Genomic DNA, 57185 nt, shown 5'->3' with positions numbered 1-57185 from the left:
TCGAGAAACGGCGACAACAGGTAGCCGATCTCCATCGCCGCGCCATTGTGCCCACGCAGCAACCGTCCATTGACGATGGCCGCCGCCGCCAACCCGGTGCCCAGGTTCAGGTAGATGGCGTTGTCGATGCCCTGCAACGCCCCCCAACGGGCTTCCGCCAGGGCGCCGGCCTTGACGTCATTGTCCAGCAACACCGAGGGGCATCCGAGCCCTCGAACGATCAGCCCGTGCAGGTCCAGCCCATCCAGCCCGGGCGTGTTCGGAGCCATGAGCAAAGTGTGACCCCGGATGACCCCGGGGAACACCGCGGCGACGCTCAGCAGCGGAGCGTCTTGGAAAGCCTCAGCGCAGGCCCGCGCCGTATCGAGGATACGCTCCAGCGCAGCGACGCCATGGAGGCCGTCGGCATGGGTCGCGACGATGTCACTGCGCAACTGCCCACTGGCGATGTCATAACAGGCGACGTGGGTCTTGGTGCCCCCCACGTCGATAGCCAGCAGCAACCCCTGCCGGGGTACGTCGCGGCTGGATGATTCAAACGGCTGGTACATGGACAAGTCTCACTTCTCGAACGGCCAGAGCTTTTGCATCCGCGCCCACAACAGGAACACCACGGCCCCCACGACCACCCACACCAACGACCATTGGATCGGGTAGGCACCGGGGGCGTTGTGATTGGAGGCGAAGTAGATATAGACCCAGCCCAGCAAAGCGATCACCGCAGGCACCGGGTACAGCCACATTTTGTAAGGCCGGGCCAGGTGCGGCTTGGTCTTGCGCAGCACGAACAAGGCTACGATCTGCGACAGCGACTGCACCAGGATCATCACGGTGGTGAGCAACTGGATCAACGTGGTGAGGTCGGTCAAACGGCCGATCATGAAGCCCGCGGAGGTCAGCACACCCATGCTCAGGATGCCGTAGGTGGGAAACTGGTGCTTGGGGTGAGTCTTGCTGAATACGCCGAAGAACACCTTGTCGTTCGCCGCCTCGAACGGCACTCGGGAACCGCCCAGCAAACCGGCGAACACCGACGCCACCGCGGTGATCAGGATCAGCACGGTGACGACTGCGGCAGTCGTTTCGCCCCAGGTCTCACTGAGTACCACCGAGGCCACCGACTTGTACGCCGCCGAGTCCGGATCGAGCATGCGGTGCCAATCCACGACCCCCAGTACGCCCACTTGCATCAACAGGTAGATGCACAGAATGCCCAGGATCGACAGAACGATGGATTTCGGGATCACGCGGCCGGGCTGCTCGACTTCCCCAGCCAGGTACGCCGAGGTGTTGTAGCCCAAGTAGTCATAAATGCCGATGGTCAGGCCGCCGGCCATGCCGAACCAGAAGCCGCTGTCGACCAGGTTGAACGCGCCTTCGGGAAAGCTGAACGCCAGGTCGGCATGAAAGTGCGAGAGCGAGGCCACGATCAAGGCGCCGATGCTGACCAGCATGATGCCCCACAGGACGATACTGAGCCGGGCAATCGACTCGATCTTGCGCCACAACAACAGGACGATGGCCCAGATCAGCACCAGGCCGATGACGTTGCCCGCCGTCTGGCTCATCTGCGGCCAGAACCAGCTCAGGTACTGGACGAAACCGATGATGCCGGTGGACATGATCAGCGGAATGAACAGCATCGCCGTCCATACGAATAGAAACGGAAACAGCTTGCCGGTGCGCTTGCCAAAGGCTTCTCGCAGATACACATAGGTACCGCCCGCCCCCGGCAACGACGCACCGAGTTCGGCCCATACCAGACCATCGCAGAGCGCCAGCAGCGCACCGAAAATCCAGCCGAGATAGGCCTGGGGCCCGCCCATGGCGACGATCATCGCCGGAATCGTGATGAACGGACCCACGCCGCACATCTGGCTCATGTTGAGCGTAACAGCGGGAAACAAACCTATTTTGCGACGGATAGCCGACGTACTTTGCCCGGCGGGAATTGGCGCATTCATCGATGACGACCTCGTGTGGATGGACAGTGCGGTTGGGGCAGGTTTTGAAGTCATACATGCCAGCAACTGGCGTCTGTCGCATGGACCTTATTGTTATTGGGCATCGCCCCGGCCATGAGCCGGGGCAGCACTAGAAAATCACAGCGGAGATATTAATTCAACTTGATTTAATTAATACCCAGCCGCGATGATTCCCCAATGAAAACCACCAGCAGCCCCATGACCACCACCGGCACCAACGCCGAACACTCTCGCCAGCACAACCGTCGAGTGATCCTCGAAGCGGTTCGCCTGGCCGGACGCCTGACCCGTGCCGACCTGACACGCCTGACCTCGCTGACGGCACAGACGGTGTCCAACATCGTCAGCGAGCTGCAAAGCGAAGGCATGCTGCTCGCCCATACCCCGGAAAAAGGCGCGCGGGGCCAGCCGGCGGTGCCGCTCTCGATCAACCCCGAAGGCGGCTTTTCCATCGGTTTTCATGTCGAGCAACACTGCATCATTGGCGTGCTGCTCAACCTGCTGGGCGAGACCCTTGCCCAAGTGACCCTGCCGGTCCGTTACCCGACCTACGACGAAGCCCTTCCGCTGATCCTGCAGGTCATCGAAGACTTCCGCCGGCAGCGTCCCAGCGGTCGGTTCATCGGCACCGGTATCGCCCTGCCCGGCCCATTCAACGTCGAAGGCATTTCCTCGGTGGGCCCGACAGCGCTGTCGGGTTGGGATGGGCCGGACATCGCCCAGCGTTTGCAGCCACTGGCCGGCATGCCGGTATTGATCGAGAACGATGCGACCTGCGCCGCCATGGGTGAACGCCTGCACGGCCTGGCCAGCGAAGTGCAGAACTTCGTCCACCTGTTCATCGGCAGCGGCCTGGGTGCCGGCATGTACCTGGGAAATCGCCTGTATGCCGGCCATTGGCACAACGCCGGCGAAATCGGCCACATGACCGTGATTGCCAATGGCAAGGCCTGCTCCTGCGGCAACCAGGGCTGCCTGGAACGCTACATCTCCATCGCGGCGTTGATGGAACACCTGGGCCGCGACACCGATCAGAACCTGTCGGCAGAGGACATGGACGATCCCCATGTCAGCGCCGCCATCGACGCCTGGCTTGACGAAGCGGCCCCCGCCTTGCGCCAGGCCATCAACATTCTGGAGTCCTTGCTTGACCCGCAGACCATCCTGATCAGCGGTTTCCTGCCCGAAGCGCTGCTGAAGGAACTGATCCGCAGGCTCGAACCCCTCAGTCGCTCCATCAGCAGCCGCGCGGACCGCCAGTATCCACGCGTGCAACTGGGCTCCGCCGGTCCCGACGCGGTTGCGGTCGGGGCCGCGGCCCTGATGATCCTGGCGGAAATCAGCCCCGATTATGAGGCGCTGTTGAAGATGCCCCTGTAATCCCGGGCAAAGAGCGGGCAGGAATTCATCGCGAAGGAGCTGGGAGCTGACACAATGCCCCACGTCTTCCTGCCCTATCGAGACTGCGCACTTGGATACTTCCGTCAAGAACCGTCGCAACGAGCTGTCGCTGGATAGCCTCAACTTCTTCCTCGCCGACGTGCGTGACGGCCTGGGTCCCTATCTGGCGATCTACCTGCTGGCGGTGCACAAGTGGGACCCGGCCAGTATCGGCCTGGTGATGACCCTGGCCGGTGTTGCTGCGCTGCTGGCCCAGGCCCCGGCGGGCGCGCTGATCGACCGCACACACGCGAAACGGACAGTGGTCATTGTCGCCGCACTGCTAGTGACCGGCAGCTGCCTGCTGCTGCCATGGATGAGTGCCTTCACACTGGTCGCCCTGACCCAGACCGTCAGCGCCATCGCCGGCTCTGTATTCGCCCCGGCCATCGCCGCCATTTCCCTGGGCATCACCGGTCCACAGGCCTTCACCCGCCGCACCGGGCGCAACGAAACCTTCAATCACGCCGGCAATGCTTGCTCGGCATTGCTGGCCGGCGGTTTCGCTTATCTGTTCGGGCCGGTGGCGGTGTTCTATCTGATGGCGGTCATGACGGTGGGCAGCATCATTGCCGCCAGCCTGGTCTCGGCCAACGCCATCGATCATGACGTGGCCCGCGGCTTTAACCCGGCATCGACCGGCGGCCATGGGCATCCATCCGGGCTAAGCGTGTTGTTGAGCAACCGGCCCCTGTGCTTGTTCGCGGTGTGCTGCGCACTGTTTCACCTGGCGAATGCCGCCATGCTGCCGCTGGTCAGCCAGAAGCTGGCGCTGGTCAACCTGCAGATGGCCACGCCATTGACCTCTGCCTGTATCGTCGCCGCACAGCTGGTGATGGTACCGATGGCGATCCTGGTCGGCGCCAAGGCCGACCGATGGGGTCGCAAGCCGCTGCTGCTGGTCGGCTTCCTGATCCTGCCCCTGCGCGGGCTCCTGTACGTGGTCTCCAACGACCCCTACTGGCTGGTGGCGGTGCAGTTACTCGACGGCGTCGGCGCCGGTATCTTCGGCGCGCTGTTTCCCGTGGTGGTCAAGGACCTGACCCAAGGCACCGGGCGTTTCAATGTCAGCCTGGGGGCGTTGTCCGCCGTGTTCGGCCTGGGTGCGGCACTCAGCCCTGGCCTGGCGGGATGGGTGGTGCACAGTGCCGGCTACGATGCGGCTTTTGTAACCCTGGCGGCGGTCGCCGGGGTCGCATTCTTGCTGCTGTTGCTGGCGATGCCGGAAACCCGGCATCACTCGACCGGTGCGAAAGAGCTTGCGCCGGCAGGAACCGCCCCGAGGGCCGCCACCTGATCCCCCGATCACTGCCCGCCCCTGGGTTACCAGACTGCGATGTGCGAATCCGCCCGGGGCTCGGTCCCGCCGCACAGCACACCACTGACCGGATCGCGAAGGATGATCTGTCCGCGACCGTAGTCGGTCAGGTCGCTGCTGACCTGCACCTCATGGCCGCGGCGCGCCAGGGAGTTGACCAGGTCCGGTGACGCGCCGTGCTCGATGCCGACCTTCATCCCGCCCAGCCACTGCCAGCGCGGCGCGTCCAGGGCCGCCTGGGGATTCAGGCCGAAGTCCACCAGATTCATGACCATCTGCACATGCCCTTGGGGCTGCATGTAGCCGCCCATGACGCCGAAAGGACCAAGGGCCTGACCGTTCTGGGTGAGGAAGCCGGGGATGATGGTGTGGAAGGTCTTCTTGCCCGGCGCAAGGCAGTTGGCGTGCGTCGGGTCGAGGCTGAATTCCTGCCCGCGGTTCTGCAGGGCGATACCGCTGTGGGGTAACACCACCCCGGAGCCGAAGCCGTGGTAGTTGCTCTGGATGAACGAAACCATGTTGCCTTCTTCGTCGGCGGTCGCCAGATACACGGTGCCGCTGGCGTGGGGATCGCCGGGCGCGGGCGGCTGGGCCTGTTCGCCGATCTGTTCACGGCGCCGGGCGCTGTATGTCTCACTCAGCAGATCGGCCACCGCCACGCGCATGTGCCGCGGGTCGGTGATGTAGTGCAGGCCATCGCTGTAGGCCAGCTTCATCGCTTCCAGTTGGCGATGCCAGGTCTGCTGGCTGTCGCGGTGATCGAAACTGAAGCCTTCGAGGATGTTCAGCGCCATCAAGGCCACCAGGCCCTGCCCGCTCGGCGGGATTTCCCAGACATCGATGCCTCGGTAGTTGACGTGGATCGGCTCCACCCACTGAGCGCGATAGTCCTTGAGGTCGGTGCTGCGCAGATAGCCACCGGTGGCGCGGGAATGGGCATCCAGGCGCTCGGCCAGGGCACCGCGATAAAGACTTTCGCAACGAGTGGCGGCGAGTTCTTCGAGGGTACGGGCCTGGGCGGGGTTACAGAAGATCTCTCCTGCCCGCGGCGCGCGCCCTTCGACCAGGAAGGTATCGAACCACGCGTCCAGCACCGGATCGCGATGGGGCGTGAACTCCTTCACGGCGATCTGCCATTGATGGGCGACCACCGGCGACACCGCAAAGCCACCCCGCGCCAGGCTGATCGCCGGTTGCAACAGATCGGCAAAGGGCAACTTGCCGAAGCGTTGTGACAACTCGGCCCAGGCCGACGGACAACCGGGCACCGTCACCGGCGTCCAGCCGTAGAGCGGCATGCGTTCATGGCCGGCCGCCTGCACTGCTTCGACGTTCAGGGATGCCGGTGCATGCCCGTTGCCATTGAGACCATGCAGCTGGCCCTTGCACCAGACCAAGGCAAAGGCGTCACCGCCAATACCACAGCCGGTGGGCTCCACCACGGTCAGCGCCGCCGCCGTGGCGATGGCAGCATCGATGGCGTTGCCGCCCTTTTGCATGATTTCGATACCCGCCTGCGCGGCCAGTGGCTGAGAAGCGGCGACCATGCCACGACGGGCAAAGACGCTCTGGCGTTGCGACGGATACGGGTACTCGTGAGCAGAAAATTTCAACATGACAAACTCTCTTCACAGACAAAACGAGTCAAAGCACGCGACTGAGAAAGGCCCGGGTACGCGGGTGGCTGGGGTGACTGAAAATCTGCTCCGGCGGCCCTTGCTCGATCAGTTCGCCCTGGTCCAGGACCACCACACGGTCGGCCACCTCCCGGGCAAAACCCATTTCGTGGGTCACCACCACCATGGTCATGCCCTCTTCCGCCAGCTCCTTCATTACTTGCAGCACCTCGCCCACGGTTTCCGGATCGAGGGCGCTGGTGGGCTCGTCGAACAGCATCGCCTGGGGTTTCATCGCCAACGCCCGGGCTATCGCCACGCGCTGCTGCTGCCCGCCGGAGAGCATGGAGGGGTAATGGCTGGCCTTGTCCGCCAGGCCGACCCGTGCAAGCAAGCTACGGGCTTGTTCCAACGCAGCGGCGCGCGGCATCCCGAGGACCTGGATCGGCGCCTCGATGATGTTCTCCAGGGCGGTCATATGTGGGAACAGGTTGAAGCGTTGAAATACCATGCCGATGTCCCGGCGCTGACGGGCGATGTTGCGCTCCGAATCGCGCACCAGGCTGCCGTCGGCCCGTTCCCGATATCCCATGGCCTGGCCGTTGACGCGGATGCGCCCGCCCTGGATGTCCTCCAGCAGATTGATGCAGCGGATGAAGGTGGTCTTGCCGGAACCAGAGGCCCCGATCAGCACCACCACCTCACCGCGGCGTACCTGCAGGGAAATGCCCTTGAGGATCTGCAGGTCGCCGAAGGACTTGTGGACATCCAGCGCCTCGATGATCAGCTCTTCACTTTTGTGCGCCATGGTCAACGTTCCCTCAGCAATTTCAGAGTGCTGCGGCCGAACATCCGCGTGGCCGCGGGCGGTGGCGAAGACGGACGGTCCGATTGGCCGAAGCGGGCTTCCAGCCAGCGCTGGAAGAAGCCCCAGAGGGTCGTCAGCAGCAGGAAGTAGATCGCCACCACCAGGTACAGCTCGAATACCCGGAACGTCGCCGACGTCACCATCTGGGTGCTGAGCAGCAGTTCCTGAACGCCGATCACGCTGACCAGGGTGGTGTTCTTGAGCATCACGTTGAACTCGTTGCCCAGCGGCGGCACGATGACCCGGAACGCCTGGGGCAGAATGATGCGGCGCATCAACCTGGCGAAGGTCATGCCCAGGGAGCGCCCGGCCTCATACTGTCCCTTGTCGACCGCACCGATGCCGGCGCGGATGATCTCCGCCATGTAGGCGCCTTCGTTCAGGCCCAGGGCGATGATCGCCGCTTGGATATTGCCGGGGATCACCAGGCCGAACAGGTCGATGTCCTCGAAGCGGAAGATCCCGCCGGCGGCCAGCGCGGTGTAGAGAAAGACAATCTGCACCAGCAATGGCGTGCCGCGCATCAGCCACACGTAAAAGCGCACCGGCAGGTGCAGCAGCGGGTTCTTCGACAGCCGCAAGAGCGCCGCCGCCAGGCCCAGGGCGCAGCCCAGCAACATTGCCAGCACGCTGATCAGGCAAGTCAGCCAGAGCCCGGTGAGGTAGACCCCACTGGGCTGCAGCAGGTACTGCCAGAACACATCCCAATTGAAATTCATCGACGCTTACCTCAATCGAGAGTGTCGCCGGCGACATGCCATTTGTTGAGCAACTGGCTGTAGCTGCCGTCGCCGCGCATGTCGCTGATCACCTGCTGCACTGCCGCGCTCAATTGCGGATCGTCCTTGCGGATGCCGATGCCGGTGAGAATTCGACTGAAGGCCGGCACCCCTTCCTCGAACAGGTCGGGGGCCATGGCGGCGTAATAACCGGCAGTTTCCACGGTGGTGCCATAGGCATCGACCTGACTGATGCGCAGCGCCTGGAACGCATCGGTATCGGTGTTGTAGACCACCAGCTTCATCGCCGGTTTGCCGGCCTTGGTCAGCTTTTCATTCTCGGCGTCGAGCAGGGTCTTGATGGTGGAGCCGTTGAGCACCGCCACCTTGCGCGCGGAAAGATCCGGGAGCGTCTTGATGGCCTTTGGATTGCCCTTGGGCACCACCACCGCCTGGCTGGAGTACATGTAGTTGACGATGTCGATCACTTCGCGGCGTTCGGGCTTGTCGAACAGCTGGTCGACGATCATGTCGCACTGTTTGGCCAGCAACGCGGGGAGCAACCCGGAAAACGGCACGACTCGCCATTCCACTTTCTTGTCGTCCAGGCGTTTGGCGATTTCCAGGCCCAGGTCGACGGTCAATCCTTTGGGTTTCTGTGCCTCATCGAAGGACACCAGCGGCGGCGAGTCCATGCCCGAGCAATAGACCAGTTTGTCGGCCTTGATCAAGCGCTCCGGCACCACGGGGGCGGCGAACGCCCACTGTGCACAGAATCCCAAGGATATTGCGGCTATCAACACGCGAGGCTTATGCATGACCAGACACTCCAGTTCAGTGGGTAACGGGCAGTACTCGAAGTCAGAACACGGGCAGGCTCAGGCCTGCTCTGCTTATTTTTTCGCTTGCAGGAACTCGATCAATTCAGGGATGGTGCCTTCGATGTGCGCGCGTACCACCGCCTCGGCCTTGTCGGCGTCACCGGCGCGGATCGCTTCGAGGATCACCACGTGCTCCTGGCGCGCACTCATGGGTTTCTCCACGTGCTGCAACCACAGGCGCATGGGCGCCTCCACCAGGGAATAAAGGGCGCTGATCTGCTTCAGCAGCCTGGGGCGACCGCTGAGGCTGCACAGGTATTCGTGAAAAGCCCGATGACGGCTGACCCACTCGGCGCTTTCGTCGCGGTAGTCGTCCATCTCGTCCAGCAAACGCTCCAGGGCAGCCAACTGGCGGTCGCCAATGCGCCCTACCGCGACCCGGATCGCCAGGCCTTCGAGGGCGCTGCGCATCTCGAACACTTCTTGCAGTTCGTCGATGTCCAGGCCGCTGACGACGGCTCCGCGATTGGGTCGCAGCGTGACCAGGCCCTGAGCATCCAGGCGCCGGAACGCCTCGCGCACCGGCATGCGACTCATGCCTATCTCACTGGCGATGTCCTCGGCGATCAGCCGATCCCCCTTATGGAACCGGCCACCGCAGATGGCCTCCAGCAAAAAGTTGTAAGCCTCTTCCTCGGCGGTCACCGGGGGACGTTCAGTGTAAGACGGAGCAAATTGCATGGCCGCACCCCTTGTATTTTGTATCCAATTATCCATGGATTCAAAAAAAGCAGGATGCGTGCCAAAACCAATGGCGAACGCGCAAGGGGTTGATTTCAAGGCGAAGAGGAATAGCCAGGCAGGCCGGTAGGTACACCGGCATCACGGCTAAGCCGTGGGGATGTGCTACTTATTGGCCCAGGGGGCGCCCATTAATGTGCAAAGCAGTAGCCCGGTAACATTGCCAGGCTATCAACCTGTGGCTCCTGTAATGCTGTTCACTTAAGACTTGCCCGGTTCATTGTGGCGAGGGGATTTATCCCCTCGCCACAGGTTCATCGCTTTTCTTAAGTGAACAGCATTATCTGGCCCTGGGGGTTTCCGAAGGGGATTCACCGAACAGTTCCCGGTAATGCGTCGCGAAGTGGCTCAAGTGAAAAAAGCCCATGGCCACGGCGATCTCGCCGACGTTCTGCGCGGTCGCCTGGGTCGTGATCAAGCGCCGCCGTACGGCATTGAGCCTCAGGTTGCGCAGGTATTCGACCGGACGCATCCCGGTCACAGCCTGGAAGCTGTTCTGCAGGGTCCTGCGACTGACCCGCAGTTGCTCGCACAGATCGAGGATGCTCAGCGATGTATCGCCGCTGTCTCCTACCAACTCCTGGCAACGCTTGACCAGATAAGCACTGACGGCAACGTTGCCACGGCGACTGCGCACTTCGTCCGAGGCATGGCTGAACAGATCGAGGAAGGCGTTGAGCAGCACGTCCTCCAACATTTTTTCCGAGGCCGGGGTGATCGCGTCCGGCTGCTCCAGGAGGCGGCGAAACAACGGATGGATCCTCTGCTGTACGCGCAGCAGGACCGTTTCATCCACGCTGACTTGGGACACGCTTTTCAGGCGCTTGAGCTGGTCGTGCGGCAGCTCATAGGCCGCCAGCTTGGCGAAACGCACCATGTCGACGTTGATCGCGAAGAAGCGCGTCCCTTCCGGTGCGTGCAGGACAAAGTCTTCTCCGTCGCGCAACAGTACGACGTTGTGAGCGTCGACCTGATGCCCCTGGACCACCGGTGCGCTGCCCAGCGACATGGCAATGCACAGGCGTCCTTTTGGCGCAGAGCCTCGCTGCACCACACGCTTATCCAGCACTTCCTGGAAGATCTGAAAGCGCTCGGCGCAAATCTGCTGCAGCTCGCTGGACAGGCATCCGCGCCCGAGCTGGTCATAGACCTGCTGCCAGCCCAGGATCGAACCGGCATGCTGTTGAGGATCATTGAAGGTACGGACTTCGGCGAGCATGATCAGTGTTCCTCGAGGGTCGGTCTTTGATTGACCGACCGTGCGTAAGGTGCTCGATCGTCCATGACAGCGGCAGGGTTTACGGAGCGCCAGCGTCCGCCCGGAAAACCAGAGCCAGTTCCGTGCCAAGCATGTGCAGACGATACTCCGCAGGCTGGATGTCCATGGGCGGCAGCAACGCCCCTGACAGCACGACCTGCCCTGCCTCGAGGCGCTGCCCGTCCGCCAGCAATCGCCGGATCAGCCAACAGAGATTGACCTGTGGCGTATCCTCCCGCGCTTGGGTATCACCGTTACCGCAGGCCACCCCATCCCGCTCCAGGCAATAGCTCACATGGGGCAGTTGGCCCGGCTCGAGTTCAACACGCGGGCCCACGCAGTACAGCGCCGCCGCCGCATTGTCGGCCAGGAACGCCCCGACGCCGAAGCTCCAGCCTTGCCATCGACAATCGGCGATCTCGAAGGCCGGCGCGACCGCGGACACGCAGGCCAGAATCGCCTCGTCACTGTGCTCGCCCGGTGCCAGGGTCCGCCCCAGGAAGCATGCCAGTTCAATCTCCAGCTTGGGCTGGATCAGGCTCGCCAGGTCTACCGAACCGCCGGGCTCGACGGCCATGGCGTCGGTCAGCGCACCCAGCACCGGTTCTTCGATACCCATCCGCTTCTGCGCCGCGCCCCCGGCGAAGGCCACCTTCCAGCCGCTCAACTGCTCGCCTCGGGCCTGACGCTGGCGCAACGCCTCGCGCTGCAGGGCGTAGCCGGTCGACAAGTCAAAGGCCTGGGGGGCCAATGGCGGTAGCGCCCGCGCCGTCAACGTTGCCTGGTGGAGCTGGCCCGGCAGTTCATCCCATGGCTTCATGACAGTTGCTCCGCGAGTTTGCGCAGTACGCCTTCCAGCCTCTCGGGCGTGGTAATCGCGGCAACGAAACGGTCTGGCCGCACCACCACGACGCAGTCCCGCACCTTGGCAAACCACTCTCCCAAGCGGTTATCGACGTCTTCGACGCAGATCGCCTGGCTCGCGGACAACGGCTGGTTACGCCCCTTGCCGCTTCGGGAACGGTTGACCTGAATGAAGCGGGTGTTCCAGCGCGCCCAGTAGGCACGGGTCTCTTCGCTGAGCGGCTCGTTCGGATTGACCCGATAACCCAGCACGGCATATGAAGTTCCCAGCACCTCGTCCAAGCGCCGACGCTGGCCTTGCTCATCTTCGACGGTCGGCTGGATGAACAACTGCCCCACCAGGTCATCTTCGTTTAGCTCCGCCCGTTCGTGATGCACCAGGCCTTTGGTAATGGTCGCCTTGGGTTTGAACTTGAACTCCAGCAGGTGCGAACGCAGATTGTCGACGCTGTTGACGGCCTGGAACAGCCAGTCCCGCACACCCGCCATCAGCGGATTGGTCAGCCCCAATACGGCGCCCATGTTGTCGGCCAAGGCGATGAGGTCGGTGGCGTGCCCGCGTCGCTCCTGGTCGTAACTGGCAAGTATCGAGGCCGACGCACGCCCCTGGATGATGGCGGCGATTTTCCAGGCAATATTCACTACGTCCCGCAACCCCGAATTGAGCCCCTGCCCGGCCCACGGCGGGGAAATGTGCGCCGCATCGCCCACCAGGGCCACGCGCCCTTCGACAAACCGCGCCGCGACCCGGGAGTTATGGGTGTAGGCGCGTATGCGGATGATTTCCAATTGATCGGCGGCGTTGCCGATATGCCCCCGGATCAACCCTCGGATGGTCGCCTCCTCGCACATCGTGTTTTCATCTTCGCCCTCCAGCAGCATGAACTCCCAGCGGCGCTGCTGGTACGGCAGGTAGATGCAGACGAAGGGCCGTTGAGGATCGGCGTGCAAGGCCGTATAGGGTGCATCCAGGGTATCGTTGGCCGTGTCGACCACCACCCATTTGCGCGGATGGGTCAGGCCCAGCAGCTCGATGCCGAGCTTCTTGCGCACGCTGGAGCGGCCGCCATCGGCGCCGATCACGTATTGCGCCTGTAACTGGTACAACTCGCCCTGGGCGTCGCGCACCTGCAACGTCACCCCTTGCCCGTCCTGCTCCAGGTCGAGCATTTCATGCCCCTGGCGCAGCTCGACACCGGGGTGTCGGCCCAATTGCTCACGCAGCGTTCCTTCCAGCAGCTGCTGCATGAAAATGTTGCGCATCGGCCAGCCATAGTGGGCGGTGCTCGGTTTGACTTCGGCAAAGCACACGCCGCGGGCGTTGTAGTAACGCAGGGGTACGTTGCAGATCATGTCCCGGCTGGCCAGCTCGGCAATGTCGATGCCCTGCAACACCCGCAGCGCTTCGTCATCCATGCCCACCGCGCGGGGGTACGGCAGGATCCCGTCCGCCAGTTCGAGGACAACGCAATCGATACCGTACAGGCCCATGTAATGCGCGGCGGCGATCCCGTTCGGGCCACCGCCCACGATGACCACCTGGGTTTTGTCCTGCTTCATCACGCTTCACCGCTTCGTTGTTGTGGTTGTAGGTGCTGGCCGTGCAAGTAATCCCTGACGACACGGTTGAAGGTTTTCCCCTGGTCATCATGGACGTAGTGACTGGCGTCGGCGACTTCCGTGGTGTGCACCAGCGGATTGGCGATCTTCATGGCTTCCAGGGTTGCCGCCGGTAGAAAGTCGGAACGCCCGCCACGGATGAACAGCGTCGGGCAATCCAGCGCCCGCACTGCCGGCCACAGGTCGGTCGGCGTGATAGTCAGGCGTGCCTGGGCAATGCCTTGCTGGTCGTGGCGCCATTCGATGCCTTCGAGGGTTTCCTTCATGGAATACGTCAACCTGGACGCCAGCGCCTCCTGGGACAACCCCGGACGCGCCCGCAGCCAGAATTGAGCGGCACTTTCCCAGTCGGGGAAACGCAGGGGCGTTTCGCTCATTTCCCGGCGAATGCGCGCGGCACCGTCGCCGCTGATGGAGGAACCGGGGCCGATGTCCTCGATCACCAGCGCCAGGAGCCGCCCGGGGTTGAGCCGTGCATACTCCAGCGCATTGGTGCCACCGAGGGAATGGCCCACCAGAACGAACCGCCGCAACCCCAGGTGCGCTACCAGGTCTTCCAGATCGCTGACATAGGCCTCGGTCCGGTAGGTGTCGGCGGGCGCCCAGTCGCTGTGCCCTCGGCCACGCTGGTCCAGGGCATAGCAACAATAGGGCGCACCCAAGGCATCGGCCAGGGATTGCCAGGTCTGGGCGTAGGATCGCAGCCCATGGAGCAGCACCACCGGGATGCCTGACGGGCTGCCCCAGGACAGATAGTGCAGGCGCATCCCCGTTCGATTGCTGAAGAAATGACTGTTTGCGGACATTCGTTCGGTTCCCACGGTCAACGCCCCTTAATACAAGCCGTCGGTGCCCTTGACGTCTGCGGCTTGCAGGCCGCCCAGACGCGCATGCAAACGCCCACGGGTGGCGAAGGCCCAGATGATGACCAGTTCGTCAGCCGAAGGGCCGTCGCCGAACGAAAGCGAAATGCTGTCGTAGTGCGAACGCACGTACAGCGCATCCTTGTGGGCCAGCGGCACATCGATGGTCACGCCAGGGCCGCCACGCTTGCCGGTGGACGGCACCCAGGACTTGCCGCCGCCCAGGGCGACGCGGATCGGGTCCGCCGCCGGATTGGTCAACAGGGCATTGCCATGTTCATACTCGCCCTGGCTGCCGACCAGGCACGCCTTGCCGTAGCTGACGATTTCGTGCTCGCCCGCCAGTGCCTGGATGCGCCGACCGAACTCCTGGCCCAGCAAGGGCGACGGCTCGATCAACTCGGCCAGGCTTTCGCTGTAGCGGCCGGCGTAGGGGTTGGCGATCACCGCGCCAATGGCATATTTGAACAGGGGTTCGCCATCGGCCAGTTGGCCGCTTTCGTTGGCCAGGGTTTCTTCGACGAAGCTGTACCATTTACGGATGTGGTAAGTAGCAAAATTTGCGGTTTTCATGGCTCGGTGCTCTTTCAAAGTGGGTCGAGATCAAACTTGCGACTGGGTGCTCCGGCGGCCTTGAAACGGGCCTTGCCGCGCTCGTCGTCATGTTCGGTCTCGAGGAAGAATTCCATGCGGTTGCCGTCGGGGTCGTTGAAGTACACGCCATGGCCGATTTCGTGGTCGGTGATTTTCACCACTTCGATCCCCTTGCCGAGCAACATGCCGTACAGCTGGCGCAGCGTGGTCATGTCACCGGCGATTTCCAGCCCGTAGTGCTGCAATCCCAGGCCGCCCTGATGGGCTCCCGGCTCGGCCCGGAGCAACGCGATGTCGTGGTGCTTGGCACCGAACGCCATCATGATCCAGCTGTCCCCCCGGGCGCTTTCGTGCATGCCCAGGACATCGGCGTACCAGCGTGCCGACGTTTCCGGGTCGCGAACGAACAGCGACAGGTGGGTACGAACGACCTCGACTTTCATCGCGCGATACCTCAGTTCTTGATGATGGATTGGTGTCCGGACTTGATCTGCGCCACCGCCGGTGTCCAGAGCACATCGGCGATCTCACTGAACTCACGCCACTGCTTCTGCCAACCGTCACCGCCGTTCTCGGAGGTGAACAGGTGCCCGTACTTGGTGCCGGCGACGATCTGGCGCGGGTCAGCCGGGTTGCAGGCAATCGCCCAGACGCACGAATTGGGTTGCTGCGGCAGGGGCAACACCTCCCAACTGACCGCCGCATCGCGGGAGACGAGGACCTTGCTGGTGGTGCCGGGCGTGCCGTCGGAAATGCTCAGGTAGAGCGTGTTCTCGCTACCCAGCGGTGCGTTCATGGCCCGCACGTAGTACAAGCCGAAGGTTTCGCGGGCAATGATCCCGGTCCAGGTCTGTCCTTCATCGAGGCTGCGGTAGACCGCGTTGACACACACCACCACGATGACCTTCTGGCCGTGGTTGGGCAGTACCAGGATGTTGTGGACATCCGAGTTGAAGTCCCACAGCAGCCGGTCGTCGACCCGAGTCCAGCTGTCGCCGCCATCGCGGCTATGGAACAGACCGCCCTCTTCCAGGCCGAACCAGAGCTGGTTGCGATCCGTAGGGTCATAGGCGAAGGCCAGCAAGCGTGGTCGACTGACACCCTCGCAGAACTCCGGAATGTCCACCGGTGCGCGGTCCCAGCTCTGGCCGCCGTCGAGGGTGCGCCAGAGCACGGCGCGGGAAGGTGCGCCCGTACCGACGAAAATACGCTGGGCATCCGCAGGGTCCACGGCGACCTTCCACACGGTCTGGCCGTTGAATGGCGAGTCCACCCGCTGCCAGTGACCGCCGGTGTCGTGACTGACACACAGGCCGACGTCGGTGCCGGCATAGATCACTTCAGGCGTGCCAGGGTGGACGCTCAGGGACCGGGTGATTGCATCGAACTCAAGGTCCTGCCCCAGGCCCAGGCGGTGCCAGGTGCGGCCGTCGTCGGCACTGCGGATCACTGCCTGCCCGACGGTGGCGACCAAAAGGGTTCCGTTACTCATTGCTGCTGCTCCTCAAATGAAGATGCCACGTGTCAGGCCGCCATCGATGCCGATGGATTCGCCCGTCACCGCGCCGGCCTTGGGCGATGCCAGGAAGCCGATCAGCCAACCCATTTCGATGGGCGCGAGGGTGCGTCGGATCGGCGTCGCGTCGATGTAGCCCTGCTCGACCTGCCCCGGCGTCTTGCCCTGCTTGATCCCTTCGCGTTCGTACAGCTCCTGGATGTGCGGGGTATCCACCACACCGGGGTGGATCAGGTTGACGGTGATGCCGGCAGGGCCGAGCTGGTCGGAGAGCGTCTTGGTCATGTGGGCGATGGCCAGGTTGCGCATCCCCGAGAGGACCTTGCTGCCACGACCGGTCAGGCCGCCGATGTTGATGATGCGACCGAAGCCGCCCGCCTTCATGTGCGGGGTCACGGCCTTGGCACACCGGAAATAGCCGATGACCTTGGTGTTGAGGTCCGAGAGCAGTTCGTCGTCGCCCGCGTGCTCGATGTCATTGCGCACCACGCCGGACGGCGCCGCGGCACCGTTGACCAGGATGTCGATGCGACCGAAGTGCTTGTGGGCGGCGTGCACCATGTCGGACACGGCCGACATCTGGTTGGTGTCACAGAACAGCGGCAGCACTTCGTTGCCGGTCTCTGCGGTGATTTCTTCAGCGGCCTGTTCGAGATACTCCATGCGCCGCGCGCAGATCACCACCTTGCAACCTTCCTGGGACAGAAAGCGTGCGACTTCCTTGCCGATGCCCATGCCACCGCCGGTGACGATGGCCACGCGGCCTTGTAATTCCAGATCCATAGCAGTTCCTCTTGTGATTGTTCGGCTCAGGCGAGATCGACGAAAACACTTTTGGTTTCGGTGTAGGCATCGATCACGTTCTTGCTCATTTCCCGTCCCCACCCGGACTGTTTGTAGCCACCGAATGGCGAGGCCGGGTCGACGACGTTCCAGCAGTTGATCCACACCGAGCCGGCCTTCAATTGCGCGGCCACGCGGTGCGCGGAGCGCAAGTCCCGGGTCCAGAGACCGGCCGCCAGGCCGTAGGGCGAGTCGTTGGCCCGCAGGACCAGCTCATCGACCTCGGTCCAGCTCATGACGGTCAGCACCGGGCCGAAGATTTCCTCGCGGGCGACGCAGGCCCGCTCGGCGCGGTCAAGGAACACGCTGGGCTGAATGAAATGGCCGCGCTCCAGGTGGGCCGGCCGGTCGCCGCCGCAGATCAGTTCGGCGCCCTCCTCCTGGCCCCGTTGCAGATAGCCATGGACCGAGCCCAATTGCCGGGCCGACACCAGCGGCCCCATGCTGCTGGCCGGATCCAGTCCAGGGCCCAGCACATGGGCGGCGGCATGGCGCTGGAGTTCTTCCAGGACCTGGTCGAGGACGCTGGCGTGCACATACAGACGCGAGCCGGCGGTGCAGACCTGGCCCTGGTTGTAGAAAATCCCATCCGCGGCGCCCTTGGCGGCGCGCACGATATCGGCGTCCGGCAAAATGATGTTGGGCGACTTGCCGCCCAGCTCCAGGGACACCTTTTTCATGTTGCCGGTGGCCGCTTGAGCGATCAGCCGACCGACCTGGGTCGAACCGGTAAAGGCGATCTTGTCCACGTCCGGGTGCCCGGCCAGCGGCGCGCCGGTATGGGCGCCCAGGCCGGTGATCAGGTTGACCACCCCGGCCGGGAAGCCGGCGGCCTCGATCAACTGCACCAGGCGAATCGCAACCAGGGGCGTCTGTTCGGCCGGTTTGAGCACCGCGACGCAACCGGTCGCCAGCACCGGGCCGAGCTTCCATACGCACATGGTCAGCGGGAAATTCCACGGCACGATCAGCGCGCAGACGCCCACGGGCTCACGCACGGTGTAATTGAGCATCGGCGCGCCGCTGGCGGGAGACACCGGGTGCGTGCTGCCCTCGATCTTGGTCGGCCAGCCGGCAAAATAACGAATGATGTTGGCGGCGCTGGCCGCTTCACCGCGGGCATTGGCAATCGGCTTGCCGTTCTCCAGCGTGATCAACTGGGCCAGTTCCTCGCGGTGCTGATCCAGCAATTCCGCCAGGCGGAACAACAACAGGCCACGCTGGGCCGGCGAATGCTGCGCCCACGGCCCGGTGAAAGCTGCGCGGGCCGCTGCGACGGCCGCGTCGACATCGCGCTCACCACCTTCCGCCACTTCAGCCACGCTGCTTTCGCTGGCCGGGTTTTCCACGGCAAACCGGCGACCGCTGGCGGCGTCCTGCCAGGTGCCGCCAATGAACAGGCGGCCGGGTTGCGCAAGGAATTTCTCGACGGCAGGTAACAATTGGATCTGGCTCATATCCCCTCCTTCACAGCGCCATTTCAATCAGGCAAGGACCGCCATCAGCGGCCGCATTGGCCAAGGCGCGTTGCAATTCGGCATTGGTGTGCACCGTGCTCGCCGCCAGGCCGTAGCCCTTGGCCAGGGCCTTCCAATCGATACGTGGACGGTCCAGCACGGTCAGGCTCAGGGCCTCGGGACCGAAATCAGTCATGCCAAACCGGCGCAACTCGTTCTGCAGAATTGCGTAGCGATGGTTGGCCGCAATCAGAATCACCACCGGCAGCTGTTCCCGGGCGATGCTCCACAGGGTCTGGATGGTGTACTGGGCACTGCCGTCCGATTGCAGGCAGAACACCCGATTGCCTCGCTCGGCCAGCGCAGCACCGAACCCCACCGGAATGCCCTGGCCGATGGCGCCCCCGGTATTGGTCAGCACTCGATGCCGTGCGGCACGGGCCGATGCGGTGAAGAACGGGTAGCCGCAAGTGCCACCCTCCACCGAGACAATGCAGTCATCCGGCAACGAAGCGGCCAACACCTGCCCTATCGACTGCGGGGTCAACTCGGCGGTGGCGGGCGGCAACTCGACACCCATCGGCGTCGGCACGAAGGCCGGTGCTTCCAGTGCGTCGGCCAGTGCGGTAAGTGCACCGGCCACGTCATCACCGACGTCAGCCAGGTAAAGCAGGCGATCCCGTTCCGCCAAACGAGACGGAATGCCTTCATAGCCGAAGTAACTGATCGGCTCTGGAATGCCGGCACACACCACCGCGTCGTATTGGTCCAGGACACCGATGGCCACTTCGGGGAAATAGGGCAAGCGATCCAGGTCCGGCAGGCCACCGCCGCGATAGCTCAAGCGCGGAAAGGTTTCGGCGAACAAGTGCACACCGGGCAGCTGTGCCAGGCGCCCTGCCGCTTCAAGGCCGGCAACCGACAGGCCCTGGTCACCCACGATAAACACCAGGCGCTGACCATTGCGCAGCGCCTGGGCGATGGCTTCGATCCGGTCACCGGCAAACCGCCGAACCGGCGCGTGCAAGGTGCTGAAGGCCGTTTCCCGCGCCACTTCGTTGGCTTGCAGGTCCATCGGCAGGATCAAGCTGGCGATCTGGCCCTTGGCTTGCCAGGCGGACCGCACGGCCTCCTGGAGATCCTCGCCGATACCCGATGCCGTGCGCGATGTACGCACCCAGCCGGAGACGCTCCCGGCCAATGCCTGGATATCGCTGGCCAGCGGCGGATCGTAGTTGACGTGCCAGGAGGCGTGATCGCCGATGACGTTGACGATCGGGGTGTTGGCGCGACGGGCATTGTGCAGGTTGGCAATGCCGTTGGCGAAACCAGGCCCCAGGTGCGTCAGGGTCATCGCCGGCTTGCCGGCAATCCGCCCGTAACCGTCCGCGGCGCCGGTGCACACACCTTCGAACAACGACAGGACCGGCTTGAGGCCCGGGGCGCTGGCCATGGCGGCCACCAGGGGGATTTCGGTCGTTCCGGGGTTGGCGAAGCAGTACTCGATACCGCTTGCCACCGCCGCCTTCACTATCAATTGCGCGCCATTCATTTCCAGCCCTCTTGTTCGAGCGTTTGCAATGGCTGAGATTTATCACACATCAAAACCAACATAACAAGCATTTTATTTTCATAAAGCTCGTATTTTGAGATTAATGTGAATTTATGGCGCATCATATCCTGCAAATCCGCTTGCATTTCTCAAGCCCTGGAGTAACGTTGCAGCGCTTGCATCAGCCGGTGAGCAGGCTTTCCATCCCAGGCGCGTCTACCTATAGTGCTCACCAAACGGCCAGCCACGCGCCCTTCCCCTTTAGGAGCCAAATGAGCAGTCTGAGTAAAATGTTGAGTGTCCTGGACCTGTTCGGCCCGCAACGGTTGAAGATCGACCCCGACACCATTGCCGAGCACATGGGCCTCTCACGGGCGACCGTGTATCGCTACGTCAAGGACCTGTGCGACGCGGGTCTGCTGAGCCGGGTGGATGCCGGCAGCTACGGCCTGGGTCCACGGATCATCGAGCTGGACTGGATGATGCGGCAGTACGATCCGATCCTCGTGGCCGGCCGCGAGCTGATGCACGAGCTGTCCGAGGAAACCGGCCTGGCGGTGTTCGCCAGCGTTTTCTACGACGGTCACATCATCAACACCTACATCGCCGAACCCACTGACACGTACCGCTTTGCCTTCGGTCGCGGCCAGCCGCTGCCGTTTTTTCGCGGTGCGCAGTCCAAGGTCCTGATCGCCTTCCAGAAGAGCCGGCGCCTGCAACGCCTGTACGACGAGCACTTGGCCAACGACCCGGACAATCCCTACGACTGGGCCAGCTTTTCCAAGGCGGCCAAAAAGATCCGCAAGGATGGCTACTGCCTGACCCACGACGAACTCAACCAGGGACTGACCGGTATCGCCGCGCCGATCATCAATTCCGAGATCGACGAGGTGGTGGGCAGCCTTTCCGCGGTCGGCAGCACCCAGAGCTTCAAGCTGCTGCGCCAGGAAACCGTGGTTGAAATGGTGATGGAGACCACCCGGCGCATTGCCGAAAAAATGCACAACCCACCCGCCCCCCTTCAGCACTAGGCCGCCGCAGCCCGTGCCTCAGAACGGAACGGCCACACTCACCTGGCTGTACACGTTGGTGCCGTTGCCGGTGGCTTGATTGCCGCCGGTGGTCGAGTCCCGGTCCGGTTTGTAGAGCCCTATGAGCGGCGTGACGATCAGGTGCGGATTGACGGCCCACTCGGCATAGAGGTCCAGCTCCCGCGCATCCAGGTTCAGCGCATTGCTTTTGCGCACCGTGTTGAAATCGAAGAACAGCGCGCCGAGGGTCAGGTTCTCCAATGGCGTGGCCTTCAGGCCGACGTGATGGATGGCGGTATTGCTGTTGAATGGCCCGGCGTAGTTGCCGGCCACTTCGCCCTGGAACCAGGTCCCGTAGCCGGTACTCTGGCCGGTAAACAGCGAGTCCCATTTCTGCGAGTAGCGGGAATAGCGGTATGTCAGTTTCGGTGACCAGGTCACGTCGGCAAAAGTGTATCCGGCCTCGGCGTACCAGGCTTTCTCGGGACCGGCGTCCTTGTCTTGCCAGGCGTACTCAAACGCCAGGCTGGCGTTCTCGATCCCTGCGTCACCTTCACCGCGAATGCTGTAGACATCCATCCCTTTGCGTTGCTTCTGAAAATCACTGGCCCAGTGGTCACTCACATCAATGCCATGGACCCAGGTCAGCCCCAGCGTTCCGGCCTTGGCCGTGTAGTCCAGGGTACCGGCGGCCAGTTCAGTTTCGGCCTGAGCACGGTTGTCGGACTTGAGCCACGCCACGCTGCCATGCACACCGTCCTGCCCGCCCAGGCGCACCACCGCGGTTTGGTCGAAAGCGTGTCGAGCCGCCAGGTAATAGGCACCACCACGGTTCAGGCGGCCATCGGCGGGGCCCTTGCCCATGTTCGGCCCGTCGTCGTTGATCAGAAATCCCCTGCCCAACTTGACCACCTGGCGTCCACCGGAGATGTCGACGCCGTCCTGGCCCAACAGCGGGAACAGATCGGCGGAACGCCAGCCCAGATAAGCGTCTTCAATTTTCGTGGTCCGCTCGCTCCCCAGACTGTTCCCTGCCGCGTCACCGTCGCCCCAGGTCGCGGAACTGACCAGGCTGAATGCGCCGTAGGCGGTTCCCCGACCGGCCAAGGCCTGGTCGCCACTCACGCCATATTTGATGAAGCCTTCCCGCCAGGTGGACCCGCCCGGTGTGCCGTCGTAGTTCTTGCGGCTGTTGAAATGACCGAACACCGCCAGCAGGTCGGCGTTGAGGTGGCTGTCTTCGTCGGCGTACAGCTCATAGGCCTGGGCCTGGCCCATGGCGCAGAACGCCAACGTGCAGGCGAGACCGCTGCTGAAAAATTCAATACGCGATGGATACCGCATGGCTGAAGCTCCTTGTGGTGCGCCTTTCAAAGGCTGTCTTGGCGATTCGTGAAGCCGGTGCAGATGACTGCACCGGCTTTGCAGGTCAGCGGCAGGTGGCCAGGGCGTGATCGAGGGCCCGAACGATCAAACCGGCTTCTTCTGATGTCAGGGTCAGCGGCGGCGACAAGACGATCTTGTTGCCGATCGGACGCACCAGCACACCGCCACGGCGCGCTTCATCGGCAATCCGCGTAGCAAGGCCGGTCGCCGGATCGAGGGGCTCGCGGGTGGCCTTGTCCGTCACCAGGTCCAGGGCGATCATCAAGCCCTTGCCGCGCGCCTCACCGACCACCGCGTAGCGTTCCGCCAGCGGTTGCAGCTGCTTCAGCAACTGAGCGCCGATTTTCCCGGCGTTGCCCGGCAGATCCTCGGCCTCGACAATGTCCAGCACCGCCAGCGCCGCGGCACACGCGGTCGGGTGGCCGCTGTAGGTGTAGCCGTGCATGATCACACTGCTGAACCCCGGGCCGTTCTCGATGGCATCAGCGATCCGTTGGTTGAACACCGTGGCGCCCATCGGGATGTAACCGGCGGTGATGCCCTTGGCCAGGCACAACACGTCCGGCGCGACACCCCAGCCTCGACTGCCAAGCATGCAGCCCGTGCGACCGAACCCCGTCACCACTTCGTCGGCGATCAACAGAATGCCGTGGCGATCGCAGACTTCCCGCAGCCTCTTCCAGTAGTTCGCCGGCGGCACGATGACGCCGCCCGCCCCCTGCACCGGTTCGGCGATCAGCGCAGCGATGGTTTGCCCGCCCAACAGCGCGATCTGGTCTTCCAACTGACGAATGCAGTGGGCAGTCAGTTCTTCCGGATCGCGGCAATCCCAGGGGTTGCGATACAGCCACGGCGTGTCGAGCAAATGGCAGCCCGCGAGCAATGGCCCGTGGTTGTAGTGATAGACACCGTTACCGCCCACCGAAGTGCCGCCCATGTGCACGCCGTGGTAACCGTTGCGCAATGACAGGAAACGGGTACGCCCCGGCTCGCCGCTGGCGATCCAGTACTGGCGGGCCATTTTCAATGCCGTCTCCACCGCATCCGAACCGCCGGCGCTGAACAGCACCCGGGCCATGTTCTCCTGGGCAAACATCGAGACCAGCCGCTCAGCCAGGTCGAACACCCGCGGATGGGCGATGCCGTCGAACGTCTGGTAATACGCCAGTTCGTCCAGCTGCGCGGCAATGGCGGCCTTTACCGAGGCTCGATTGTGGCCCACGTTGACGTTCCACAAACCGCCGACGCCGTCGAGCATGCGCTGGCCGTCAATATCAGTGATGTAGTTGCCGTCACCCTTGGCGATGATCAGGGTTTTCGAGCGCTGGGCCGGTGCCGCGGAACTCATCGGGTGCCAGAACTTCTTCTGCGCTGTCTTGTATTGCTCGTACATGATTCAAGTCCTCACTCAGTTTCACGGGTGCGTACAAACAGCAGTTGCTGGCCGGTGAACTCCAGCAACCCTTCAAGGCCGAACTCGACGCCGAACCCGGACATCTTGCTGCCGCCAAAAGGCGTATTCGGTTGGATCTGCGCGTGGCAGTTGACCCAGGCCACGCCGCTTTCCAGGCGACCGGCCAAGGCCTGTGCCTGCGCGACATCACTGCCCCACACCGAGCCCCCCAGGCCCATGTCGCTGGCATTGGCGCGACGCAAGACGTCCTCGATATCCTGATAGGCAATCAACGGCAGCACCGGACCGAACTGTTCTTCATCGACCAGCCGGTGCCCGTCCGTCACGTCGGCCACAAGGGTCGGCGGATAGAAAAACCCCGGCCGGTCCAACCGAGCACCGCCGCACAACACCCGACCGCCATGGGCACGGGCGTCGGCGACCAGCGCCTCGACCAGTTCCAGCTGTTCAAGGTTCTGCACCGGCCCGAAAGTGACGCCGGGCTCCAGGCCGTCACCCACCACCTGGCGCGCCGCGATCCGCACCAGCGCGTCGGCGAAGGCCTCGTATTGGGATTGGTGGATGTACAGGCGCTTGAGGGCGGCACAGGTCTGGCCCATGTTCAGGAAGGCCGCCTGGAAAATGTCTTCGGCCACGGCCTCCACCGGGGTGCCGGGCAACACGATGGCGGCGTCATTGCCGCCCAGCTCCAGCGTCAGGCGCTTGAGATTGCTCGCGGCGCCGCGCATCACGCTCTGGCCGGTGGCGGTCGAGCCGGTGAATACGATCTTGTGGATGCCGGCATGGGAGGTGATCGCGCTGCCGAAACCCTGTTCTCCGGTCACGACGTTGATCACACCCTTGGGCACATGGCGGGCGATGATGTGCACCAGGCTCAGGGTACTCAACGGCGTGAGGCTGGACGGTTTGCTGATCACGCAATTGCCGGCCCGCAGCGCCGGCATGATGTGCCAGATGGCGATCATGAACGGCCAGTTCCAAGGCGTGATCGAGGCCACCACCCCCAACGGCTTGCGGTGCAGCTCGATACGCTGGGTCGGGGTTTCTTCCACCCGCTCCACCGGAATCTGCTGTTCGGCGGTGTAGCGCGTCCAGGCCACTGCCCCCATGACTTCGAACAGCGCGAGCGCCAGCGGCTTGCCCTGCTCCTGGACAATCAATCGTGCCAACGCCTCGGCTTGCGCTTCGATGTCCGCGGCGATGCCCAGCAAGCGCTCCCGCCGGTCTTCGTGAGTGCTGTGGCGCCACTCGCTGAAGGCCGCCTGGGCCGCGTCGACTGCCAGGTCCAACTGGGCCAGGGAGCCGGCGGGGCAGCGGGCAAAGGCGCTGCCGGTGGCCGGGTTGATGACATCGAAGCCACCCTGTTCGCCGCTGACCGCAACCCCGTTGATGAGCATTTGATAATCGTGCATCAGTACCTCCCTTTCGCGCGCGGACGGGCCGTCCCGTACCACGCGGACCGGTATTTTTCGTGAGAGTTGAACAGTGCTGCGACAGACCCTAAAGCTTGTGGCTACCCAGGGTCTTGAACCGCTCGGGGGAAATCCTGCGTAGCCGGATCGCCAGGCCTACACCGACGACCAGCGCAACGGGGATGATGGCGCAAAGGGCATAAGACAGCCGCGCACTGGCCCCGGTCAGCACATCGAAATGATTCACCGCGAGCGCCAGGACCACCAGCAATGCCAGGCAGGAAAACACTGGCAGGATCCGCCCGCGCCAGAGGCCGAGCTTCAGTTCCGGGTGGCGCCGGAAGTAGACCACCACTGCCGCCGAGGTCAGTGCCATCAGCAGGATCACGCACAGAGTCGCCAAGTTGGAGAACCAGGCGAACAGCTGCAGGATCGGGTCGGCATCCAGCGCGGCGAAAATCAGCACCACCACGGCGGCAATCAGGCTTTGCAGCGCCGAGCCCATGTGCGGGCTCTGGTGGACGCGGTGGGTCGTGCCCAATTGGCGATGCAGCAGACCGTCACGGCCGATGGCGTAGAAATAACGGGCCGCGGCATTGTGGAACGCCAGCAGTCCGGCATAGATGCTGACCATGAACAGGATACGGATGACCTGGGTCAGGTGCGGGCCGACAAAGTGATCGGACATGCCATAGATGAACGTGGTCGGGTCCTGCAATGCCTGCAACGTCGGGACAATCTTGTCCGCCCCCACCCCCACCACCATGGCCCACACCGACAAGGCATAGAAACCGCCGATCAACAGCACCGAGCTGTAGGTGGCGATGGGAATGGTACGGTGCGGATCGCGGGCCTCTTCGCCATAGATGGTGGTGGCTTCAAAGCCGATGAAGGCGGCAAAACAGAACAACAGGCCAATGGACGGCGTGCCGCTGAGCACGTGGCTGCGGTCAAACGAATCGAGATTGATGCCACTGTCGCCACCGCTCTTGAGGATGGCGAAATCCAGGATCAGGATGGCCAGGTACTCGGCGATGACCACCACCGAGAGCACCCGCGCAGAGAGGTCGATCTTGCGATAACCCAGAATCGCCACACTCGCCATGGCCAGGAGCGAATAACACCACCACGGCAAGTCCAGGTTGAAGACACTGGCCATTGTGCCGCTGACGACCCCGCCGAACATGCCGTACAGGCCCACTTGCAGGATGTTGTAGGCGAACATTGCCAACACCCCCGCCGCGCCGCCGGCCAGGCCACCCAGCCCACGGGCGGTGAAGGCATAGAAACCGCCCGCGTTGGTCATGTGCCGGGACATGGCGGTGTATCCCGCCGAGAACGCCAGCAATACCAATAGGGCCAGGATCAACAAGGCCGGCGTACCGGCACCGTTCCCCAGCATGATGCCGATGGGAAAGCCTCCGGCGATGACGCTCAGTGGGCTTGCAGCCGATACCACGAAGAAAATGATGAAGCCGACACCCAAGGCGCCTCGCTTCAACTCCGTCGAGTTGCTGATCGGAAAAGATACGCTCATTTTTTTAACCTTATTGTATGAGGCCGCTGTTGCAGGATCCGGGCACGCCAGACTCACCGCTGTGCACACGCTTGCTGCCTGGGTGCCGGGGTCGATCCTATGCCCTCGCCAAAACCGTTCGCTATCCCAAATCGGCAGCATCGGGAGCCCCGCCCCAAAGCGGGGCAATCGCGATGTCCGGCACTCGGCAGTGGCTGCCGATTCGGGCTAACGACATGGACATTGCGTCCGGCAAGATGACCTCGCCCGCTCTTGAACCAAGTCCGGGTCCCCCACAATAACAATCAGGCGGGACGCGCCTTCCAATGCCACCCCAGGCTTTGTCTGCGTGCGATCTGAAGCCTCCAGCAGGAAGTCCCGGCATGTTCTTCGCGCGTCTCAGTATTCAGTGGCGGATCACGCTTTTGAGTGGGCTGTCCCTCCTCGCCGTGGTCGGCGCATTGACCGGTGCTTCCCTGTACCAGAACCAGCAGGGCGCAAAGTTGTTGAAGCAACAGAGCAGTCTTTTGTTGGGCCAGTCAGCCCTGGAACGCCTGCAGGCCCAAGCCCTCGCCCACGGCCAGCGGGTTGAGCGCTTCTTCAACGAAACAGCGTTGTACGGGGAAGGATTCAGCCAGGAAGTGCTGCAGCTACGCGCCCAGACCCTGGACGGCCGATTGACCGCCACGCAACTGCGCCAGGCGCTGATCGGCGCCGCCCGCCAGGCCTTGCTCAAGCGCGAGAAGATCCTCGGGCTGTACGTCGTGTTGTTGCCCGACGCGCTGGCCGGGGAAGATGCCGGTTTTTCCGACCAGCGAAACCTGGCCGGGAACGAAAAAGGTCGCTTTGCCTTGTATTGGTCGCAAAGCCAGCCGGGGCAACTGGTCCAGGAAGTGCTCAGCGAAGCCCAGATCGTTGCAAACAGTGCTCCGCCGGGCAGCGAGCCGGGGAACGCCTGGTACTTTTGCCCACAGAACGAGCGGCGCACCTGCGTGACGGAGCCCTACGAAGTCGAAGTCGAGGGCAAGAAAACCCTCATGAGCAGTATCTCGGTGCCGCTGATGGACAAGGGACAGGCCATCGGCGTCGTGGGTATGGACATCAGCCTCGACACCTTGCAGAAACTCGCCGCCAGCTTGGCCGATGACTTGTATCCTGGCCACAGCGAGATCAGCATTCTGTCCTCATCGGGCCAGCTTGCCGGCCACAGCGGCAGCGTATCGGAGACCTCGGTCGACGTGCGCCAGAGCGTGCAGACCGTCGCGAACGGCGCTCCGTGGCAGTTGCAGATACGGGTTCCCGAAGCGCTGGTGCAGGCACCGGCCTTGCAGATGCAGGCCCAGCTGGATGAACGGCAGCAACACGCCAACTGGGTCAACCTCGGCCTGGGCCTGCTGGCCGGCGGTCTGGGCTTGTCGCTCATCTGGCTGACCGCCTACGGCGTAACCCGGCCGCTGCTCAGCGTCGCCGACATGCTCAATGCCATTGTCGAAGGCGACGGCGACCTCACCCGGCGCCTGCCCGACGACGGCAGCGACGAGCTGGGCCAACTGGCCAACGGCTTCAATCGCTTCCTCGCCAAGCTGCAACCCATCATCCGCGATATCCAGCAAGCGTCCCAGGACACCCGCAACACCGCCGATACCTCCTCCCAGGTGGCCCAGGAAGTGAGCACGGGCATGTCCAGGCAGTACCGGGATGTCGAGCTGGCCGCTACCGCGCTGCATGAGATGAGCGCCAGTGCCCAGGAAGTCGCCCGACATTCCCATCAGGCGGCGGATGCGGCCACTCGCGCCGAAAGTGCCAGCCGATCCGGACGAGCCCTGTTCGCCAACGCCGTCAGCAGTATCGGTACCCTTGATCAAAGCCTCGAAACCACCCTCGGCCAGGTGCAGACCCTGGCCGACAACAGCCAGCAGATCAACCAGGTCCTGGACGTGATCTGCGCCATCGCCCAGCAAACCAACCTGCTGGCCCTGAACGCTGCGATTGAAGCGGCCAGGGCCGGCGAACAGGGGCGCGGCTTCGCGGTGGTGGCAGACGAAGTCCGACACTTGGCCAGCAATACCCAGAACTCGGTGGAACACATCCGCAGGGTGATCGAGGCGCTGCAACAGCTCAGCCAGGAGGTCGTACACAACACCCAGCTCAGCCGCGAACTGGCCAGGGGCAGCGTGGTTCAAGTCGAGCAGACCCAAGTGGCGTTGCAGCACATCAGCGACGCCGTGGAAGTGATCGAACAAATGAACCAGCAGATCGCCAGCGCGGCCCTGGAACAAAGCTCAGTGGTCGAAGACATCAGCCATCGTGTCAGCGACATCCGCACGATCAGCGAAACATTGACCAGCAGGATGCAGGACGCGTCGCAAGCCAGCCTTCAGCTCTATGAAATGGCGAATCATCAGCAGCAACGGGTGGGGCACTTCCGCACCTGAGTGGTATCGGCAGTGGCCTGTACGGTTACAGGCCACTAAAGCCTGAACAGCTGTCCCATGGCCTGGCCCAGCAAATCCACCGCCTCATCGGCCTCGCCACCGGGCGAGCGCATGAACACCACGTCATGCTCCGGAATGACCGGCAGGCCCGTGAGTATCTGCATCTTCTCCGTCACACGGGCACGATCGATCAGGCTGATCGCCAGCCCGGCCTCGACGCACGCCTTGACGGCCTGGTTGGAGGGACTTTCCAGCACGATGCGCACCTTGCGGCCGCTGTGCCGGAGCGATTCGAGCATGGCTTGTCGATAAGGGCACTGCGCCGCGTGTACGGCCAATGGGAGCGGTTGCGAAAGGGTCAGCATCATGTTGATCGGCCCGACCCAGACAGGCGCGGTCGGTACCAACACCTGCCCCTGCGTGTCCTGCTGTCCCTTCGGCAGGGTGACGACGGCCGCCTGGAGTTTTCCACGCTGCACCAGGTCCCGCAGTGCATAACTGGGGGCGGTCTTGAGCTCCAGCACCACGTTGGGCCAGGCCGCCACGAACGTCGGCAGAATGTCGCGGATGACATGATTGGCATATTCGTCCGGCACTCCCAGGCTGATGCGTCCCGCCAGACGGGTGCCTTGCAGATCGGCCAGCACCCGGTCATGGGCGCTCAGCAGTTCCGTGGTCGACATGAGCAGGCGCTTGCCCAGCGCCGTCAGCGAGACGGATTGATTGTCGCGGTTGAGCAGGCGCCCGCCGGCGACCGCCTCGAGCCGCTGCACGTGCACGCTCACCGCCGCCGGGCTTTTATGCAGGTGCTCTGCCGCGGCGCTGAACTTGCCGATACGCGCAACGGCGTGAAATGTACGAATCAGCTCGATGTCGAGTACGGCCGCCATGATTCACCTTTTGTGAAGGACTGCTGCAATACATTTTGATTTATCAGATTACTGCGTTTTTGTAGCGTGGGGTCATGAAAACGATCCCATGCCCTGCCTCGACCCGTTCCGCCTGGTACTGGATGATTCCGTTGCCCTTGCTGGAAGCCGCATTGATCCTGACCTGGAGCTCCGGTTTTGTCGGAGCGCGCTTTTCCATCGATTACGCGTCTCCGTTGCTGGTGGTGTTCTGGCGCTGCGTCGTGATCACACTGGTGTTGTTTCCCTTCGTTGCCAAGCCGTTACGCCGGGCGCCGGCGGCGGCGCTACTGAAAAACGCCGGCATCGGCCTGCTGGCCATGGGGGGCTATCTCGCCGGTATCACCCAGGGCATTGCCCTGGGCGTGCCCGCGGGCCTCGCCGCGTTGTTCGCCGACCTGCTGCCGATGGGCCTGGCGCTGCTGGGTGCCTGCGTCCTCGGACAGCGACAGCCCTGGCAAGTCTGGGCAGGCCTGGTCATCGGCCTGGCCGGCGCCGCGCTGGCCACCCACGGTGCGCTCGCCTGGGGACACGCGCCAGGGTGGGCCTATGCCCTGCCCTTGCTGGGCATGCTTTCCCTGGCCGTCGCGACCCTTTGGCAAAAGTGTCTGCCAGCGTCCGAAGCCCTGGGCCTGATGCCCAACCTCTGGCTGCAATGCTGTGTATCGGGCGTGGTATTCGCCGTTCTTGAAGGCATACCGGGTAGCCTGGCTCCGATACCCAGCGCCGGGTTCGCCCTGAGCGTGCTATGGACGGTGGGCTTGTCGACGATGGGCGGCTATGGGCTGTACTGGCTCTGCCTGCGCCGCGCAACCGCCACCCGCGTCGCCAGCCTCCTCTACCTCAGCCCACCGGTCACGATGCTTTGGGCCTGGGCCATGTTCAACGAACCGCTGTCATGGCCGATGGCGTTGGGAATGCTGGTGTCCGGGGCGGGCATCTGGCTGGTCGTTCGCGTCGAGGCCCGGCAAGCCTGATGTCAGTCAGTTAAGCCACAACCCGTGGGAGTAAAGCTTGCTCCCACAGGATTAGCGCCGTTTGCTCCTCAACTGACTGGCATTGGGGCAAGCCCGGCAGCGAGCGACCTAACGAGACGCCGTCACGACATTGGAAATCCGGCTGAAGAAAGGCTCCAGGCGCTCCCGCGGCGCGTCGTGCTCCACCACCAGTGCGGAAACTTCGCCACACGCGGCCACCTGGTAGTGCGCCACGCTGGAGAGTTTTTCGTTGGTCACCGCCACGACCACCTGGCCGCTCGCTGCGACCACCGCGCGCTTGAATTCAGCGTCGTCCAGGCCGAAAGCGGTAATGCCGTTGTCCGGATCGATGGCGCAGGCGCCGAGAAAGCACAGGTCGAAACTGAACTGCCGCAGCTGCTGCGCCGCGGCCAGCCCGATTGCGCCGCCTGCCACCGGGTTCAAGCGCCCGCCCAGCACGATGACCTCGGCGCGAGGCAACTTCATCAGTTGCACCGCAATCAGTGGCGAGTTGGTGGTGACGGTGAACTGGAGCTGGGGGTCAATGGCGCAGGCAATGGCCAGGTTGGTGGAACCGGCATCGATGAAGACGTGCTGCCCGGCGCTCAACAACCCGGCGGCGGTCTGGCCGAGACTGTTCTTGCGCCCGGCGTCCTGCCTGACGCGAACGTCTATCGGTCGCTCGGCCGCGGGCAGGAGAATGGCGCCCCCGTAAACGCGTTTACATAGCCCGGCCGCCGCCAACGCCCCCAGGTCGCGTCGGATCGAGTGCTCGGACACATTCAGTTCACTGGCCAGATCGGCCGCGATCACGCGGCCATATCGCGCAAGGCGTTCGCTGATGAACTGCTGGCGTTCGCCGGGGAATACATCGTTGGGTGAGCTCATGGGTCTACAACCTGCATAAACGAGCATAAATGCTCATGATCGAGCAAGCATGCCGCGTATACCGCGGATCGTCAAATCGCCGATTCGAATGGCTGTGAGCCTTCGCAAAATAATCTAAACGAGCGACTGCGCCAGGGGTCTAGACCATTAAGCCCATCCGATGAGAGCTCTACCATGTTGAAATTTCTTGGCAGTACCGTTGGCATTATTTTCCTGATCGGCCTGATCGTGGTCATCGCGCTACTCAAGTTCATCTTCTGACTGAAACAACTGCCGGGTTTGGGGCGCGTGTCTCCCGCACGTCTTGAGCCCGGCAGATATCCTCCTGCTTCGCCCGCCCGTCATCCATCGTGTCGCCGTGGAGATTGTGCGTGGCCGGCGCCATTTGCCGAAGGCAGTACCCTGGGCGAGGGAATTCTGAGACGATAACGAAAAAACAGGATGCCAGGGACCCAGGTATTCGACTCCATCTCTTTGGCGACTTACATGTATTCCCTTCCCTTTCAGAGTTTACGAGCGCGAATAGCACTGGCTGTCGCCTTGGTCGTACTGGTCCTTAGTTGCCTGTTCGGCGCCGTCATTGGTGAATCGTCCATCTCCAGGCTCAAAGAGAAAACCGGCCTTCAACTGAGCGAGTACGCCTACTCGATGGTTGATCGCCTCGATCGCGATATGAGCAACCGGTCCAAGGCGCTCACCGTCCTGAGCCAACTGGAGACGTTGCGCAACGCCGCCAGCATTGGCGAAGCGCGAGCACTGCTCAACCATCTCAGCGATCAATTTCCAAGCTATTCCTGGATCGGCCTGACCGATGCCCATGGCACGGTAGTCGCCTCGACCGACAAGTTGCTCGAAGGCGTCGACATTTCACAGCGGCCGGTCTTCGCCAATGGCCTGAACGAGACCTTCATCGGCGATGTCCATGAGGCGGTCATGCTGGCGAAGCTGCTGCCCAACCCTTCCGGCGAAGCAATGAAATTCGTCGACATCAGCATGCCGGTCCGGGACGACTCCGGGCGTCTGGTGGGCGTGCTCGCGGCGCACCTTTCCTGGAAGTGGGCTGCCGAGGTTGGCCGGTCCTTGTTCGAGCCCTTGCAGACCCACCTCCCCGGGCTGGAATTCCTGGTACTCAGCAAGGATGGCACCGTCCTCCTGGGTCCCAACGAAATGATCGGCAAACCCATCGGCATCACCGTCAGCGAAGGGAGCGGGCAAAGCTGGTCGGTCAAGCGCTGGCCGGACGGTAACCTGTATATGGCTGGTTCGGCCCAGAGCGTTGGCGTCGGCGACTATCCCGGTTTGGGGTGGACAGTCATCACGCGACAGCCGGCCGAAGCCGCTTTCGCCGAGGCTCATCGGTTGCGTAACGAGATCCTCCTATGGGGTGGCCTGCTGTCCGTTCTGTTCGCCGTGGTCGGGTGGTTTGTGGCGGGCATTATTACCGGGCCCATCAATACCATTGCCGAGGCGGCCGCCCGGTTGTCCGAGGGGGCCGATGTCAGCATTCCCCTTCTCAAGGGCAGCCGCGAGGTCGAAACATTGAGTGTTGCAATCCGCCACCTCGTCGACAGCCTGACCCGTAAGAGAGGACAGCTGGCGGTGGTCGAAGGCATTGCCTATCGCGATGTCGTCACCGGCCTGCCCAATCGGGCGGCGCTGGAAAAGTATGTCGAGGCCGTGGGCCGCGAAGTCGATACGCAACGCGACTTCGGCGTGCTGTGCGTGGATCTCGACGGATTCAAACCCGTCAATGACGACTTCGGCCATGCTGTTGGTGATGCGTTGCTTCATGAAGTCGGCATTCGACTGCTGACGGCCGTACGCGAAGGCGACATTGCCGTCCGCCACGGAGGGGACGAATTCGTGTTGCTGCTGCGCCTGAACAGCGAAGAATCACTGGCCAGTATGCAGGGGGCTGCGCAACGCATCCTCGCGAAACTGGCCGAGCCGGTGGTATTGGCCGGACAGTCGATCAAGATCGGTTGCAGTATCGGTGGCACGCTCTGGAGCGGCGGCGCGTTTGCCGACGCACTGGCCCAGGCCGACGAAGCGCTGTACCGGGCCAAGCGTGCCGGCAAATCCCAGGCGAAGTTCCACGAGGCCGCGTAGCGAACCTGCCAGTCAAATGACTGCAAGCCGAGAGGCCGCCATCGCGAGCAGGCTCGCTCCCACAGGGTTCTATGGCGTACACACATGCTGCGCACACCGCAGGATCACAGTGTGGGAGCGAGCCTGCTCGCGAAAGCGGCGTGTCTGCCACGGAGGCGTTGACTGTGCCGCCGTCTTCGCGGGCAAGCCCGGCTCCCACAGGGTCTTGTGGCGTACACACATGCTGCGTACACCGCCGATCAGTGTGGGAGCGAGCCTGCTCGCGATGGCGTCTGTCAGGGCGCCGCTTACTTGTCCTGGAACTCCGCCGGCCGCTTGGCCACGAAGGCCGCCATGCCTTCTTTCTGATCCTGGGTCGCGAACGCCGCATGGAATACCCGTCGCTCGAAACGCACGCCTTCGGACAGGCTCACTTCAAACGCACGGTTGACGCTTTCCTTGACCATCATGCTGATCGGCACCGACTTGGACGCGATCAGCGCGGCAGTTTTCAGGGCGTCGTCCAGCAGTTCGTCGGCCGGTACGATCCGCGCCACGATGCCGCAACGTTCCGCTTCCACCGCATCGATGAAACGCCCGGTCAGGCACATTTCCATGGCCTTGGCCTTGCCCACCGCGCGGGTCAGGCGCTGGGTGCCGCCCATGCCCGGCAGCACACCGAGGTTGATTTCCGGCTGGCCGAACTTGGCGTTGTCGCCGGCCAGGATGAAGTCGCACATCAGCGCCAGCTCACAGCCGCCCCCCAAGGCGAAGCCGTTCACCGCCGCGATAATCGGCTTGCGGCGGTTGGCCACGCGGTCGCTGTCGCTGAACAGGTCGTCGAGGTAGATCTGCGGATAGGTCAGCTCGGCCATTTCCTTGATGTCGGCCCCGGCGGCGAAGGCCTTCTTCGAGCCGGTCAGCACGATGCAGCCGATCTTCGGGTCCGCTTCCAGGCTGTCCAGCGCGTGGTTCAACTCACTGACGATCTGCGCGTTCAAGGCGTTCAGCGCCTGGGGACGGTTGAGGGTGATCAGGCCGACGCGGTCCTTGATTTCCAACAAAATCGTTTCGTAGCTCATGCAGGACTCCTGTTCAAAGATTGCGCGAAATGACCATGCGCTGAATGTCGCTGGTGCCTTCGTAGATCTGGCAGACCCGTACATCGCGGTAGATGCGTTCCAGCGGGAAGTCGTTGAGATAACCGTATCCGCCCAGGGTTTGCAACGCCATAGAGCAGACTTTTTCGGCCATTTCCGAGGCGAACAACTTGGCCATGGAAGCCTCTACCAGTGCAGGCTGACCGTTATCCCGCAGCGCGGCGGCGTAATGCACCATCTGCCGCGCCACGGCGATCTGGGTCGCCATGTCCGCCAGGCGGAACGCCACGGCCTGGTGCTCGATGATCGGCTTGCCGAAACTCTGGCGTTCGCGGGCATAGTCCCGGGCCGCTTCGAATGCCGCTCGTGCCATGCCGACCGACTGCGCCGCGATGCCGACCCGCCCGCCCTCCAGGTTCGCCAGGGCGATTCTGTAGCCTTCACCCTCCTCCCCCAGGCGATTGGCGACCGGCACCTTCACATCCTCGAACAGGATCTGGCAGGTGTCGGAGGCGTGTTGGCCGAGCTTGTCCTCGACCCGTGCCACGCTGTAGCCCGGTGAATCGGTGGGCACGATGAACGCGCTGATGCCCCGTTTGCCTGCACTCGGATCGGTCACCGCGAACACGATCACCACCCCGGCGTTCTGCCCGGAGGTGATGAACTGTTTGCTACCGTTGAGCACGTAATGATCGCCGTCCAGTCGTGCCCGGGTCTTGAGGCTGCTGGCGTCCGAGCCGGCCTGGGGCTCGGTCAGGGCAAAGGCGCCGAGCATCGCGCCGCTGGCCAGGGGCGCGAGAAACCGGGCCTTCTGCTCATCGCTGCCGAACTTGAGGATCGGCACGCAACCCACCGAATTGTGCACGCTCATGATGGTCGAGCACGCCCCGTCTCCAGCGGCGATTTCTTCCAGGGCCATGGCGTAAGTCAGGTAGCCGGTGTCGCAACCGCCCCACTGTTCCGGCACGAGCATGCCGAAGAAGCCCAGTTCGGCCATCTCGGCGATAGCTTCTCTGGGAAAGCGGTGCTCGCGGTCCCACTCGGCGGCGAACGGTTTCAAGCGTTCCTGGGCGAACTGCCGGGCCACGTCGCTGATTTGTGTCTGTTCTTCAGTCGGGAGCATGGTGATTCCTTAATACAGGCATTCAACGGCCATGGCCGTGGCTTCGCCGCCGCCGATGCAAATCGCCGCAACGCCGCGCTTTAGGCCCTTCTGGCGCAGGGCCGAGAGCAGCGTCACCAGGATCCGTGCCCCCGAGGCACCAATCGGGTGGCCCAACGCACAGGCACCGCCGTGGATATTGACCTTGTCGTGGGGAATTTCCAGCTTGGCCATGGTCACCAGCCCTACCACGGCAAACGCTTCGTTGACTTCGAACAGATCGACTTCATCCAGCGACCAGCCGGTCTTTTGCATCAGCTTCTTCACCGCGCCAATCGGTGCGGTGGGGAACAGGCTCGGGGTGTCGGCAAACGCCGCGTGGCCGTGAATCACCGCCAGGGGCTTCAAGCCGCGCTGTGCCGCCTGGCTCTGGCGCATCAGCACCAGGGCAGCAGCACCGTCGGAAATCGAGCTGGCGTTGGCCGCCGTCACCGTGCCGCCCTCGCGGAATGCCGGCTTGAGGGACGCGATCTTGTCGATTCGCGCCTTGGGCGGCTGCTCGTCGTGGCTCACCGTGACCTGTTCCTTACCGACCATGACCTGTAGCGGCACGATTTCGGCGTCGAAACTGCCATCCTTGATCGCCTGCTGGGCGCGGGTGGTGGACGCAATGGCGAAGGCGTCCTGGGCTTCACGGCTGAAACCGTTGGCTTCGGCACAATCCTCGGCGAAGGTGCCCATCAGGCGGCCCTTGTCGTAGGCGTCTTCCAGGCCGTCGAGGAACATGTGGTCCAGGACCTTGCCGTGGCCCATACGCAAGCCGCTGCGGGCACGGTCGAGCAGATACGGGGCGTTGGACATGCTTTCCATGCCGCCGGCCACCACCACCTCGGCACTGCCGGCCACGAGCATGTCATGGGCGAGCATGGTCGCTTCCATGCCCGAGCCGCACATCTTGTTCAGGGTGGTGCAACGGGTCGATTTGTCGAGCCCGGCACCCAACGCCGCCTGCCGCGCCGGAGCCTGGCCCTGGCCGGCGGCGAGCACGCAGCCGAACAGCACTTCTTCGACGGAGCCCGGGGTGATACCGGCGCGCTCCACGGCGGCCTTGATCGCGGCCGCGCCCAGTTGCGGGGCGCTGAGGCTCTTGAGTTCGCCTTGGAAACCGCCCATTGGCGTGCGGACGGCGCTGACGATGACAATCGGATCGTGGGTCATGACAAATTCTCCTTACTTCGCTGCCATGCGCAAGGCACCGTCGAGACGGATCACCTCGCCGTTGAGCATGCTGTTTTCAATGATATGCCTGACAAGCGCCGCATACTCGGCGGGTTTGCCCAGGCGCGGCGGAAACGGCACGCCGGCGGCCAGGGATTCACGGACTTCCGGGGTCATGCCGGCCATCATCGGCGTTTCGAAAATTCCCGGGGCGATGGTCATCACGCGGATGCCGAAACGCGCCAGTTCCCGGGCGGCCGGCAGGGTCAGGCTGGCAATGGCGCCCTTGGATGCCGCATAGGCCGCCTGGCCGATCTGACCGTCGAAGGCAGCCACCGACGCGGTGTTGATGATCACGCCGCGCTCGCCGTCGGCATCGGCCTCGGTTTCGGCAATGGCCGCAGCGGCCAGGCGCAGCAGGTTGAAGCTGCCGATCAGGTTGACGTTGATCACCTGGCTGAAGCTGGCGAGCCCGTGGGGGCCGTTCTTGCCGAGGATCTTTTCGCCACGCACGATGCCGGCGCAGTTCACCAGGCCGTTCAGGCCGCCAAATGCCTCGACAGTGGCCTTGACCGCCGCTTCGGCCGCCGCCTCGTTGCTGATATCCGCTACTACGCTCCGGCAGCCGAGCTTCTGCGCCTGGGCGGCCACGGCCTCGGCATTGAGGTCTACCAGCATCACCTTGGCGCCGGCCTTGACCAACAGCTCGCCGGTGGCCGCACCGAGGCCGGACGCACCGCCGCTGACGAGGAAAATTTTATTGTCGATCTGCATCATGGTTTCCTTGGGTTCAAGCTGAAACGTTCTGCGCCGCCGCTTCTTGGGCTTTGGCAATTTCCTGGTTGCGCAAGATAAAGCGCTGCAGCTTGCCGCTCGGGGTTTTCGGCAAGTCGCTGACAAATTCGATTTCACGGGGATACGCATGGGCGGCCAGGCGCTTGCGCACGTGTTGGCGCAACTCTTCGGCCAGTTCTGGCGCGGCACGGTACTGGGCACTGAGCACGACGAAGGCCTTCACCAGCTCGGTACGCTCCGGGTCGGGTTTGCCAATCACCGCGGCTTCGACCACCGCCGGGTGTTCGATCAAGGCGCTTTCCACGTCGAAGGGACCGACGCGGTAGCCCGAGGTGGTGATCACGTCGTCACTGCGACCGACGAAACTGATGCTGCCGTCCGGGTTCAGCTCGACGGTATCGCCGCTCAGGTAATAATTGCCGACGAACGCCTTGGTAGGCCCGCCCTCATAACCGGCGAACCAGCACATCGGCGACTGGCTACGGTCGACGGCGAGAATGCCCGGCTGGCCGACGCCCAGCTCCTGGTGACGGTCATCCAGCACCACGATCCGGTGGCCCGGCGAGGCAAAGCCGGCCGCTCCCAGGTGCACCGGATGTTCAAGCCCGTGGTGATTGCACAGCACCATGCCCAGTTCGGTCTGGCCGTAATGGTCGTGGATCACCACATCCAGGTTATCGGCGAACCAGCGGATCACCTCCGGGTTCAGCGGCTCGCCGGCGCTGCTGACGATGCGCAGCCGACCCTTGATCGACCGGGCGAACTGCTCGCCTCCGGCAATCAGCAGGCGATAGGCGGTGGGTGAGCCCGTGAGGTTGGTGATGCCGTATTTGTTGATGACCCGGCACGTGCTTTCCAGGGTGAAGGGACCATCGTAGAAAGTGATGGGATGGCCCATCGCTAACGGGCCGGTCACGCCAAAATAGATACCGTAGGCCCAGCCCGGATCGGCAACGTTCCAGAAAGCATCTTCGGGACGCAAGTCCACGGCGTCACGGGTGTAGCTCTGGAAGGCAACGATGGCCTTGAGCGGCACGGACAACGCCTTGGCCGGCCCGGTGGTGCCGGACGTGAACATAAGTAGGAATGGGTCTTCACCGGTGAGCATGACCGGCTCGCACTGGTTGGAGTGGTTCGCCACCTCAGCCCAGAAACTGTAGTCGCCCCGCACGATCCCCCGGCCTTGTTCGCCGCCGACGGTGACGACGGTGGGACAACCGGTCACTTCGTTGAGCTTGGGCCGGTTGACGCTGTCGGTAACGACGATGCGAGCCCCGGAGCTGCCGAGACGGTGCTCGATGGCCTTGGGTCCGAATGCGGTGAACAATGGCTGATACACGGCCCCGATGCGCCAGGTGGCGAGCACCACGATCAGCAGTTCCGCGGTACGCGGCAGCAGGCCGGCTACCTTGTCGCCCTTGCCCACGCCCTGGGCCAGCAGGAAATTGGCGAAGCGTGCAGCGTTGTCCTGCAGGTCACGGTAGGTCCAGGTCGCATCGCTGCCGTCACGGCCCTCCCAGAACAACGCGATGCGACCCGGCAACGCGTGCCGGTCGCAGCATTCGACGCAGGCGTTCAACGCCTCGAGCGAACCGTGGAGTGCGGCATCGACAGTGTGCAGGTAATCGAACTGCGACGTGGCGGACGAGTAATCGCGCATGACTAGAATCCCTCTGTACTTTTTATTGGTTGGGGGAACCGTGGACAGAGGAATACTCGCGCCGAAGGGCTTGGGCGGCAATGGTCAAAGCTATCAAGTTGGCTGACTGGTTTGGCCATGGTTTGGGGGTGGGTTGCCGGTCATGGCCCTATCGCGAGCAGGCTCGCTCCCACAGGAGATCTGTGCTCACCGCGAAACCCTTGTGGGAGCGAGCCTGCTCGCGATAGCAGTCTCCCAGTCGCTACAAAGGCTGCTTCCACGCAAATGAATACACCTTCCCCGGTGCCGGAGGCTGGCACCGCTGGTTATCCGCATCGGCCCCCACCAGGAACCACTCGGCCCTGGAGGTCTCGCCGACGCTGTGGGCCTTTTGCGGGTCGTAGCAGCGCGCCAGGTCCCGCGCAGGCACCAGCGCATAGGCCTGCGGGTGGCTACGAAGCCACAGCGCGGATTGCTCCAGGGATTGATCGCTATAGAAACCGAAGTGCACGATGGGTTGTCGGGCGAACAACCAGTGCCCTTCACGCCAGCCCACCAGCACCAGTTCGGCGTTGTTGCTCAATCGCGCGACGTCAGCCATGAGGGTTTCGTGGGGGTTGACGCCCTCCTTGTGGGGCTCGACGAAGCCGCGGACAAACCAGGCACACAGCCACACAACAGTCAGGACAACGAACACCGTCCTGCCCCGCGGGCGCCGGCTGAACCAGCGGCGCAACATCCACGGAACCAGCGGCGCCACCAGCAGGATCAACCCTGGCAATGCCGGAAAAATATACAGCTTGCGCTTGCCGCTGCTCAGGCTGAAGAACAGCAGCACCAGCAGCACCCACCCGAGCAGCACCAGCACCCGCCCATCGTGCTTGAGCAATTGCCTGCGCCAGGCCGGCACCAGCCAGGGCAGCATGAAGAAAATCGGCAACCAGTACTTCGGTATCACCTCGACGAAGAAGTACCAGAAGGGTTCGCGATGTTCCCACGCGTTGGCATAGCGACCCGCCGTTTGCTTGAACAGGATTTCCTGGGCATAGGCCAGGCTGTCGGCACTGCCCTGCGCCACGATCAACAACAGCGGGCCCAGCCATACCGCAATGGCCGCCAACGCCACCAGCAGCCCCAGCCACCAGGCAGCGGCTTTTCCGGGCATCGGCGTCACGCCTTTCCAGCCTTTACGCACCGCGTAGGCATAAGGGATCAGCACCAACACCGGCAGAAAGCCGACCCCTTTGCTGATGATGCCAAACCCCATCGCCGCACAGGCGATGTAATACCAGCGCCAATCCGGCCCGAGCAACAGGTGCCGGCACAGGCCATAGAGACCCAGGATGGTCCAGAGCGCGAGAAAACCATCGATCTGTCCAGTGCGCAGAATACTGTAGGTCTGGTAGGTCGCCAGGAACAGCAGCGCCGCAATCACTCCGATGCGCCGCCCCCATAGGCGCCGGCCCAGGTCATACAGGCAGGCCGTGGTCACGCTGCCGGCCAACAGCGCGGGCAAGTACAGGGCAACTTTTGGCAGGTGGGTCAGTTGCACGAACAGCGCCACCGCCCACATGAACAGGGGCGGCTTGTCGGCGTAGATTTCCCCGGCCCGATGGGGAATAAACCACGAGCCGTTCTGCAGCATTTCCAGGGCTACGCCGAGGAAACGTTCTTCATCGACATTCAGCGGTTGCCGCCACCCGAGCCCGGCACCCACCATGACCAACGCCAATAGCGCAAAACCCAGCCGTTCCCATCGTGGGGAAGATAATCGTATCCGCACCGTTTCAGCCCCTTTTGTCCAGCTCAAGGCCTTTGTGCTCGTGCTGCCTGGCGATCAACTGCAAGTTGCGCAGATACACGATGAAGCCGAAGGACTGGCCGAGGATGAAGACCGGGTCTTCGCGATAAATGGCGTATGCCAGCAGTAACGCACTGCCGACAATACTCAGGTACCAGAATCCCACCGGAATCATGCTGCGCTTCTTGTATTCACTGTAAAGCCATTGCAGGGCAAAGCGCCCGGTGAAGACCAACTGGCCCATGAATCCCACGGCCAACCACATCGATTCCCTGCCCATGTCAGGCCTCGCTTTCTTGCGCGTTAACGTCCAGACGGGTGCGTTTGATCAACCACCACACTCCCAACAAATCGACGATGCCCACCAGGGCCCGGTCCAGGTTCCCGTAGTTGGACACCCCTGCCCCGCGTTCACGGTGATTGACCGGCTGAACCAGCATCCGGCCGTTATGACGACGGATCAGGGCAGGAATGAATCGGTGCATGTGATCGAAGTACGGCAGGCGCAAAAAGGCCTCGCGCTCGATCAATTTGATGCCGCATCCGGTATCCGGGGTCTGGTCTTTCAGCAGACTGGCACGCAGCTTGTTGGCAAACCGCGAGGCCCAGCGCTTGCTCGCCGTGTCGCGACGGTTCACCCGATGCCCCGCCACCAGCTTGACGCCTGCGGGCTTGCCTTCCGAACCGCGCACCAGGTCGAGCATTTTCGGCAGATCGGCCGGGTCGTTCTGGCCATCGCCATCCAGGGTCGCCAACCAGTGCCCGCGAGCCACCACGGCGGCATGGTGGATGGAGGTGCTCTGTCCCAGGGAGCGGGCATGGCTGAGCACTCGCAGCTGAGGGTAGCCCTGGCCTTGCAGCGTGCGCAGTTCGGCCGCAGTGGCGTCGGTGCTGCCATCGTCCACTACGATGACTTCAAAGGCCTCGTTGACCAGCGCTGCGCGCACCTCCTCCAGCAACGGAATGAGATTGCCTGCTTCGTTCTTCGCCGGGATCAAGACGGATACATAAGGGGTTTCGTGCATGGTTTTCCTATGGAGATTCGAAATGCGCGGTTAAACGCGGTAATAGTCGCGGTACCAATCGACAAACGACCGCACACCGCTGGACAGCGAAGTCAGCGGGCGAAACCCCACCCGATCTTCCAGGTCACGGGTGTCCGCCCACGTGTTGAGCACATCGCCTGACTGCAACGGCAAGAAGTTCTTGATGGCGCGGATGCCCGTCGCCTCTTCGATGCATTCGACAAAATGCAGGAGCTTCACCGGCGAACCGCGTCCGATGTTGTAGACCTTGTTCGGTGCGCCGCTTTCGTCGGTAGGCGGGCGTGGCAGCAATCGCACGAGGCCTTCGACGATGTCGTCGATGTAGGTGAAATCCCGAGACATCGCACCATCGTTGTACACATCGATGGCGCGGCCATTCAGGATGGCGTCAGTGAACTTGAACAGCGCCATGTCGGGTCGGCCCCAAGGCCCATACACGGTAAAAAAGCGTAGGCCGGTCGTGGGAATGCCGTAGAGATGGGAATAGGAATGCGCCATCAACTCATTGGCACGCTTGGTCGCGGCGTAGAACGACATGGGTCGATCGACCGGGTCGGTCGTGGCATACGGCAGGTGATCGTTCAATCCATACACCGAACTACTCGAGGCATAGATCAAGTGCGTCGGCTCATGGGCACGGCAGGCTTCGAGGATGTTGAGAAAGCCCACCAGATTGCTTTGCGCATAGGTATCCGGACTGTCGATGGAATAACGTACGCCGGCCTGGGCAGCCAGGTGAATGACCTGCTCAAAACGCTGTTCGGCAAACAGATCCAGCAGTGCTTGCTTGTCGGCCACATCGAGCCAGCGGAACTGAAAGTTGGAACAGGCCTCCAGTTGCGCAAGCCGGGCCCGTTTCAACTCGATGCTGTAATAGCCATTGAGGTTATCGATACCAATGACCTGATGGCCGTCGGCGCATAAGCGTTTGACGGTATGAAAGCCGATGAAGCCAGCGGCGCCGGTGACCAGGATTCTCATGCGCCGGACTCCTGCCCAACCAGGAGGCAGGAGAACGCCTTGAAACTGACATACCTGCTACTCAAAACAGTCACTTGCATACTTCACTCTGTTTGATGGCCCGATTTTTCGGAACTTGCAGAGCTTTTATCAAACTTAAATGACGGTTTTGTGATCGAAACATGACTTGCTGGAAGCGCGAATGCGCGAACGTGAAAACCATCAGGGTCGCCAGCCTGTTGATAGGACTAAAAAGGCATGTGCCTAGCAGAATAAAATGTAATACAGATGAAAAATTACCTGTAAGCATTCTGCCACTAGCCATGTAAGAGTCAGGCTCGAATGTGAAAACTTCCTAATTAAGTGAAGTTTTTTTTAATCAGCTTTTTTTCACACTTCTTTCAAAAAAAACCGCCTAACCTCAATAAATACGGGCTAACTCGTCTCGAGTGCCTCCTGCCCAAGCAACGCTGAAACACTTCCTACGGTGCTTTCCTTACGAGGTAACTCCTTGATACGGCCTTATTTTTAGCGTCTACGCTATCGTTGGATCCAATCTCTCGTTTTCAACGCTTACTTACTCTTCAGATCCTTGGGGTACCCATGAGTCAATCGTTCCTTCCCTTCTCCCGCCCCAGCATTGGCGATGAAGAGATTGCCGCTGTAAATGAGGTACTGCGCTCCGGCTGGATCACCACGGGCCCGAAAAACCAGCAACTTGAAGAGCAGTTCGCCGCCTATGTCGGCTGCCGGCACGCCGTTGCACTTTCTTCGGCCACCGGCGGTATGCATATCGCGTTACTTGCATTAGGCATTGGCCCTGGCGATGAAGTCATTACGCCGTCCCAGACCTGGGTGTCGACGGCCAACATGATCTGCCTGCTAGGCGCCACACCGGTGTTCGTCGACGTGGACCGCGACACGCTCATGAGTGATCTGTCGAGCATCGAAGCGGCCATTACCTCGCGTACCCGGGCGATCATCCCGGTGCACTATGCCGGCGCCGCGTTCGACCTCGACCCTCTCCATGGGTTGGCGGAAAAACACGGCATCGCCGTTATCGAAGACGCCGCGCACGCGGCTGGCACCCTTTACCAAGGGCGTCACGTCGGCGCCAAGGGCACGGCCATTTTCTCATTCCATGCGATCAAGAACATGACCTGTGCCGAAGGCGCCATGTTCGTCACGGACGATGAAGCACTCGCCGCCCGGGTGCGCATGCTCAAGTTCCACGGCCTCGGCGTCGACGCCTACGACCGCCTCACCCATGGTCGCAAGCCTCAAGCGCAAGTGATGGAACCAGGCTTCAAATACAACCTGGCCGACATCAACGCCGCCATCGCTCTCGTGCAATTGGAGCGCCTGGACGACATCAACGCCAAGCGCACCGACTTGGCCAAGGCGTACCTGCAACGACTGGAAGGTTCAAAGGTGCAGCCATTGGCGATTCCGGCGTATGCGCAGCAGCACGCCTGGCACCTGTTCGTCCTGCGCATCGATGCCGAGCGCTGCGGCCTGGACCGCGAAGCGTTCATGAAAGCCCTGCAGGCGCAGAACATCGGCACGGGCATCCATTTCATCGGAACGCACCTGCACACCTACTACCGCCAGCGCTTCCCCGACGTCCATCTACCCAATACCGAATGGAACTCGGCACGCCTGTGCTCGATTCCGCTGTTTCCCGACATGACCGGCGATGACGTGAATCGCGTCGTCGACACCATTGAAAACGTCTTGGACGCACACCTGTGAAACCTTACCCGATCAATTGCGTGTCGATTGTCATACCGGTCTACAACGAAGAAGAGAGCCTGCCCGAGTTGCTTCGACGTACCGAAGCGGCGTGCCGGCAACTGCACCACAAATACGAAATCGTGCTGGTCGACGATGGCAGTCGGGACGAGTCGGCGCAGATACTGGAAGAAGCCGCGACGCTGCGGGGCAGCCCGATCGTCGCGGTGATCCTGAACCGCAATTATGGTCAGCACGCCGCGATCATGGCCGGTTTCGAACACTGCCAGGGCGACGTCATCATCACCCTCGACGCTGACCTGCAAAACCCGCCCGAAGAGATTCCGCGCCTGGTGGCCCAGGCCGAACTGGGCTATGACGTGGTCGCCACGGTACGCAATAACCGCCAGGACTCGGCCTTGCGGCGCTGGCCGTCGAAGCTGATCAACCTGGCGGTGCAACGCTCCACCGGCGTTGCCATGAGCGACTACGGCTGCATGCTGCGCGCCTATCGGCGGTCCATCGTCGACGCCATGCTCGCGTGCCGCGAACGCAGCACCTTCATCCCGATCCTCGCCAACAGCTTTGCCCGGCACACCACGGAGATCCTGGTGAGCCACGCCGAGCGCGAGCACGGGGAATCGAAGTACAGCGCCATGCGCCTGGTCAACCTGATGTTCGACCTGATCACCTGCATGACCACCACACCTCTGCGGCTGCTGAGCATCGTTGGTTTCGCCATGGCCGGCCTGGGGGTGCTGTTCGCCATGGCCTTGATCGTGCTGCGGCTGGTTTTCGGCGCTGGCTGGGCCGGTGGCGGGACGTTCGTGCTGTTCGCCGTGCTGTTCGTGTTCACCGGTGGGCAATTCATTGGCATGGGTTTGCTGGGCGAATACCTGGGGCGGATGTACAGCGACGTGCGTGCGCGCCCGCGGTTCTTCGTCGAAAAGGTCCTGCGTGGACAACCCGCCACGCCGGCCCCCGTTATCACCGTTGACGGCCTAACCTCCACTTCTTCAGATCAGGTTCTCTCATGAGCAAAAAAGCCGTAGTTTTCGCCTATCACGATATTGGCTGTGTCGGCATCGAAACCCTGCTCAATTCCGGCTTCGACATTGTCGCGGTGTTTACCCACGCCGATGACCCCAAGGAGAACACCTTCTACGGCTCCGTCGCCCAATTGTGTGCACGCAAGAGCATCCCGGTTCATGCTCCCGAAGACGTCAATCATCCGCTGTGGATCGAGCGCATCGGCAAGCTGGATCCCGATTACCTGTTCTCGTTCTACTACCGTCATTTGTTGAGCGAACCGCTGCTCGCCATTGCCCCTAAAGGCGCGTTCAACCTGCACGGTTCCCTGTTGCCACGTTATCGCGGGCGGGCGCCGGCCAACTGGGTACTGGTCAACGGTGAAACCGAAACCGGCGTGACCTTGCACCGCATGGTCAAACGCGCGGATGCCGGTGCGATCCTGGCCCAGCAAAAAGTTGCCATCGAGCGCAGCGACACCGCGTTGAGCTTGCACGGCAAATTACGCCAGGCGGCCAGCGACCTGCTGCGCGACACGCTGCCCAGCCTGCTTGCCGGTGAAGCCAGCGAAAGGGAGCAGGACGAATCCAGGGCCACGGTGTTCGGTCGGCGCACGGCAGCTGACGGCAAGCTGGTCTGGCAACGCCCGGCCGAGGAACTGTTCAATCTGGTCCGGGCCGTGACCCAACCCTATCCCGGAGCGTTTTGTGCCGTCGGTGAACACAAGCTGATCGTCTGGAGCGCGGAAGTCGTCGAGGGCAACGAAGGCCAGGATCCGGGGCGCGTCATCAGCGTCGATCCACTGCGCATTGCGTGTGGCGTTGATTCCCTGGTGATCACCTCGGGCCAACGCAACGAAAACGGCCTGTACCTGGGCGGGCCACAACTGGCCAACGAATTGGGACTGGTTGACGGCTCGGTGCTACGCGGCACGGAGTCTCGCCGGGGCCCACGACGCACACGGGTGTTGATTCTGGGCGTCAACGGCTTCATCGGCAATCACCTGTCGGAACGACTGCTGCGCGACGACAAATACGACGTCTATGGCCTCGACATCGGCTCCGATGCCATCGAACGCCTGCGCAGTCATCCGCGTTTCCATTTTGTCGAAGGCGACATCAGCATCCATTCCGAATGGATCGAATACCACATCAAGAAATGCGACGTCATCCTGCCGCTTGTAGCCATCGCCACACCCATCGAGTACACCCGCAATCCGCTGCGGGTGTTCGAGCTGGATTTTGAAGAGAACCTGAAACTGGTTCGCTACTGCGTCAAGTACAACAAGCGGGTGATCTTCCCCTCGACGTCCGAAGTCTATGGCATGTGCCAGGACAACAACTTCGACGAAGATACCTCCAACCTCGTTGTCGGCCCGATCAATAAGCAGCGCTGGATCTACTCGATTTCCAAGCAACTGCTCGACCGGGTGATCTGGGCCTACGGCCAGAAAGGCCTGAAGTTCACCTTGTTCCGCCCCTTCAATTGGATGGGCCCGCGCCTGGATCGATTGGATTCGGCACGCATCGGCAGTTCCCGGGCGATTACCCAACTGATCCTCAATCTGGTGGAAGGTACGCCGATCCGCCTGTTCGATGGCGGTGAACAGAAGCGTTGCTTCACCGACATCGCCGACGGTGTCGAAGCACTGGCGCGGATCATCGACAACGAGAATGACGCCTGCAACGGGCAGATCATCAACATCGGCAACCCGGACAACGAAGCCAGCATTCGCCAATTGGGCGAGGAGCTGCTGCGACAGTTCGAGGCGCACCCGTTGCGCGACAACTTTCCGCCTTTCGCCGGGTTCCGCGATGTCGAAAGCAAGGCCTTCTACGGCACCGGTTACCAGGACGTCTCACACCGCAAACCAAGCATCGCCAATGCCAAGCGCCTGCTGGACTGGACGCCAACCGTGCAGATGAGTGAAACCATCGGCAACACGCTGGACTTCTTCCTGCGCGAAGCCATGCTCGAAATCGCGGACAAGCGTTGATGCAGGCGGGTCTTCGAATCGATGTCGACACCTACCGAGGCACGCGCGATGGCGTGCCGCAGTTACTGGAGATTCTCCAGGAAGCACAGGTCAAGGCGACGTTTTTCTTCAGCGTCGGGCCGGACAACATGGGCCGTCATCTGTGGCGCCTGCTGCGGCCGCAGTTCCTTTGGAAAATGCTGCGCTCCAACGCCGCGGGACTCTACGGCTGGGACATCCTCCTGGCCGGCACCGCCTGGCCCGGCAAGCCTATCGGCCGCGACCTCGGGCACCTGATGCGTCAGGCCCGGGCGGCTGGCCATGAAGTCGGCTTGCACGCCTGGGACCACCATGGCTGGCAGGCCAACGCCGGACGATGGGAACACGCGCGGCTGATCGAGCAGATTCGCCGAGGGGTAGACAGCCTCAGCGATATCCTCGGTGAGCCCGTTACGTGCTCGGCGGCGGCCGGTTGGCGCGCGGATGAGCGTGTGATCGAGGCCAAGCAGGCGTTTGGCTTTCGCTACAACAGCGACTGTCGGGGGCAGAGCCTGTTCCGGCCCGCGCTGGCCGGTGGAAGCCTGGGCACGCCGCAGATCCCCGTTGATCTGCCGACCTTCGACGAGGTGGTCGGCCCAAGCGTCATGGCCAAGGACTACAACGCTTTCATCCTTGAGCGCTTTGCCGCCGGAAAACTCAACGTCTACACGATCCATGCCGAAGTCGAAGGGATACTGATGGCCAACCATTTCCGTCAATTGCTGGCGCAGGCGCGCCAACGAAGCATCCGCTTTCAGCCCCTGGGCGATCTGCTGCCCACCGCCGTTGACGGCTTGCCTGCTGGTCGTGTGAAGCGCGGCACGCTCGAAGGTCGTGAAGGCTGGCTGGGAGTGCAAGGCGCATGAGCAAGCCTTGGGCACTACCCCTGCTGCTGGCGACCTGCCTGTTGGCATACCTGCTGCCGCTGGGCAGTCATGGGCTGTGGATTCCCGACGAAACCCGCTACGCCCAGATCAGCCAGGGCATGCTGCTGAGCGGCGACTGGGTCTCACCCCAGTTCATGAGCCTGCGCTACTTCGAAAAACCAGCGGCCGGCTATTGGATGATCGCCGTCGGCCAGGCACTGTTCGGTGAGAATCTGTTCGGTGTGCGCATTGCCTCGGCCATCAGCATCGGGCTCAGCGTGATGCTGTGCTACCTGCTTGCCCGCCGGCTCTGGAACGACCCTCGCAAGAGTTTCGTCTGCGCGCTGTTGTACATGAGCCTGACCGTGGTCGCTGGCGCCGCGGGCTATGCCAACCTCGATCCGCAGTTCACCTTCTGGGTCAATCTGAGCCTGGCGGCGTTGTGGTTTGCCCTGGACAGCGGTGCCCGCAGCCAACGCTTGATCGGCTGGACGATGCTGGGGCTGGCATGCGGCATGGGCTTCTTGACCAAGGGTTTTCTCGCCTGGTTGTTGCCGGTGCTGATCGCCCTGCCCTGGATGGCCTGGCAAAGACGCTGGCGTGAATTGCTGGTCTTCGGGCCGCTGGCGATTGCCGTGGCCATTGTTGTCAGCCTGCCCTGGGCCTTGGCGGTGCACATCGAGGAACCGGATTACTGGCGGTTCTTCTTCTGGCACGAGCATATCCGGCGCTTTGCCGGGGACGATGCCCAGCATGACGCCCCCTGGTGGTTCTATCTGCCCCTGCTGGTGGCGTTCAGCCTGCCATGGGTGGCCCTGTTGCCCGCTGCGTTGCGGCAAGCGTGGCAGGCACGGCGCCAGGCGAATATCGCGTTCCTGTTGTTGTGGCTGTTGATGCCGTTGCTGTTTTTCAGCCTTAGCAAAGGCAAGTTGCCGAGCTACATCCTGCCGTGCCTGTTGCCGTTGGCGCTGCTCCTGGGCCATGCCCTGGCGGACCGCCTGGAGCGCAAGCAGTGCCGCGCCCTTGCCATCAACGGCTGGCTCAACCTGGCGCTGGGCCTGCTGATGCTAGTTGCCCTGGTCTACCTGCAACTGAAAAAACCGCTGTACGACCACGAACCGCAACACCTGGCATTGCTCTCCCTCGGCCTGAGCGGCTGGATCGTGACCAACCTGTTACAAGCCCTTCAACCGTTGCGCTGCTGGGCTGCCCCGGCCTTCGGCAGCCTGCTGCTGATCGGGTTGCTACCGGCCGCGATGCCCGCGTCCGTGGTCACCAACAAGATGCCCGATCAGTTCATCCTCGAACATCTCGATGCCCTCAGCCATGCCGACAAGTTGCTGAGCAACGATCTTGGCGCCGCGTCCGCCCTCGCCTGGCGCCTGAAGCGTAAGGAAGTGGCGTTGTACAACACCATTGGCGAGCTGAAATATGGCCTTGCCTACCCTGACGGCCTACACCAACGGGTCGACCCGCCACAGGTCGAGCAATGGATGCGTGACGCCCGTCGAAGCGGTTCGGTCGGCGTAGTCATGCGGGTCAAGGGAGAGGAAGAACTTCAGGAAATCGAACGGTTGCCCAAGGATGGGAAACGTTATGAACGGGGCAACCTGGTCATCCTGATTTTCCCCCAGGACGCATCATGAGCTTGTTGCTGCTATTGGCTGCCTGCGTACTGACGTGCCTGGGACAGATTGCCCAGAAGTACGCCGTCGAGAGCTGGCGTGGCCGATCATCGGGCTGGGGCGAGAAACTGTGCTCGCCGTGGCTGTGGCTGGCGCTTGCGGCGCTGGGGGCCGGGCTGCTGGTGTGGTTGCTGGTATTGCAGCGCCTCGAAGTGGGCATCGCCTACCCGATGTTGAGCCTGAATTTCGTATTGATCACCCTTGTGGCCCGATTTGTATTCCATGAGCCCGTCGACCGTCGTCATTGGCTGGGCGTCGCCCTGGTGATCGTCGGCGTGATGTTGCTGGGGCAGCACGCATGAATCTTCGTCGCGGTGTCATCTTTGCGCTGGGCAGCGTGTTGCTGGTCAGCATCGCGCAATTGGCTTTGCGCTGGAGCATGAGTCGTCTTCCGCTCCCCGGGCAATGGCTCACCGGCAGCCTCGATCCAGCGGCGCTGGCCGTGGTCGTGGGCGCCATTTTTGCCTACGCCTTGTCGATGCTCTGTTGGCTGGTTGCGCTGCGAGACCTGCCGTTGGGCCGCGCCTATTCGCTGCTGAGCATCAGCTATGCGCTGGTGTACCTGCTTGCCGCCACGCTGCCGCTCTTCAATGAAGGCTTCAGCCTCTCGAAAAGCCTCGGCGTGACCCTGGTCATCCTCGGCGTCCTCACCATCAACTCTCGCCCCGCTCAAGCATCCGCACCCAGGAAGGTCGTATGAAAATCAGTGTATTCGGTAGCGGCTATGTCGGTCTGGTCCAGGCAGCCGTCCTGGCAGAGGTCGGTCATGATGTCGTCTGCATGGACATCGACTGCGAAAAGGTGTCCGCCCTCAATCAGGGGCACGTCAGCATCTTTGAACCTGGCCTGGCTGGGTTGGTGAAGGACAACCTGGATAACGGAAGGCTGCGTTTTACCTGCGAGGAACAGCCGGCCGTGGAGCATGGCAAGGTCCTGTTCATTGCCGTAGGCACGCCTTCGCACCCGGACGGTTCGGCAGACCTGAGCAGTGTCTTCGCAGTGGGTGAAGCCATCGCCCGGCACCGTAGCGAGCCCGTCATCGTCGTTGAAAAATCCACGGTCCCCGTGGGCACGGGGGATGCACTGCGTGATCGGATGAACGAGGCCCTGCGACGCCACAGCCGGATACTGGATTTCGATGTCGTCTCCAACCCGGAGTTTCTCAAGGAAGGCTCGGCCGTCGCCGATTGCAGGCGTCCTGACCGGATCGTCATCGGGTGCGAGCGGGATGATGTCCGTGACGTGATGCGTGAACTCTATGGGCCGTTCAATCGCAACCATGAACGCATCATGTTCATGGACCTGCGCAGCGCCGAGCTGACCAAGTACGCGGCCAACTGCATGCTTGCCACCAAGATCAGCTTCATCAACCAGATCGCCGAGCTGGCCGAGCACCTGGGCGCCGACGTCGAATCGGTACGCCTGGGCATCGGTGCCGACTCGCGCATCGGCTATGATTTCATCTACCCCGGCTGCGGCTATGGCGGCTCCTGCTTTCCCAAGGACATGCGCGCATTGATCCACAGCGCCCAGCAGGCCCAATGCTCCAATGACCTGTTGCAGGCGGTGGAAGCGATCAACCAGCGACAGAAGCAAAAACTGTTCGAACGAATCAATGCGTTCTACGAAGGTGACCTGCAAGGCCGGATGTTCGCGGTGTGGGGCCTGGCTTTCAAGCCCAACACCGATGACATGCGGGACGCGCCCAGCCGGGTACTCATGGAGGCACTGTGGGAAGCCGGCGCTCATGTACGGGCATTTGACCCGGAGGCCATGCGCCAGACCCAGTCGTTGTATCAGGATCATCTCAATCTCAGCCTGATGGGCACACCGGAAGCGACCCTCAGCGGTGCCGATGCACTGATCATCTGCACCGAGTGGCAACAGTTCAAGGCCCCGGATTTCGACCTGATCCAGAAACGGCTCAAGGCCCCGGTGATCTTCGATGGCCGCAATCTGTACGACGCAGAGCGCCTGGCGCAGCGGGGGTTCCAGTACTTTCCGATAGGCCGTGGCGATTCGTGCAAGTTGCCGATCTCGCATCAAACAAAGTGGGAGCCCCGTATCGCGCGCTGAAAGCTGAAAGCCGGGGCCAGATGAATCAGCGGGGGTCGTTGAGAATCAAGCTGCGATAATGCCCCGGATTGGACCCGGACCACTTGCGGAACGCCTTGTAGAACGAACTGGCATCGGCGAAGCCCAGGCGCGAAGCGATGTCGACGAAACTGATGGAGGGTTCGGCGAGCCAGGTGATCGCCAGCTCCTTGCGCACGCTGTCCTTGAGTCCCTGATAGGTCTGCCCTTCTTCCGCCAGGCGCCGGCGCAGGGTCGACGCCGACACACACAACTGCTGGGCCAGGGCTTCGGTTTCCGGCCATTGCTCGGCCGGCAACTGGCGCAGGTCGTGCCGGATCCGGCTGGCAAGGCTCTGCGGGTCGCGGTATTTGACCAGGATATTGGCCGGTGCCCGGGCCAGGAAACGCTTGAGTTCTTCGACACTGCGGCGGATAGGCAGGTCCAGGTACTCGGCGGCGAAGATCATCCGGGTACGGGGGCGGTCGAAGCGCAGGTTCTGGGAAAACATCACCCGGTAGTCGTCGCAGAAGTCCGGCGCCGGGCAGCGCAGCTCGACGGACAGAATGGGAATGCGCCGTCCAGCCAGCCAGCAGGCCACGCCATGGACGATCATCCAATAGGTGAAGTAGGTAAAGGCCCGACGTGGCTCCTGATCGTCTTCCAGCAAGACGATTTCCGCCAGGCTCTGCTGGCGGACCCACTGGGCCGGCAACTGCTCAAGCATCAACGACAGGAACCCCAGCCCCGCCGTCAGGCCGGCCGCCAGGGTTGGCTGCGCCATGGCGCACTGGCACAAGAACGCCAGGCTGCCGGACTTGAGCTTGCGCGGGTCCATGCCGAAGAACTCATCGTCCAGGCGCCTTGCGAGCAAACGCCAGAGCCGCGCATAGGCAGCGGCCGGCACCCGCGCCTGAGGGTTTTCGAGCCACGCGGGAGCAATGCCGACCTTGCTCAGCACTTCATCGGTGGCAGGGCCTGGGGCGCAGCTTTGCAGCAGCGCCTCACGCACCAGCTGGATGGAGATGGTGTCCTTTTCGGCCATGGCGCCGGTGTTCACAGGATCCGGTAAAGCAGCCGCTCGATCCGCACCCGGCTGACCCGTTTCAGGAACTTGGCCACCGCCGCCGGGTAGTCCGGCAACGCTTCCAGGTCCAGGTAGCGTTCGATTCGGCGGGTGTGCCGGTAGATCTGCTCGAGCTCGGCCTGACGAGGTTCCAGCAGCTCACCCTTGGGGTCGTCCAGCAACAAGGCGTTTTCCAGGTCCAGGCGAAAGGCCCGCGGATTCAGGTTGTTACCGGTCAGCAGCGTGTAGCGCTCGTCGACCCACATGCCCTTGAGGTGATAGCTGTTGTCGCCGTCACGCCACAGGTGCAGGTTCAACTGACCGCTGTCGATGTAGCGCTGATGCCGCTTGGCGAAGCGACGCAGGCTGATTTCATACAGGTAAGGCAGCGCGGCGATGATCTTGAACGGCTCGCTCGGCGGGATGAAGAAGTCGTTGGCGGTCTTGTCGCCAACGATGATATCGATCTTGACCCCACGGGCCAGGGCGCGGTTGAGCTCCCGGGTCACCGCCAGGGGCAGGTTGAAGTAAGGCGTACAAATGGTCAGTTGCTGGCGGCTGCTGGCGATCAGTTCGCCGATGACCCGACTCAACGGATTGTTCTTGCCAACGCCCAGCAACGGGCTTACCGACAGACCACTCTTGTCGAGGCTACCGGCCGTGGTGTCATAGGCCGCGTACTTGAGTCGACTGCGCAGGTCGCCAATGTCCTTGCGCAAACTGCGGGTGCTGGGCAGGTTCGGCAGGTCCAGGCGATGCACCGCCTTGGAGGTGATCAGGCCGTGCTGCACCAGGTGATGCATCGAATCGGCCAGCGCCGTGTTCTGCAGCAGGTGATAGCGGTCGTAGCGGTACTTGTCGAACTTTTGCAGGTAGACGTTGTTCAGGCTCGCGCCGCTGTAGAGCACGCAATCGTCGATCACGAAACCTTTCAAATGCAGCACCCCGAACAGTTCACGGGTCTGCACCGGCACACCGTAGATCGGCACTTCGCTGGCATGGATGCGCGTCTGCTCCTGGTACCACGCCGAGTTGCCCGGCTGCTTCTTGGCGCCGATCAACCCGCGTTGGGCCCGCAACCAGTCCACCACCACGACCACGTCCAGTTCCGGACGCGCCGCTTTGGCGGCATGCAAGGCATCGAGGATTTCCTGGCCGGCTTCGTCCTGTTGCAGATACAGGGCGACGATGTAGATGCGCTGGGTGGCCTGGGCGATTTTCTCCAGCAGGCAACGGCGGAACTCGGCTGCGCCATCGAGGATGGTCACGGCATCGGCGGTCAGTGCAAAGCTGCGCAGCTTGGGCAGCAGGGAGCGTTTGAAAAGCGACGGCATAGGGCTCGCAAAAGGTCGATTCCGAAGAGCCGCTGAGCTTACACCATGGCGGATGGGTTTGGGACTCTGAGGGAGCACAGCTTGCTCGCGATCACGATGGCGGAGCCCCATCGCCAGCAAGCCATGCTTCAAAAAGGGCAACCACAGAAAAAAACATTTGACCAAGAAGAACGATCGTTCCACTGTATTCGCCATGAACGAAATCATCAGTAACGACACACGAGACATCATCCTCGATGTCGCCGAAAAGTTGATCTATAAAAGTGGCATTGCCGCCACCGGCATGGATCTTCTGGTGAAAACCGCCGGCGTCTCCAGGAAAAGCATCTACCGCTATTTTGCCAACAAGGACGAGCTGATCCTGGCCGCCCTCGCGCGAAGGGACGAGCGCTGGATGCACTGGTTCAGCACCGAGGTCGACAAGGCCCCTACCCCGGCTGCACGGTTGTACAACCTGTTCACCGTGCTCAAGGGCTGGTTTGACAGCGACGGCTTCAGAGGCTGCGCGTTCATCAATACCAGCGGTGAAACCGGAGACCCACAGGACCCGGTTCGCCAATTGGCGAAGTTGCACAAGCAGAAGTTGCTCGATTACGTCACCCGGTTGTGCGTTGAACAAGGCGCCGAAAATCCCGAAGCCCTGGCCCGACAACTGCTGATTCTGATCGATGGGGCCATTACTGTCGCACTGGTCATGGGCGATCACAGTGCCGCCGATCACGCCCAGGACATGTTGAGAGTGTTGTTGGTTGAAAAAAAGTAGACAGCCTGCCTCATCGAAAGTCATGAAACTTGATTCATCACTCGCTGGAGAATTGCCATGTCTTCCCCTGCTGAAGTTCGTCCGCCGTTGCCGCCCTTCACCCGTGAATCGGCCATCGAGAAAGTTCGCCTGGCCGAGGACGGCTGGAACTCTCGTGACCCACAGCGAGTGTCCCTGGCCTACACCCTGGACACCCAATGGCGCAACCGCGCCGAATTCGTCCATAACCGTGAAGAAGCGAAAGCCTTCCTGACCCGAAAATGGGCCAAGGAACTGGATTATCGGCTGATCAAGGAACTCTGGGCATTCACCGACAACCGCATCGCCGTGCGTTATGCCTACGAATGGCACGACGATTCGGGCAACTGGTTCCGCTCCTATGGGAATGAGAACTGGGAGTTCGATGAACAAGGCCTGATGTGCAACCGCTACGCCTGCATCAACGACCTGCCGATCCAGGAAAGCGAACGCAAATACCACTGGCCCCTGGGCCGCCGACCGGATGATCACCCCGGGTTGTCCGAACTGGGGTTGTAGACACAACACCTGCCAATACCTTGGCCCAATGTGGGAGCGAGCCTGCTCGCGATAGCGGTGGGTCTGCTTGCTCCGGTGTTGAAGGTGCCGCCGTCATCGCGAGCAGGCTCGCTCCCACAGAGAACCTGCGGTGAGATTCGAAACTTGCTGGCACCTTGGCCCATTGTGGGAGCGAACCTGCTCGCGATAGCGGTGGGTCTGCCCGCTCCAGTGTTGAAGGTGCCACCGTCATCGCG

Annotated in this window: 52 protein-coding genes and 1 pseudogene (1 of these 53 running past the window's edge); 18 read left to right on the top strand and 35 right to left on the bottom strand. The window is 62.5% G+C overall.

Annotated elements, in window-relative coordinates:
* Positions 1-551 carry the 5' portion of an ROK family protein gene (locus tag ACODTO_RS06760; protein ID WP_489106124.1) on the bottom strand. 457 nt of this gene lie to the left of the window's left edge, so only the first 551 of its 1008 coding nucleotides appear in the window; it begins with the start codon at positions 549-551; its stop codon lies off the left edge, out of view.
* Positions 552-560: 9 nt separating this feature from the next.
* Positions 561-1964 carry an APC family permease gene (locus tag ACODTO_RS06755; protein ID WP_489106123.1) on the bottom strand — a complete coding sequence of 468 codons (1404 nt, stop codon included), beginning with the start codon at positions 1962-1964 and terminating at the stop codon, positions 561-563.
* A gap of 198 nt (positions 1965-2162) precedes the next feature.
* On the opposite strand from ACODTO_RS06755, the gene ACODTO_RS06750 reads away from it, so the two are divergent.
* Together ACODTO_RS06750 and ACODTO_RS06745 are read left to right on the top strand one after the other, a co-directional pair.
* On the top strand, positions 2163-3365 hold the full coding sequence (locus tag ACODTO_RS06750; protein ID WP_139642979.1) for an ROK family transcriptional regulator: 1203 nt from the start codon (positions 2163-2165) through the stop codon (positions 3363-3365).
* 91 nt (positions 3366-3456) lie between these two features.
* Complete coding sequence (locus ACODTO_RS06745) at positions 3457-4722, top strand: MFS transporter (RefSeq protein WP_489106122.1); 1266 nt, start codon at positions 3457-3459, stop codon at positions 4720-4722.
* Between the two features lie 26 nt (positions 4723-4748).
* On the opposite strand, the gene ACODTO_RS06740 is transcribed toward ACODTO_RS06745, so the two are convergent.
* The 16 genes from ACODTO_RS06740 to ACODTO_RS06665 all read right to left on the bottom strand — a co-directional run bounded on the left by ACODTO_RS06740 (position 4749) and on the right by ACODTO_RS06665 (position 20281).
* A complete protein-coding gene (locus tag ACODTO_RS06740) occupies positions 4749-6359 on the bottom strand; it encodes a gamma-glutamyltransferase family protein (protein ID WP_489106121.1) in 1611 nt (536 codons plus the stop codon).
* A 28-nt stretch (positions 6360-6387) separates the two neighbouring features.
* Positions 6388-7167, bottom strand: coding sequence for an amino acid ABC transporter ATP-binding protein (locus ACODTO_RS06735; RefSeq protein ID WP_175385015.1), 780 nt, complete (start codon positions 7165-7167; stop codon positions 6388-6390).
* Between the two features lie 2 nt (positions 7168-7169).
* Positions 7170-7946 carry an amino acid ABC transporter permease gene (locus ACODTO_RS06730; RefSeq protein ID WP_024777287.1) on the bottom strand — a complete coding sequence of 259 codons (777 nt, stop codon included), beginning with the start codon at positions 7944-7946 and terminating at the stop codon, positions 7170-7172.
* 11 nt (positions 7947-7957) lie between these two features.
* On the bottom strand, positions 7958-8764 hold the full coding sequence (locus tag ACODTO_RS06725; RefSeq protein WP_139642993.1) for an ABC transporter substrate-binding protein: 807 nt from the start codon (positions 8762-8764) through the stop codon (positions 7958-7960).
* A gap of 75 nt (positions 8765-8839) precedes the next feature.
* On the bottom strand, positions 8840-9508 hold the full coding sequence (locus ACODTO_RS06720) for a GntR family transcriptional regulator (protein ID WP_175385014.1): 669 nt from the start codon (positions 9506-9508) through the stop codon (positions 8840-8842).
* A gap of 340 nt (positions 9509-9848) precedes the next feature.
* On the bottom strand, positions 9849-10787 hold the full coding sequence (locus ACODTO_RS06715; protein ID WP_175385013.1) for a helix-turn-helix domain-containing protein: 939 nt from the start codon (positions 10785-10787) through the stop codon (positions 9849-9851).
* Between the two features lie 79 nt (positions 10788-10866).
* Entirely contained in the window at positions 10867-11646 is a 780-nt protein-coding gene (locus ACODTO_RS06710) for a 2-keto-4-pentenoate hydratase (protein ID WP_139643001.1), read from the bottom strand.
* On the bottom strand, positions 11643-13250 hold the full coding sequence (locus ACODTO_RS06705) for a bifunctional 3-(3-hydroxy-phenyl)propionate/3-hydroxycinnamic acid hydroxylase (RefSeq protein WP_175385012.1): 1608 nt from the start codon (positions 13248-13250) through the stop codon (positions 11643-11645). Before ACODTO_RS06705 ends, ACODTO_RS06710 begins: the two co-directional genes overlap by 4 nt.
* Entirely contained in the window at positions 13250-14116 is an 867-nt protein-coding gene (locus tag ACODTO_RS06700; RefSeq protein WP_175385011.1) for an alpha/beta fold hydrolase, read from the bottom strand. Before ACODTO_RS06700 ends, ACODTO_RS06705 begins: the two co-directional genes overlap by 1 nt.
* A 27-nt stretch (positions 14117-14143) precedes the next feature.
* The gene (locus ACODTO_RS06695; protein WP_047703028.1) at positions 14144-14746 is read right to left on the bottom strand and encodes an amino acid synthesis family protein; all 603 of its coding nucleotides are present in this window, start codon (positions 14744-14746) and stop codon (positions 14144-14146) included.
* Between the two features lie 14 nt (positions 14747-14760).
* A complete protein-coding gene (locus ACODTO_RS06690) occupies positions 14761-15210 on the bottom strand; it encodes a VOC family protein (RefSeq protein WP_139643011.1) in 450 nt (149 codons plus the stop codon).
* A gap of 11 nt (positions 15211-15221) precedes the next feature.
* Positions 15222-16259: a VPS10 domain-containing protein gene (locus ACODTO_RS06685; protein ID WP_175385010.1), complete on the bottom strand. Its 1038-nt coding sequence runs from the start codon at positions 16257-16259 to the stop codon at positions 15222-15224.
* Between the two features lie 12 nt (positions 16260-16271).
* On the bottom strand, positions 16272-17066 hold the full coding sequence (locus tag ACODTO_RS06680; RefSeq protein WP_024777297.1) for an SDR family NAD(P)-dependent oxidoreductase: 795 nt from the start codon (positions 17064-17066) through the stop codon (positions 16272-16274).
* Between the two features lie 26 nt (positions 17067-17092).
* Positions 17093-18583, bottom strand: coding sequence for an aldehyde dehydrogenase family protein (locus tag ACODTO_RS06675; RefSeq protein WP_489106120.1), 1491 nt, complete (start codon positions 18581-18583; stop codon positions 17093-17095).
* 10 nt (positions 18584-18593) lie between these two features.
* Positions 18594-20135 carry an acetolactate synthase large subunit gene (locus ACODTO_RS06670; RefSeq protein WP_489106119.1) on the bottom strand — a complete coding sequence of 514 codons (1542 nt, stop codon included), beginning with the start codon at positions 20133-20135 and terminating at the stop codon, positions 18594-18596.
* Entirely contained in the window at positions 20132-20281 is a 150-nt protein-coding gene (locus ACODTO_RS06665; RefSeq protein ID WP_176562985.1) for a hypothetical protein, read from the bottom strand. Before ACODTO_RS06665 ends, ACODTO_RS06670 begins: the two co-directional genes overlap by 4 nt.
* A gap of 126 nt (positions 20282-20407) precedes the next feature.
* On the opposite strand from ACODTO_RS06665, the gene ACODTO_RS06660 reads away from it, so the two are divergent.
* Positions 20408-21166, top strand: coding sequence for an IclR family transcriptional regulator (locus ACODTO_RS06660; protein WP_139643022.1), 759 nt, complete (start codon positions 20408-20410; stop codon positions 21164-21166).
* A gap of 18 nt (positions 21167-21184) precedes the next feature.
* On the opposite strand, the gene ACODTO_RS06655 is transcribed toward ACODTO_RS06660, so the two are convergent.
* The 4 genes from ACODTO_RS06655 to ACODTO_RS06640 all read right to left on the bottom strand — a co-directional run bounded on the left by ACODTO_RS06655 (position 21185) and on the right by ACODTO_RS06640 (position 26915).
* Positions 21185-22510, bottom strand: a complete 1326-nt coding sequence (locus ACODTO_RS06655; protein WP_139643024.1) for an alginate export family protein — start codon at positions 22508-22510, stop codon at positions 21185-21187.
* 85 nt (positions 22511-22595) lie between these two features.
* Complete coding sequence (locus ACODTO_RS06650; protein WP_489106118.1) at positions 22596-23945, bottom strand: aminotransferase class III-fold pyridoxal phosphate-dependent enzyme; 1350 nt, start codon at positions 23943-23945, stop codon at positions 22596-22598.
* 11 nt (positions 23946-23956) lie between these two features.
* On the bottom strand, positions 23957-25378 hold the full coding sequence (locus ACODTO_RS06645; protein ID WP_139643028.1) for an aldehyde dehydrogenase family protein: 1422 nt from the start codon (positions 25376-25378) through the stop codon (positions 23957-23959).
* A gap of 88 nt (positions 25379-25466) precedes the next feature.
* Entirely contained in the window at positions 25467-26915 is a 1449-nt protein-coding gene (locus ACODTO_RS06640; RefSeq protein WP_489106117.1) for an APC family permease, read from the bottom strand.
* A gap of 305 nt (positions 26916-27220) precedes the next feature.
* On the opposite strand from ACODTO_RS06640, the pseudogene ACODTO_RS06635 reads away from it, so the two are divergent.
* Positions 27221-28471, top strand: a pseudogene (locus tag ACODTO_RS06635) (PDC sensor domain-containing protein); the annotation flags it as partial.
* A 102-nt stretch (positions 28472-28573) separates the two neighbouring features.
* Positions 28574-29329 (top strand): methyl-accepting chemotaxis protein, encoded by a 756-nt coding sequence (locus tag ACODTO_RS06630; protein ID WP_370444521.1) that lies wholly within the window; start codon positions 28574-28576, stop codon positions 29327-29329.
* A 35-nt stretch (positions 29330-29364) separates the two neighbouring features.
* Here the strand turns inward: ACODTO_RS06630 and ACODTO_RS06625 are convergent, their stop codons facing one another.
* Positions 29365-30219: a LysR family transcriptional regulator gene (locus tag ACODTO_RS06625; protein ID WP_489106116.1), complete on the bottom strand. Its 855-nt coding sequence runs from the start codon at positions 30217-30219 to the stop codon at positions 29365-29367.
* Between the two features lie 74 nt (positions 30220-30293).
* On the opposite strand from ACODTO_RS06625, the gene ACODTO_RS06620 reads away from it, so the two are divergent.
* Positions 30294-31214 (top strand): DMT family transporter, encoded by a 921-nt coding sequence (locus ACODTO_RS06620; RefSeq protein WP_489106115.1) that lies wholly within the window; start codon positions 30294-30296, stop codon positions 31212-31214.
* A 108-nt stretch (positions 31215-31322) separates the two neighbouring features.
* Here ACODTO_RS06620 and ACODTO_RS06615 read toward each other — a convergent pair whose 3' ends face one another.
* Positions 31323-32102 (bottom strand): DeoR/GlpR family DNA-binding transcription regulator, encoded by a 780-nt coding sequence (locus ACODTO_RS06615; protein WP_139643042.1) that lies wholly within the window; start codon positions 32100-32102, stop codon positions 31323-31325.
* Between the two features lie 174 nt (positions 32103-32276).
* Between ACODTO_RS06615 and ACODTO_RS06610 the strand changes: the two genes are divergently transcribed.
* Together ACODTO_RS06610 and ACODTO_RS06605 are read left to right on the top strand one after the other, a co-directional pair.
* On the top strand, positions 32277-32363 hold the full coding sequence (locus ACODTO_RS06610) for a small membrane protein YohP (RefSeq protein WP_455710233.1): 87 nt from the start codon (positions 32277-32279) through the stop codon (positions 32361-32363).
* Between the two features lie 279 nt (positions 32364-32642).
* The gene (locus ACODTO_RS06605; RefSeq protein WP_489106114.1) at positions 32643-34211 is read left to right on the top strand and encodes a sensor domain-containing diguanylate cyclase; all 1569 of its coding nucleotides are present in this window, start codon (positions 32643-32645) and stop codon (positions 34209-34211) included.
* A 287-nt stretch (positions 34212-34498) separates the two neighbouring features.
* On the opposite strand, the gene ACODTO_RS06600 is transcribed toward ACODTO_RS06605, so the two are convergent.
* The 9 genes from ACODTO_RS06600 to ACODTO_RS06560 form a co-directional block, all read right to left on the bottom strand.
* Entirely contained in the window at positions 34499-35272 is a 774-nt protein-coding gene (locus ACODTO_RS06600) for an enoyl-CoA hydratase (protein WP_024777310.1), read from the bottom strand.
* A 13-nt stretch (positions 35273-35285) separates the two neighbouring features.
* Positions 35286-36413 (bottom strand): acyl-CoA dehydrogenase, encoded by a 1128-nt coding sequence (locus ACODTO_RS06595; protein WP_489106113.1) that lies wholly within the window; start codon positions 36411-36413, stop codon positions 35286-35288.
* A 9-nt stretch (positions 36414-36422) separates the two neighbouring features.
* Positions 36423-37610, bottom strand: coding sequence for an acetyl-CoA C-acyltransferase (locus tag ACODTO_RS06590; protein WP_139643048.1), 1188 nt, complete (start codon positions 37608-37610; stop codon positions 36423-36425).
* A 12-nt stretch (positions 37611-37622) separates the two neighbouring features.
* Entirely contained in the window at positions 37623-38384 is a 762-nt protein-coding gene (locus ACODTO_RS06585; protein ID WP_139643051.1) for an SDR family NAD(P)-dependent oxidoreductase, read from the bottom strand.
* Between the two features lie 16 nt (positions 38385-38400).
* On the bottom strand, positions 38401-40065 hold the full coding sequence (locus tag ACODTO_RS06580) for an AMP-binding protein (RefSeq protein ID WP_139643054.1): 1665 nt from the start codon (positions 40063-40065) through the stop codon (positions 38401-38403).
* A 241-nt stretch (positions 40066-40306) separates the two neighbouring features.
* Entirely contained in the window at positions 40307-41764 is a 1458-nt protein-coding gene (locus ACODTO_RS06575) for an ArnT family glycosyltransferase (protein ID WP_489106167.1), read from the bottom strand.
* A 67-nt stretch (positions 41765-41831) separates the two neighbouring features.
* Positions 41832-42125, bottom strand: coding sequence for a lipid-A-disaccharide synthase N-terminal domain-containing protein (locus ACODTO_RS06570; RefSeq protein ID WP_041023770.1), 294 nt, complete (start codon positions 42123-42125; stop codon positions 41832-41834).
* Position 42126: 1 nt separating this feature from the next.
* The gene (locus tag ACODTO_RS06565) at positions 42127-42870 is read right to left on the bottom strand and encodes a glycosyltransferase family 2 protein (RefSeq protein ID WP_024777317.1); all 744 of its coding nucleotides are present in this window, start codon (positions 42868-42870) and stop codon (positions 42127-42129) included.
* Positions 42871-42900: 30 nt separating this feature from the next.
* A complete protein-coding gene (locus ACODTO_RS06560) occupies positions 42901-43872 on the bottom strand; it encodes an NAD-dependent epimerase (RefSeq protein WP_139643062.1) in 972 nt (323 codons plus the stop codon).
* 582 nt (positions 43873-44454) lie between these two features.
* On the opposite strand from ACODTO_RS06560, the gene arnB reads away from it, so the two are divergent.
* Genes arnB through ACODTO_RS06520 form a run of 8 tightly spaced genes read left to right on the top strand, consistent with a single transcriptional unit; the run spans position 44455 to position 53252 of the window.
* On the top strand, positions 44455-45603 hold the full coding sequence (arnB, locus tag ACODTO_RS06555; RefSeq protein ID WP_139643064.1) for a UDP-4-amino-4-deoxy-L-arabinose aminotransferase: 1149 nt from the start codon (positions 44455-44457) through the stop codon (positions 45601-45603).
* Complete coding sequence (gene arnC, locus ACODTO_RS06550; RefSeq protein WP_139643069.1) at positions 45600-46619, top strand: undecaprenyl-phosphate 4-deoxy-4-formamido-L-arabinose transferase; 1020 nt, start codon at positions 45600-45602, stop codon at positions 46617-46619. Before arnB ends, arnC begins: the two co-directional genes overlap by 4 nt.
* Positions 46616-48607 (top strand): bifunctional UDP-4-amino-4-deoxy-L-arabinose formyltransferase/UDP-glucuronic acid oxidase ArnA, encoded by a 1992-nt coding sequence (arnA, locus tag ACODTO_RS06545; protein ID WP_175385001.1) that lies wholly within the window; start codon positions 46616-46618, stop codon positions 48605-48607. Before arnC ends, arnA begins: the two co-directional genes overlap by 4 nt.
* On the top strand, positions 48607-49491 hold the full coding sequence (gene arnD / locus ACODTO_RS06540; protein WP_175362710.1) for a 4-deoxy-4-formamido-L-arabinose-phosphoundecaprenol deformylase: 885 nt from the start codon (positions 48607-48609) through the stop codon (positions 49489-49491). The genes arnA and arnD overlap by 1 nt, the downstream gene beginning before the upstream one ends.
* Positions 49488-51137, top strand: coding sequence for a lipid IV(A) 4-amino-4-deoxy-L-arabinosyltransferase (gene arnT, locus ACODTO_RS06535; RefSeq protein WP_175384999.1), 1650 nt, complete (start codon positions 49488-49490; stop codon positions 51135-51137). Before arnD ends, arnT begins: the two co-directional genes overlap by 4 nt.
* Complete coding sequence (arnE, locus tag ACODTO_RS06530) at positions 51134-51478, top strand: 4-amino-4-deoxy-L-arabinose-phosphoundecaprenol flippase subunit ArnE (protein ID WP_139643081.1); 345 nt, start codon at positions 51134-51136, stop codon at positions 51476-51478. The genes arnT and arnE overlap by 4 nt, the downstream gene beginning before the upstream one ends.
* Positions 51475-51876 carry a 4-amino-4-deoxy-L-arabinose-phosphoundecaprenol flippase subunit ArnF gene (arnF, locus tag ACODTO_RS06525; RefSeq protein WP_489106112.1) on the top strand — a complete coding sequence of 134 codons (402 nt, stop codon included), beginning with the start codon at positions 51475-51477 and terminating at the stop codon, positions 51874-51876. The genes arnE and arnF overlap by 4 nt, the downstream gene beginning before the upstream one ends.
* Positions 51873-53252 (top strand): UDP-glucose dehydrogenase family protein, encoded by a 1380-nt coding sequence (locus ACODTO_RS06520; RefSeq protein ID WP_489106111.1) that lies wholly within the window; start codon positions 51873-51875, stop codon positions 53250-53252. The genes arnF and ACODTO_RS06520 overlap by 4 nt, the downstream gene beginning before the upstream one ends.
* Positions 53253-53277: 25 nt before the next feature.
* Here ACODTO_RS06520 and ACODTO_RS06515 read toward each other — a convergent pair whose 3' ends face one another.
* Together ACODTO_RS06515 and pssA are read right to left on the bottom strand one after the other, a co-directional pair.
* Complete coding sequence (locus ACODTO_RS06515) at positions 53278-54294, bottom strand: AraC family transcriptional regulator (protein WP_139643090.1); 1017 nt, start codon at positions 54292-54294, stop codon at positions 53278-53280.
* 11 nt (positions 54295-54305) lie between these two features.
* Positions 54306-55649, bottom strand: coding sequence for a CDP-diacylglycerol--serine O-phosphatidyltransferase (gene pssA / locus ACODTO_RS06510; protein ID WP_464709004.1), 1344 nt, complete (start codon positions 55647-55649; stop codon positions 54306-54308).
* Positions 55650-55842: 193 nt separating this feature from the next.
* On the opposite strand from pssA, the gene ACODTO_RS06505 reads away from it, so the two are divergent.
* The gene (locus ACODTO_RS06505; protein ID WP_139643663.1) at positions 55843-56412 is read left to right on the top strand and encodes a TetR/AcrR family transcriptional regulator; all 570 of its coding nucleotides are present in this window, start codon (positions 55843-55845) and stop codon (positions 56410-56412) included.
* A 57-nt stretch (positions 56413-56469) separates the two neighbouring features.
* The gene (locus ACODTO_RS06500) at positions 56470-56949 is read left to right on the top strand and encodes a nuclear transport factor 2 family protein (RefSeq protein ID WP_139643096.1); all 480 of its coding nucleotides are present in this window, start codon (positions 56470-56472) and stop codon (positions 56947-56949) included.
* Positions 56950-57185 lie beyond the last annotated feature (236 nt).

It is taken from the genome of Pseudomonas sp. FG13 (assembly GCF_057809755.1).
This window is presented reverse-complemented; position numbering and strand designations above follow the sequence as displayed.

Excerpts from the sequence above, each read along its gene's own strand:
- ACODTO_RS06755 (WP_489106123.1), bottom strand. The coding sequence starts at position 1,964 with ATGAATGCGCCAATTCCCGCCGGGCAAAGTACGTCGGCTATCCGTCGC.
- ACODTO_RS06750 (WP_139642979.1), top strand. The coding sequence starts at position 2,163 with ATGAAAACCACCAGCAGCCCCATGACCACCACCGGCACCAACGCCGAA.
- ACODTO_RS06740 (WP_489106121.1), bottom strand. The coding sequence starts at position 6,359 with ATGTTGAAATTTTCTGCTCACGAGTACCCGTATCCGTCGCAACGCCAG.
- ACODTO_RS06735 (WP_175385015.1), bottom strand. The coding sequence starts at position 7,167 with ATGGCGCACAAAAGTGAAGAGCTGATCATCGAGGCGCTGGATGTCCAC.
- ACODTO_RS06730 (WP_024777287.1), bottom strand. The coding sequence starts at position 7,946 with ATGAATTTCAATTGGGATGTGTTCTGGCAGTACCTGCTGCAGCCCAGT.
- ACODTO_RS06725 (WP_139642993.1), bottom strand. The coding sequence starts at position 8,764 with ATGCATAAGCCTCGCGTGTTGATAGCCGCAATATCCTTGGGATTCTGT.
- ACODTO_RS06720 (WP_175385014.1), bottom strand. The coding sequence starts at position 9,508 with ATGCAATTTGCTCCGTCTTACACTGAACGTCCCCCGGTGACCGCCGAG.
- ACODTO_RS06715 (WP_175385013.1), bottom strand. The coding sequence starts at position 10,787 with ATGCTCGCCGAAGTCCGTACCTTCAATGATCCTCAACAGCATGCCGGT.
- ACODTO_RS06710 (WP_139643001.1), bottom strand. The coding sequence starts at position 11,646 with ATGAAGCCATGGGATGAACTGCCGGGCCAGCTCCACCAGGCAACGTTG.
- ACODTO_RS06705 (WP_175385012.1), bottom strand. The coding sequence starts at position 13,250 with ATGAAGCAGGACAAAACCCAGGTGGTCATCGTGGGCGGTGGCCCGAAC.
- ACODTO_RS06700 (WP_175385011.1), bottom strand. The coding sequence starts at position 14,116 with ATGTCCGCAAACAGTCATTTCTTCAGCAATCGAACGGGGATGCGCCTG.
- ACODTO_RS06695 (WP_047703028.1), bottom strand. The coding sequence starts at position 14,746 with ATGAAAACCGCAAATTTTGCTACTTACCACATCCGTAAATGGTACAGC.
- ACODTO_RS06690 (WP_139643011.1), bottom strand. The coding sequence starts at position 15,210 with ATGAAAGTCGAGGTCGTTCGTACCCACCTGTCGCTGTTCGTTCGCGAC.
- ACODTO_RS06685 (WP_175385010.1), bottom strand. The coding sequence starts at position 16,259 with ATGAGTAACGGAACCCTTTTGGTCGCCACCGTCGGGCAGGCAGTGATC.
- ACODTO_RS06680 (WP_024777297.1), bottom strand. The coding sequence starts at position 17,066 with ATGGATCTGGAATTACAAGGCCGCGTGGCCATCGTCACCGGCGGTGGC.
- ACODTO_RS06675 (WP_489106120.1), bottom strand. The coding sequence starts at position 18,583 with ATGAGCCAGATCCAATTGTTACCTGCCGTCGAGAAATTCCTTGCGCAA.
- ACODTO_RS06670 (WP_489106119.1), bottom strand. The coding sequence starts at position 20,135 with ATGAATGGCGCGCAATTGATAGTGAAGGCGGCGGTGGCAAGCGGTATC.
- ACODTO_RS06665 (WP_176562985.1), bottom strand. The coding sequence starts at position 20,281 with ATGCAAGCGGATTTGCAGGATATGATGCGCCATAAATTCACATTAATC.
- ACODTO_RS06660 (WP_139643022.1), top strand. The coding sequence starts at position 20,408 with ATGAGCAGTCTGAGTAAAATGTTGAGTGTCCTGGACCTGTTCGGCCCG.
- ACODTO_RS06655 (WP_139643024.1), bottom strand. The coding sequence starts at position 22,510 with ATGCGGTATCCATCGCGTATTGAATTTTTCAGCAGCGGTCTCGCCTGC.
- ACODTO_RS06650 (WP_489106118.1), bottom strand. The coding sequence starts at position 23,945 with ATGTACGAGCAATACAAGACAGCGCAGAAGAAGTTCTGGCACCCGATG.
- ACODTO_RS06645 (WP_139643028.1), bottom strand. The coding sequence starts at position 25,378 with ATGCACGATTATCAAATGCTCATCAACGGGGTTGCGGTCAGCGGCGAA.
- ACODTO_RS06640 (WP_489106117.1), bottom strand. The coding sequence starts at position 26,915 with ATGAGCGTATCTTTTCCGATCAGCAACTCGACGGAGTTGAAGCGAGGC.
- ACODTO_RS06630 (WP_370444521.1), top strand. The coding sequence starts at position 28,574 with ATGTCCAGGCAGTACCGGGATGTCGAGCTGGCCGCTACCGCGCTGCAT.
- ACODTO_RS06625 (WP_489106116.1), bottom strand. The coding sequence starts at position 30,219 with ATGGCGGCCGTACTCGACATCGAGCTGATTCGTACATTTCACGCCGTT.
- ACODTO_RS06620 (WP_489106115.1), top strand. The coding sequence starts at position 30,294 with ATGAAAACGATCCCATGCCCTGCCTCGACCCGTTCCGCCTGGTACTGG.
- ACODTO_RS06615 (WP_139643042.1), bottom strand. The coding sequence starts at position 32,102 with ATGAGCTCACCCAACGATGTATTCCCCGGCGAACGCCAGCAGTTCATC.
- ACODTO_RS06610 (WP_455710233.1), top strand. The coding sequence starts at position 32,277 with ATGTTGAAATTTCTTGGCAGTACCGTTGGCATTATTTTCCTGATCGGC.
- ACODTO_RS06600 (WP_024777310.1), bottom strand. The coding sequence starts at position 35,272 with ATGAGCTACGAAACGATTTTGTTGGAAATCAAGGACCGCGTCGGCCTG.
- ACODTO_RS06595 (WP_489106113.1), bottom strand. The coding sequence starts at position 36,413 with ATGCTCCCGACTGAAGAACAGACACAAATCAGCGACGTGGCCCGGCAG.
- ACODTO_RS06590 (WP_139643048.1), bottom strand. The coding sequence starts at position 37,610 with ATGACCCACGATCCGATTGTCATCGTCAGCGCCGTCCGCACGCCAATG.
- ACODTO_RS06585 (WP_139643051.1), bottom strand. The coding sequence starts at position 38,384 with ATGCAGATCGACAATAAAATTTTCCTCGTCAGCGGCGGTGCGTCCGGC.
- ACODTO_RS06580 (WP_139643054.1), bottom strand. The coding sequence starts at position 40,065 with ATGCGCGATTACTCGTCCGCCACGTCGCAGTTCGATTACCTGCACACT.
- ACODTO_RS06575 (WP_489106167.1), bottom strand. The coding sequence starts at position 41,764 with ATGGTGGGTGCCGGGCTCGGGTGGCGGCAACCGCTGAATGTCGATGAA.
- ACODTO_RS06570 (WP_041023770.1), bottom strand. The coding sequence starts at position 42,125 with ATGGGCAGGGAATCGATGTGGTTGGCCGTGGGATTCATGGGCCAGTTG.
- ACODTO_RS06565 (WP_024777317.1), bottom strand. The coding sequence starts at position 42,870 with ATGCACGAAACCCCTTATGTATCCGTCTTGATCCCGGCGAAGAACGAA.
- ACODTO_RS06560 (WP_139643062.1), bottom strand. The coding sequence starts at position 43,872 with ATGAGAATCCTGGTCACCGGCGCCGCTGGCTTCATCGGCTTTCATACC.
- arnB (WP_139643064.1), top strand. The coding sequence starts at position 44,455 with ATGAGTCAATCGTTCCTTCCCTTCTCCCGCCCCAGCATTGGCGATGAA.
- arnA (WP_175385001.1), top strand. The coding sequence starts at position 46,616 with ATGAGCAAAAAAGCCGTAGTTTTCGCCTATCACGATATTGGCTGTGTC.
- arnD (WP_175362710.1), top strand. The coding sequence starts at position 48,607 with ATGCAGGCGGGTCTTCGAATCGATGTCGACACCTACCGAGGCACGCGC.
- arnT (WP_175384999.1), top strand. The coding sequence starts at position 49,488 with ATGAGCAAGCCTTGGGCACTACCCCTGCTGCTGGCGACCTGCCTGTTG.
- arnE (WP_139643081.1), top strand. The coding sequence starts at position 51,134 with ATGAGCTTGTTGCTGCTATTGGCTGCCTGCGTACTGACGTGCCTGGGA.
- arnF (WP_489106112.1), top strand. The coding sequence starts at position 51,475 with ATGAATCTTCGTCGCGGTGTCATCTTTGCGCTGGGCAGCGTGTTGCTG.
- ACODTO_RS06520 (WP_489106111.1), top strand. The coding sequence starts at position 51,873 with ATGAAAATCAGTGTATTCGGTAGCGGCTATGTCGGTCTGGTCCAGGCA.
- ACODTO_RS06515 (WP_139643090.1), bottom strand. The coding sequence starts at position 54,294 with ATGGCCGAAAAGGACACCATCTCCATCCAGCTGGTGCGTGAGGCGCTG.
- pssA (WP_464709004.1), bottom strand. The coding sequence starts at position 55,649 with ATGCCGTCGCTTTTCAAACGCTCCCTGCTGCCCAAGCTGCGCAGCTTT.
- ACODTO_RS06505 (WP_139643663.1), top strand. The coding sequence starts at position 55,843 with ATGAACGAAATCATCAGTAACGACACACGAGACATCATCCTCGATGTC.
- ACODTO_RS06500 (WP_139643096.1), top strand. The coding sequence starts at position 56,470 with ATGTCTTCCCCTGCTGAAGTTCGTCCGCCGTTGCCGCCCTTCACCCGT.